Here is a 57,671-nt window from a genome sequence, read left to right on the forward strand (position 1 = left end):
TGGATCGACGACTACTGTGAAGTCCACCCGCACTCCGGTCTCAAGTTCCGCTCACCACGCGAGTTCCTGCGCCTCAGTGCTTAAACCAACCGCCGCCTGTCCGGTGAAACGGGGTCAACTCCACGCCCCTTTTTTCTGGAGGAGTGCCACAGGAGCGAGGCGATCTGCTCGCGGGTGTACCAACTCGTCCGCTTGCGGCGGGCGTGCTTCGGGAGGTCTCAGTAGAGCGTGACGGTCTCGCACTTCTGCTCGGCCATCGCGAATTACTGCGGACTGGAGGTCCTGCAGGTGCCTCGCCCTAGACGGCTGTCTGAGCAACGGCTACCTGCCGCCGGACGAGATGGGGCTGGACGAGGACACCCCGATGGAAGGCAGCGCCTGAGACGGTGGCTGCCGCCGCAGAACCCGTAGGTCAGCGGCGGCTTTTACGTGAGGCTCAGATAAAGGGCAATTTACACTGGCCACGCGGCACGTTGTTGGGCTGGAACGTATTGTCAGTCGCGCGGTATGACCGAAGCGGTCGCAGCACCATTGCCCATGCCGGAAACCTACGCGGGGGCGCTGTTGCCCCGCTGCTCCTGATGGCCGCTACGGCGAATTGCCGTAGGCCCGCCCACTCCTGCGCTCGAACCGATCCTCGCGAGATCCTTTCGCCGTTTCCAGCTTCAGGAAACAACAGTGGTCGATACTTCGCGAAGCAGGCACCAGGACATGACGCGGCCTGTTTCGGAAATCGCAGAGGATCTCGTTGCAAATGTTGCGAGGATCGACCGGCTGCTGAACGACGCGGAACTGACCGCCTGCATCGAGAGTGCGGTAACTGGTTCCCCTGAAAAGGTAACTCAGGACGCGATCGACCGCCTTCTGTCCGCCCGGCGTGCTTCAGCGTTGATGGCTGCTAGCTTCGGCCGAAGTGTCCGTCCCCGCGTATGCCATGGCAAAGCTTTGCAGGAAGCCCGGCATGAGATGGATTGCGGCCACGCATCTTTGCGCAGGCTGCTGGCGGGCCTCGTCGAGAGCATGGGACTACGAAGATCGTGGGCCACCGCGACCTGTCACCGACATGAACCGCGACGGCAGGATCTCGCCGTGCGAATGCAAGCGCCTATTTCGCCGTAACAGTCGACTTCACGAACAAGGCACAAGCACTGCCCGGACTTGGGTCGCTGTCTGAGCCGATACATATCGTCTTGAGAGTAAGCCTTACTCACCAATTCTAAAAGTGCGAGGAACGGCGACTCAACTCTGTTGCATAGGCATCTGTCCTGTGCTTCCTTGCTGTACCACAAGATGCATGAGAGAGGGCATGTTGTTGATGAGGGAAGCTCACCGAGTTTTGACAGCTGATGCCTAGCGTGGCGGAGCTTGATGCGTCACGGAGTTGGCAGCGTCGAAAATCGCACCGCCGCAGCGAGATCTTGGACGCGGCTCGTGCGTGTCTGGAGGAGGTGGGCCAGAACGGAGCGTCGGTCGAAATGATAGGCCGCCGAGCTGGTGTTTCTGAGGCTACCGTCTACAAGTATTTCCGCACCAAGCACGAGCTGCTTGGTGCGGTCATAGAGGCATGGATGGTACCGGTCATCGAAGAGCTGCGCGTGGATGTCGAGGCGACAAGCTCGATCGAGGCTCGCTTGTTTGTGTTGGCGCGCCGTCATCTGGCGGAAATGCAACGCAATCCGCGCATCCACGAGGTGGTTTATCGCGAGCTTCGCTGGGCCGATTATCGAGGTTCAGCCTTCCACCGTTACAACCAGCTTTACGCAGGCATCTTCCGGTCGATTTTCGAAGCGGCGATTCAGAAGGGGGAACTGGCCGCGGATCTCGATATTGCGCTTTGTCGAGACCTTTTTTACGGCGGGCTTGAGCATCTGGGCCAGCGGACGTTCTTTGCCGGCCGCTCGGTTGATCTCGACCAAATGGCGCGCACCTATTCGCAGATCCTTCTGCGGGGATGGTTGCCCGGTTCGGACAAGCCGAGTCATGCCGAGAGAATTGAGCGCGCGGTCGTCGCGCTTGAGCGGCTTGCCGCCTCAAGTCGCGTCGCGGCGAACTCGGCTTAGCGCAGGGGGAAAGCGTGTCGATCATCCAATCGAAGACAATCGCGGAGAGCGCTCAGTTCAGGGCTAACCGACAAGGGCATATCGACCTCATTGAGGAATTCCGTTGCTTGGAGGAAAAGGTGCGGCAGCGGTCGGAGAAGGCGCGACCTCGGTTCGAGGCCCGCAACCAGATCCCTCCGCGTGACCGCGTTGATCTTCTTCTCGATCGCGACTCGCCATTTCTCGAATTGTCCACGCTCTGCGGCTTCGGAATGCACGATGATGACGGGCAGGACGAGGTTTATGGCGGCGGCATAATCGTAGGCATCGGCATGGTTTCGGGCGTGCGCTCGATGGTGCTTGCTAGCGATTCAGGGATCAAGGGCGGCGCGATGCATCCTATGGGTGTCGAAAAGCTGATCCGCGGACAGGAGATCGCTCTCGAGAACAAGCTGCCTCTCATCCAGCTCGTCGAGAGCGCCGGTGCCAACCTGGCAAGGCAGTCTGAGATCTTTGTACGTGGCGGCAAAATGTTCGCCAATCTGGCGAAGCTGTCGGCCGCAGGCATACCTGTTGTTGCGGTAGTCAACGGATCATCGACCGCCGGTGGCGCATACCAGCCGGGTCTTTCTGATTATGTGGTGATGGTGCGCGGGCGCTCGCACGTGTTTCTCGCCGGGCCGCCGCTCCTTAAAGCGGCGACGGGCGAGATCGCCGACGCGGAGGACCTGGGTGGCGCCCAAATGCATTGCGAGGTTTCTGGTCTAGGCGAGTACATGGCCGAGGATGACGTCGATGGGATCCGCATCGCGCGCGAGATCATGGCCAGTTTGGCGTGGAACGACAGCCTTCCCATGGGCCTCGAGCATAGCTTCAAGCCGCCGCGCTATGATGCGGAGGAGCTGTTGGGGGTCGTGCCGGTCGACTATCGCACGCCCTACGACGTCCGCGAGGTCATCGCGCGGATAGTCGATGACTCCCGTTTCCTGGAGTTCAAGCCGGGCTATGGTCCCATGACCGTCACGGGACATGCCGCCATCGAAGGGCAGCAGGTATCCATTATTGGCAACAACGGTCCGATCGACGCGAACGGTTCTGTCAAGGCGGCGCAGTTCATCCAGCTCTCCTGCCAAACAAACCGGCCGCTGATATTCCTGCAGAACACAACGGGCTACCTGGTCGGGATCGAAGCTGAGCGTGCTGGCATCGTCAAGCACGGGGCTAAGATGATCCAGGCGGTGACAAATGCGAACGTGCCCAAACTCACGCTTCAGATTGGCGCGTCATTCGGCGCGGGCCACTACGGCATGTGCGGTCGATCCTTCGAGCCGCAGTTCCTGTTCTCCTGGCCAAACAACCGAATTTCCGTCATGGGCGGCGAGCAAGCCGCCAAGGTGATGACCATTGTCGGTGAGGACGGAGCGCGTGCCCAAGGACGCGAGCCCGACCACAATAAACTCTCGGCACAAGCGAAGCGCATCGCCGACAGCTATGCTCGCGAGTCGACGGCGCTGTTTGCGACCGCGCGTCTGTGGGACGACGGGCTGATCGACCCGCGCGATACGCGACGCGTCCTTGCCTTCTGTCTGCGCACGGCGATAGAGGGTCGCCGGCGCACCACCTATCCAAACAGTTTCGGCGTGGCGAGGATGTAGGCAGATGGAAAGCCAGAGGATCCTCGTCCGCACCCAGCGCCTGCGCCACGTCTTGAAAATCACTCTCGACGATCCGGTTACAAAGAACGCGTTGAGTCACGAGCTTGTACACCAATTGTTAGGGGCGCTGAACGCGATTCGGGATGATCGGACAATCCGCGCAATTGTGCTCCGCGGCGCGAACGGAGCCTTTTGCGCAGGCGCCGACCTGAAGAGTGCCTTCGCGGACTTAGGTAGCCCGGCCGCCGACGGGTCAAACGATCCGATTTACCGTGCCAACCGGAAAGGGGGCGAGCTGTTCGCGGCCATCAACTCCCAGCCGCAGACGGTGATCGCGGTCGTCGATGGGCCGGCATACGGAGGTGGGTTCGGCATGGTCTGCTGCGCCGATGTCGTCCTCTGCACCACCCGCGCAAGGTTCGCGCTCTCCGAAACCAGTCTGGGTATACCCCCTGCGCAGATCGCTGCCTATGTCGTGGCACGCCTTGGTCAGGCCCGCGCCCGTAGGCTTGCTTTAACGGCCTCCCGCATCGACGGGCGGCAGGCGTGGCAGATTGGGCTCGCCGATCTGGTGTTCGATAATGCCGACGCGCTAGAGGAGGCTCTGATTGGGATACTCAACGATATCGGGCGTTGCGCTCCAGGCGCGCTTGCCGTCACGAAAGACCTGATCCTCGGCGACCGCGACCTGCCTACACAGATGATGGACAGAGCTGCGAAGGCATTCACCGCCTGCATACGTAGCGCCGAAGGCGCGGAAGGAATTGCCGCCTTCAGCGAGAAACGGCCCGCAGCTTGGGTGGAGAAGCTTTCATGAGCGGGCGCATCGAAAAGATCCTTGTGGCCAATCGTGGCGAGATCGCTTGCCGCATCATACGTTCAGCCCGTGCGAAGGGCATCGCCACGGTCGCAGTCTATTCGGACGCCGACAGGGACGCCCTTCATGTGGCGATGGCGGACGAGTCAGTCCGGATCGGCCCTCCGCCGGTTCCGCAGAGCTATCTGAAGGGCGATCACATCATCGAGGCGGCCTTGCGTACTGGCGCCGACGCCGTTCATCCCGGCTACGGCTTCCTTTCCGAGAATGCCAGTTTCGCTGAAGCCGTCTCGTCGGCCGGTCTCGTGTTCATTGGCCCCTCGCCAGAAGCCATCCGCGCGATGGGGGACAAGGCCGAAGCCAAGCAGCGGATGATTGAAGCAGGCGTGCCTTGCGTGCCCGGATATCAGGGCGGCGACCAGAGCGAAGAGCGGCTCCTGGCCGCCGCAAGGGAGATCGGCTTTCCCGTAATGCTCAAGGCCTCAGCCGGTGGCGGTGGACGGGGTATGCGGCTTGTGGCGGAAGAAGCCGCGTTTGCGCGCCTCCTGCGGACTGCAAGATCTGAGGCTCAGAACGCCTTCGGCGACGAACGGATGCTGATAGAAAAGGCCGTGGTGAAGCCGCGCCACATCGAGATCCAGATCTTCGGCGACGCGGCGGGCAACTTGATCCACCTCGCCGAGCGAGACTGTTCGATCCAGCGCCGTCACCAGAAAATCGTCGAGGAGGCTCCGTCTCCGGGGGTGACGCCGCGAATGCGCAAGGCAATGGGCGAGGCCGCCATCAAGGCAGCCGCGGCTCTGGCCTATCAGGGCGCCGGCACGGTCGAGTTTCTTCTTGATGCGGATGGCAGTTTCTACTTTCTCGAGATGAACACTCGTCTGCAGGTGGAACACCCCGTTACCGAGTTGATCACGGGTCTGGATCTCGTCTCAATGCAGATCGACGTCGCTGAGGGACTGCCGCTGCCGCTTTCGCAGGACGAAGTGACGATAAGTGGCCACGCTATCGAGGTGCGCCTTTATGCCGAAGATCCGGTCGGCGATTTCATGCCGCAGACCGGGCGCGTAAAGGAATGGATCGCGCCGCAAGGACCCGGCGTCAGGGTCGATCACGGCCTTCGGGCGGGCACTGAAGTCAGCGCCTTCTACGATCCCATGCTTGCCAAGATCATTGCCTGGGGCAAAAATCGCGAGGAAGCACGCCGTCGTCTCCTCAGGGCTCTCGCCGACACACGGATTTTCGGCTTGACGAACAACCGGTCCTTCCTGATGGATGCGCTGGCGGCACAGACCTTCATCGACGGTAAAGCCACGACAGCTTTCATCGAGGAAACGTACCCGGACGGCTACGGCGCGAATGAGCCGCCTGCTGACTATTTGAAAGCGCTTGCGGCGGCATGGTTCTGCCGCGATGCCGCCTGGCGGAACAATAGATGGTCCCGCAGCAGGGTGAAGCTCACCGTCGGTGAGGGTGAGCCCGAATGGTTCGCGGTCGAAAAGGGCCTTGAGGAGATGCACGTCGTGTCACTCCTAGGGGAGCGCCGGAGCATCGCCCTTCTTTCGGCAAAAGGCGGCGTCTTGCACTACCGCGAGGCGAACGTGACGCACGCCGTGCCCTTTCATGCAACTGAGGACGAGATCGTGCTGGTGACAGGTGTCGCGCAATGGCGGATACGTGACGTTACGATGGTCGCGCCTGCCGCACTCGAGGCCGACTCGGCCGGGGGAAGCGTTCGGGCTCCCATCACGGGCATGGTCATCTCGCTGGAGGTAACCGAGGGCCAAAGGGTCGAGCGCGGCCAGGTCCTGGCGACGCTCGAAGCAATGAAGATGCAGCACATAGTAATGGCGCCTGTCGCCGGTCTGGTCGGCACGGTGGCGATCGCGGAGGGCGCCCAGATCTCGGCACGTGACCTCATCGTAGAGATCATTGAGGAGGGGGCGTGACGACCATACGCATCGGCGGTGCAACAGGTTTCTGGGGCGATTCCTCGATAAGCCTTCCGCAGCTTCTGAAAGGCGGCGGGATCGATTATCTCGTCTTCGACTATCTCGCGGAGATTACTATGTCGATCATGGCGAGAGCCCGCGCCAAGGATGAAAATGGAGGGTTTGCAGCCGATTTCGTTTCGCTTATCGCCGCGCATCTGCCCGAGATAGCGAGGCAGAAAGTCAAGATCGTGAGCAATGCGGGCGGGGTCAATCCGCGCGCCTGCGGGCGGGCTCTGGAAAAGGCGATCAACGATGCCGGCCTAGATGTGAAAGTCGCGGTGGTTTTGGGCGACGACCTGGCGCCCCGGCAGGACGAGTTCCGAAAAGGCGGCACGCGCGAGATGTTCACTGGAGAGCCGATGCCGGAGAAGCTGTGGAGCTTCAACGCCTATCTGGGTGCACGTCCGATCGCTGCTGCACTCGGCCGTGGCGCCGATATCGTCATCACCGGGCGCTGCGTTGATAGCGCCGTGACGCTCGGCGCCTCCCTGCATGCCTTCGGCTGGCCGCTGGACGATTACGATCGACTCGCATCCGCTTCGCTGGCCGGACACATTCTGGAATGCGGAGCTCAAGCAACGGGCGGCATTCATACAGACTGGGACAAGACCGGCGACTGGGCGACAATCGGCTATCCGATCGCCGAGATCGGAGAGGACGGCAGTTTCGTCGTCACCAAACCTAAAGGCACCGGGGGGCTTGTTTCCGCCGGAACGGTCAGCGAACAGCTCCTCTACGAGATTGGTGACCCGTCGGCCTATCTCCTGCCGGACGTGACCTGCGATTTCACGCAGGTCGAGATCGAGGAAATTGGGCCGGACAAGGTTCGGGTTACGAAGGCGCGCGGTCGGGCGCCGACCGCCACCTACAAGGCGAGCGCCACTTATCAGGATGGCTTCCGCGTCGGAATGTACTTGACGATCGGTGGCATCGATGCCGTGGCGAAGGCAAAAAAGGTAGCCGACGCCACGTTGCGACGCTGCGCGCGGCTCTTGGAAGAACAAGGGGTCGCCCCTTTCAGCGAGACGAGCGTCGAAATCATCGGGTCGGAATCGGCCTATGCTTTTCGGTCGCGCACCATGGCTACCCGCGAGGTCGTGCTGAAGGTGGCCGCCAAGCACAAGGCTCAGGCGCCGCTCGGAATGCTGGTGCGCGAGTTGACCTCGTCGGGCACGTCCATGGCGCCGGGCATCACCGGCATGGGAGGCAACCGGCCGAAGATATCACCTCTGATTCGCCTGTTCTCCTGCCTTGTGCCGAAGGGCGAGGTGCTGGCTTCGATCGAGTTCGACGGCCGCAGCTTCGAGGCGCCGGCGCCAATGGAAGATGTTGCCGTCCCCCCCCGCGTTCGAGATAGCGCAACCGAGGATGCCGAGACGATCGAAGATCCGGTCGAGGTTCCTCTGGTGAGGCTCGCCTTTGGTCGCAGCGGCGACAAGGGCAACCACGCCAACATCGGCATCAAGGCGCGCGAGCCGCGTTTTCTGCCCTATATCCGCGCAGCTCTGACGCCAGACGTCGTCGCAGGCCATTTCGAGCATTTCGGCGTCGCTGCTGTGCACCGATACGACCTCCCGGGGATACACGCACTCAATTTTCTGCTGGAGGACGTCCTTGGAGGCGGCGGTATCGCCTCGCTGCGCAACGATCCGCAGGGGAAGGCCTATGCCCAGATCCTGCTCGACCTTCCAATACCTCTCCCTTCGGCCTTGGCGCGCGAGTTGGACAGGCTGCCGCCGTGATGAAGAACATGGCGGAGGAGAACTGCCGCAGATAATGCATGAGAGCGATAGGAGGATCGCCCGAATGTCGAAAGTGCTTTACGGACCACAGCCGCAGGAAGCGAGCGTCGCCGAGATGTTCGCCGCTACCGCTGCGCGGCACCCGCATCTCCCCTTCGCGGCCTATCGCCAGCGAGGGGCGGGGCCGTTCGTCGAGCTGAGCTACGGCGAGGCGCTGAAACGTGTTCTGGAACTGCGTGCGGCATATCGCGATGCAGGATGGGGTCGCGGCGCGCGAGGCGCCATCCTAACTGGTAATCGCCCTGAGTTCTATCTCCACTACCTCGCTCTGAACGGGCTGGGCGTGTCAATCGTGCCGCTCAATCCAGAGGCCCGGCCGAACGAGATGCTCTATATAATTGAGCATTCCGAGGCTGCTTTCATAGTCGCGGCGGACTATTGCCGCGCGGCGTTGGCTGAGGCTCTGGCTGGGGCGGATCGCAAACTGCCGATTATAGAAGCGTCCGATTACCAGTCGGGCATTGCGCGCTCGCAGGGACCGGGCGGCGACCCGGTTGTGGATCTATCAGCAGAGGCAGCGATCCTCTACACATCAGGCACGACGGGGAGACCCAAAGGATGCCTCCTATCCAACCGATACTTCGTCGAGGCCGGTCGCTTCTATGCGTCCTGGCAAGGAAGGCTGGCCATGCAAGAGGGCAAGGAGCGCCTGCTCAACCCTCTTCCGCTCTTCCATATGAACAATCTCGTGGTGACCACCACAGCGCTGATCTCGTGCGCCGGCTGCAATGTCATGATCGACCGTTTCTCGCCAACGCGCTGGTGGACCGACTGCAAGGAGTCGGAGGCGACACTCATCCACTACCTTGGGGTGATGCCCGCGCTGTTGCTGGCGATGCCGGGCTCGGATGTCGAGCGCGAAAACCTGGTTCGTGCTGGTGTAGGAGCGGGCGTTGATCCCAAGCATCATCGAGCATTTGAGCAACGCTTCGGCTTCCCGCTTTTGGAGTTGTGGGGCATGACAGAAGTTGGTCGGGGCTTCATCGACAATTTCGAGCCCCGGCAAGTAGGAACGCGCGCGTTTGGCCGCCCCGCCGGTACTATGCGCGCACGCGTGGTCGACGACGCCATGAACGATGTGGACGCTGGCACGCCCGGTGAGCTTCTCGTTCAATCTGATGACGAGGATCCGCGCCGAGCCTTCTTCTCCGGCTACCTAAAGGACGAGGCAGCGTCCGGCGCGGCCTGGCACGACGACTGGTTTCGCACCGGGGATGTGGTGCGACAAGACGAGAGCGGCATGCTTTACTTCGTCGACCGTAAGAAGAACATCGTGCGTCGGTCCGGCGAGAATATCGCCGCCGCGGAGGTCGAAGCCTGCCTTCAGGCGCATCCGAAGGTCGTACAGGCCGCCATCATCGCCGTTCCGGACGATTTGCGGGAGGAGGAGGTGTTCGCCTGCGTCGTGCTGAAGGGCGACATGCCAGGTGATGCGGCGACGGCGCACGAACTCTTTGAATGGTCGCTGGGTCGGCTCTCCTACTTCAAGGCTCCAGGCTACGTCTGCTTCCGCAAAGACCTGCCGACCACCGGAACCCAGAAGATCCAGAAAGCGCTAATTTTTGCTGAAGAGGAGAATCCGGTCCAATTGGCCGACACATACGATTTCAGAGATCTGAAGCGTAAGGCTCGAGTAGAATGCCCCGTTTGTTCCATGGAGCAGGCCCGATGAATACCTTGGTGAAGACGATCGACGGCTTGAACACTTGGGTGGGCCGGGTTGTCGGCTGGGTGATGATCTTCATCATGCTGTTGACGGTTTATGACGTAATCGCCCGCGGTTTGTTCAGTGCCCCGGTGCTATGGGCGTTTGATGTATCAGTGCAGCTCTTCGCTTTGCATTTCATGATAACAGCGGCCTATGCGCTGCTTCACAACGAGCACGTCTCCATTAACATCTTCAAAGCGCGGCTTGGCCTCCGAACACAGGCGGCGCTTGATATTCTTTCCTATCTTATCTTTTTCTATCCCTTCATGATCATGTTGCTGATTTATGGCTGGGACTTCGCCGCTCGATCTTGGGCATCACGTGAAACTAGCTGGGGCGTTGTGGCGCTGCCCGTCTACTACGTGAAGACCGTTATACCCGTGACAGCCGTGCTTCTAATGTTGCAGGGGCTGGCCAATATCATCCGATTAGCGGAGATCGTTCGCAAGGGAGATGCGCAATGAGCGGAGAAGTGATCACCGTTCTCATGTTCATCGGCCTCCTCATCGGACTTTTCATGGGGCATCCGCTGGCTTTCGTGCTGGGGGGGCTCGCCGTCGTCTTCTCGTTCATCGGTCCTGGGCCGCAAGTTTTTGGGATCATTATCAACCGCATCTACAGCCAGATGGACAACTATATCCTCATTGCGGTTCCCATGTTCATCTTAATGGCTCGACTTCTCAGCGACTCCGGTGTCACCGATGACATGTTCCGTGCCCTGCGGCTGATGCTGGGGCGCGTGCGGGGCGGTCTATTGCTGGCGACTGTGGCCATTTCTGTCGTGCTTGCCGCTACAACAGGCATCATCGGAGCTTCAATGACCGTGATGGGAGTCCTAGCGCTGCCTTCCATGCTTAGATACGGTTACCAGAAAGAATTGAGTACCGGCATAATCGCGGCGGGCGGCAGCCTCGGCATCTTAATACCCCCCTCCATAATGCTGGTAATTCTGGGGAGCTATGCTCAGATATCAGTTGGTCAGCTCTTCGCGGCTGCGCTTGTTCCTGGTCTGATGTTAGCCTTCCTCTATGCACTTTACGCCGGCGTGCTGACGTATTTCCGTCCAGATCTGGGCCCTCCGGTCTCCGAAGAGGAGTTAAGCGCAACCAATCGGACGGAGATCACAAAGCTCCTCCTCAAAATGGCTGTTCCGCCGCTGCTCCTTATAGCGGGTGTCCTGGGATCGATTTTCGCCGGCTGGGCTACGACGACCGAAGCGGCATCAATTGGAGCGTTTCTCACGTTCCTCATGGTTATCGTCTACCGGCGCTTTTCCTGGTCCATGTTCCAAGAGGCAGTCTCGGCGACTGCTCGTACCACTGCGATGGTTCTGTTCGTGATCGTCGGCGCTACTGCTTTCACCGGCGTATTCGTAGCTGTCGGCGGCACCAGGATCGTTTCTGGGTATCTTGAGGGGCTAGGCTTAGGTGCGTGGGGCATATTTTTCCTGATGATGTTCATCGTATTCGTGCTGGGGATGTTCCTCGACTGGCTTGGCATCGTCCTAATTTGCTTGCCGATTTTCCTGCCTATCGCGGTCGAGGCCGGCTTTGACCCGCTGTGGTTCGTCATGATGATCGCAATCGTGCTCCAGACGTCGTTCTTAACCCCGCCGTTTGGCTACGCGCTTTTCTACCTCGAAGGGGTCGCTCCGCCCGGAGTAACAATCGGGCACATCTATCGCGGGGTAGTGCCGTTCATCATCTTGATCATCTTTGGGGCCGGTCTGTGCATGGTTTTTCCGCAGATCATTACGTGGCTGCCAAGCATCGTCTTCGCGCGCTAGTCCCGTGCGCGTTGATCTAAGACCTATGGGAGAAAAGGAGGAAGCACATGAAGCGTTTTATTGGCATCTTGGCGGGCATGGCCGGCCTATTCGCGCTCAATTCTAGCTCAGCGCTCGCTCAGGAGGAGAAAGAGCTTACAATCCAGATGACGAGTACCTGGCCGCCGGGCATCAACCTGATCGATTCAGACCAGCATTTTGTGGATCTAGTTAACCGGCTAGGCGAAGGCACGATACGGATCGAGTTCTTTCCCGGCGAGAGCTTGGTCCCGTCAACGCAGGTATTTGATGCGGTCCAGTCCGGCTCAATCCAAGCCTCTGGCGACTGGCCCGGCTACTGGGCTGGAACGGATACGGCTTTTTCCCTGATCGGCTCGTTCCCAATGCTGTTTACGGTCCCAGACTACCTGCTGTGGATCAATCATTGGGGGGGCGCCGAGATGTTCGACGAGATCTACGGCGCCCATAACATAAAATATGTTCCGTATGCCATTTTGAGCACAGAGTCGGGCCTGCGCTCAACGACGCCGATCAGGTCCTTCAGTGATCTCAACGGAAAGAGGGTGCGTATGTCCGGGCGCCCACAAGGAGCGATATTGTCCGAATACGGCGCGGCGCAGGTCATGTTGCCTGGCTCGGAGGTCTACCAGTCGCTTGAGCGTGGTGTCGTCGATGCGGCCGAGTTCTCGATGCCGAGCACAGATCTCGGCATGGGATTTGGTGAGGTGACCCAGCACAACCTGTCACCGGGCTGGCACCAACCGGCTTCGATCGGCGGCGTGATGATCAATCTCGACGTTTGGAATGGACTTTCCGACAAGCAGAAGCTGATCATCGAGACCGCAGCAGGAGCAACAATGTCCTGGGCTATCGGTCATTTTGAGAAAACGTCAGCGGAAGCAGTCCGCGCCTTCGAGGAGGCCGGAACGACCGTTCACAAGCTGAGCGACGAAGACATGGCGCGCGTGCAGACCGTGGCCAACAGGCTCCTCGTAGAAGAGTCTTGCGCTAATCCGCTGTTCGCGAAGGTTGCCGTCTCGCAGTTGGGATATCTGGAGGATTATCGGGGCTGGCGCGAGATGCAGGGTGAGTTCGCGATGGGCCGGAATCTTTCGGAGATGCCGGACATCGAGGCCATCCGCGCCTGCGCGAAATAGCGCCGACAGAAGGGGGCGCCGGTGCGCCCCCTTCCTTCTTTCCGCACATCCATCAAGGTGATGATCGCCATGCCCACCGTCATCGGTCAGCCGGTTGACCTTGAACTGGCCCGGCACGCTTCCGCCCTAACTATAGGATCTTTGTTCGGCTTGCGCGTACGATGCGGACCTGACCGAGTGGCGATCGAGCAGGGTGATAGACGATCGACATATGCAGAGCTCGACCGCCGTACAGATGCGCTGTCTCATGCTTGGAGAGAACGTGGGATAGTCCGCGGCGACCGCGTCGCGATCCTTTCGGAGAATAGGGTTGAATACGTCGAGTGCCTGCTCGCAGCCGCGAAGCTTGGGGTCATATTGGCCTGCCAGAACTGGAGGCTTGCTGAGGGCGAGCTGATCCATTGCCTGCAACTCGTCACGCCCACGCTGCTCGTCGCTTCGCCGCGTCATCTGGAGGCAGCGCGCCGTTGCGCCGGGGACGTTCCGCTGCTCGTGTTGGGCGAGGAATACGAGGCCGCGTTGGAGCGGGCGGAACAGGCGCCAATTGACGATGAATGTGATCCGGAGGATGGGGTCGTTATTCTTTACACCAGCGGCACAACCGGAATGCCGAAGGGAGCACTCATCAGCCAGCGCGCCGAGATCGCGCGGGCGATGATCCAGATGGTTGACATCCCCAACGGTGCAGACGACGCCTTCGTGGCATGGGCGCCGCTGTTCCACATGGTCTCCACGGACACTGTCTTCATGACCCTGATCCAGGGGGGCAAGGTGATCGTGACGGACGGCTTTGTTCCCGATGAGCTTGCGGAGATCGTAGCAAGGGAGAGGCTGGGGCGGCTCACTCTCATGCCCGGCATGATAACTCCTTTTCTGGATGCCATGAAGAAGCTGGGCCGCAAACCAGTCGGGGTGAGGTGGGCTGGGGTGATGGCCGATCTGGTGCCTCGAGAGCAAATCGCGGAGGTCACGCGTCTTCTGGATGCTCCCTATCTGAATAGTTTCGGCTCTACTGAGACCGGGCTACCCCCCGCTTCGCGGTCCACGATCGCCGTTGGTTTGGTGCCTGAAAAGCTCGACAAGCTTCAAAGCTCCTTCTGCCGGATCAAGCTGGTCGATCCTGAGGACGATGAAGTTTCCGACGGTGAACCTGGCGAGCTCACGATCCGCAGTCCGGCGCTCTTCTCTGGCTACTGGAATAATCCCTCGGCCAACGCTGAGGATTTCCGCGGTGGATGGTTCCACATGGGCGATGTCTTCCGGCGCAATCCGGACGGGACCCTATCCTTCGTCGACAGACGCAAGTATCTGATAAAGTCGGGCGGTGAGAACATCTATCCCGCCGAGATCGAGCGCGTGCTCCTTTCGGATCCGCTGGTCAGGGACGCAGTCGTCGTGCGCAAGAGCGACGGCCAATGGGGCGAAATCCCCATAGCGTTGGTCGTGCGGCTCGACGAAGCACTCACCGTCGAGAGCCTGCGCGAACGCTGCGCTCGGTCGATCGCCAGGTACAAAATTCCGAAGGAGTTCCATTTCGTCAGTGAAGACGACCTGCCGCGTAGCACGACCGGCAAAATCAAGCGCCACGATCTCGAAGAACGTTTTTCTGGGACCAGCTAGATGTCAAAAATCCTCTTTCAGAAGCATGGTCACGTCGCGTTGATGACGATCAACCGCCCCGAGGTTCGAAATGCGTTTGACGCTGAGACGCTTTGCCTGATGGCTGATACCTTCGAAGAGGTGCGCAGGGACGAAGCCGTAAGGGCGCTGGTGGTGACAGGCGCTGGTGACAAGGCGTTCAGCGCAGGAGCTGATCTCGGCAAACTGATCCCGCTGATGACCGGCGCGCGGACACCGGAAGACGAGTCCGAGCATAGGCTCAAAGCGGATGATACTCTCCTCAGTCGCGGCATACTGCGAGGGTACGATGTCGTGAAGCCTGTTATCGCCGCCATCAATGGCTCTGCAATCGCCGGTGGGATGGAGCTTTGCCAAGGAACCGACATTCGCATCGCTTCTGAGACGGCGAAGTTTGGTGTTCAGGAAGTGAAATGGGCGATCTTTCCTGCCGGCGGTTCCACCGTACGCCTTCCACAGCAGCTTTCAATGCCGCGTGCTATGGAGTTGCTGCTCACCGGTGACCTCATCGACGCAAATAAAGCTCTTGAATGGGGCTTCCTCAACCGCGTGGTGCCAGCTGCACAGGTGCTGTCGGCGGCCTTCGATATCGCCGAGCGAATCGCGCGCAACGGTCCTATCGCGGTTCAGGCAATCCGCCGCTCAGCACGTGCATGTCTTGGATACACAGAAGCCGAGGCTCTCGCCATGGAATTGAGTTTCGCCGCACCAGTGTTCGCAAGCGAGGATGCTCGCGAAGGCCCCCGGAGCTTCATCGAGAAGCGTTCGCCGGTCTATCACGGCCGCTAAACGGCAGGAGCAGTCGCCATGATCGAACTTCATCATTGCTTTGGAGCGCGATCGTTTCGACCGCTCTGGACGTTAGAAGAGATGGGGCTGAACTACCGCCTGCATCTGCTTCCTTTCCCGCCGCGCTTTGCATCGCCTGGCTACAAGGACATCAATCCGCTCGGCACCGTTCCGCTTTTCGTGGACGGCGACCTGCGCATGACCGAATCGAGTGCGATCAGTCACTATATCGCCCGCCGATATGGCCCGTCGCCGCTCGCTGTCGAGCCTGACGATACCGAGTATGGTGCCTTCCTGAACTGGACGCATTTCGGCGAGGCAACGTTGACCTTTCCGCAGACGCTGGTGCTTCGCTACCGCCACTTCGAAAACGCCGAGCGGCAAAACGCCCAAGTCGCAGATGATTACGCGCGCTGGTTCCTGGCCCGTCTACGGGCGGTCGAGTCGGTACTCCAGGATCGGGACCACCTTTGCGCAGGCCGCTTCACCGTCGCCGACATTTCGGTCGGCTATGCGCTGAAGCTCGCGGGCGTCATCGGTCTCAACAGCGAGTTTGGTCCCCGTGTGCAGGCGTACTGGTCAGGCCTTCAGGAGCGCGACGGCTACAGCCGCGCCCGTGCCGCCGAAGAACATGCCGCCGCGGTACTCGGCCCGCTTGACCCGTTCGGCAGGATGGTCGAGGACGCTTCATGAGCGGCGATACTGCGAAGCCCGCCGACACGTTCGACTATGTTGTGATCGGTACCGGCGCTGCCGGTTCCGTGATCGCCGCACGGTTGGCTGAGGACGAGGGCGTGAGTATCTGCGCTCTTGAAAGCGGTCCCCCCGACCGTCACCCCTACATCCATCTGCCCGCTGGCTTCATCAAGATCATGTTCAACCCGAAATACACCTGGCAGTTCAAGACTGAGCCCGGCGAGGGCGTCAACGGCCGGCAGGTGATCATGCCACTCGGCCGAACTGTCGGCGGGTCAAGCTCCATCAACGGCATGGTGATCAATCGAGGTCAGGCTGCCGATTTCGACAGCTGGGCGCAGAGCGGCAACCGCGGCTGGGCCTACCGAGACGTGCTACCCTATTTCCGACGGTTTGAGAGAAGACTCGGCGACTTTGATCCGGCCTATCGCGGCGGGGATGGCAATATTCCTGTTTCGGATCTGGATTGGATTCATCCCATCTGTGAGGCTTTCATAGAAGGCGCGCAATCTATCGGTATTCCGCGCAATCCCGACTATAACAGCGGGGAGCAGCCTGGCGTGGGATACTTCCAGAGGGCCATTCATCGCGGCTGGCGCATGAGCGCGGGCCGCACTTATCTCCTTCCGGCCATGAAACGCACCCGTCGCATCGATCTTCGGACCAGGGCGCGCGCGACAAGCATCATCTTCGAAGGAAGACGGGCAGTAGGGGTACGCTTTGTCGACGAGCGCGACCGCACGACCATTCGCGAAGTAAGGGCTAGGCGCGAGGTGATCGTATGCGCGGGAACGATCAACACCCCGCGCCTTCTCCAGCTCTCCGGTATTGGACCGAGGAGACATCTCGCCGAACTCGGCGTGCCGGTCATCCACGACCTCGCCGGTGTCGGCGAGAATTTCCGAGATCATTGCTCTGTGCGGGTAGTGGCGCGCGGCAGACCGGGTCACTTGACGATGAACGAGCTGACGCGTGGCGTGCGTCTTTGGGGGCAGGCTCTGCGATGGGCGACTGGCAGGCCGAGCGTCCTCGCACTCAGCCCCTCCCTTGTCCACTGCTTCTGGAAATCCGAGCCCGAGATGGACGGCGCCGACCTGCAGGTCGTCTTCACGCCGGCAAGCTATAAGCAGGGCTTCGTCAGTCTGCTCGACGACTTCCCGGGGATGAGCTGCGGTGTCTGGCAGCACCGGCCCGAAAGTAGGGGCTATGTACGAGCCACATCGCTGGACCCGTTTGTTGACCCCGCCATTCAGCCCAACTACCTGACCCATCCGGTCGACCAGCGCGCCATGATCAAAGGTATCCGGCTGGCTAGGAGACTTTTGCGGACGGAGCCCATGAGCCGCTTCGTCGAGCGCGAGACATTCCCCGATCCAGCGATGGAGTCCGACGCGGACATCCTGAACTGGGCGCGCCAGTACGGCGCCAGCGTGTGGCATCTGATCGGCACTGCGCGTATGGGCCCAAGGAACGACCCCGCCGCAGTGGTTGACCACAAGTTGCGGGTTCATGGGCTGGAACGGCTGAGGGTCGTTGATGCCTCCATCATGCCGACCATGCCTTCGGCCAACACCTATGCGTCGACCCTGATGATAGCCGAGAAGGCGGCTGACATGATCCGCGGACGATCCTTCCCATCAGATTTTTAGGCGTTTTCGAGTGTTCCGCCGGTCACGAAAGTCTCCTATCCGCCGCGCAGGCGCGCCAGGATTTCGCGCGCCCGGTCTACCCGCACATCGTGCGTTGCGGCGAGCTCGGCCGCGATCGTCCCAATTTCTTCGCCCTGGGCGCCCGCGACGATCGCAATATTGCGCGCGTGCAGCGCCATGTGGCCCCGCTGAATTCCCTCTGTAGCCAGCGCGCGCAGCGCCGCCATGTTTTGCGCCAGGCCAACAGCGACGGCAACCTCGGCGAGTTCCTGCGCGCTTTGTACTGCTAGCAGCTTCAGGGCGGCTTGTGCGGCGGGGTGCGTCTTGGTGGCACCGCCAACGAGACCAAGCGCAATCGGCATTTCGAGCGTGCCCACAAGGTTGCCCGAGGCAGCGATCTCCCATCGCGAAAGGGAGGCGTAGCGCCCCGAGCGCGCGGCATAGGCATGGGCGCCTGCCTCAATGGCCCGCCAGTCATTACCAGTCGCGACCACAAGTGGATCTATGCCGTTCATGATGCCTTTGTTATGGGTCGCCGCACGGTAGGGATCAACGATCGCGAGCGCGCAGGCCTCCACAATGCCGCTCGCCATCTCCTCGCCAGAACACGTTTGGGTACGAAGCACGTCCGGCGAAATTTCGACGCGGGCGCGGGCAATCCGCCGGTCCGCGAGGTTGGACAAGATGCGCAAGCGGACCCTGCCGCCGGTAAGCTTCTCGGCGAGCGGAGCGACAGTCTCCGCCATCGTGTTAACTGTGTTCGCGCCCATCGCGTCGCGCACGTCAACGAGAAGATGAAGCACTACCATAGCGCCAGCCGGAGTATCCTCGAAAAGATGCACCTCGATATCGCGGCATCCGCCGCCAAGAGATAGGAGGACTTTGTCTTTCGAATTAGCAAGCGCGATGATCTGTGCGCGTTCGTTCAGCAGCTTGGCACGCGTGCCGAACGGATCAGCGAGGCCTAGTAGCTGGATCTGCGCGCGCATCACGGGATCGGTGCTTGACGTCAGGAAGCCGCCGCATTGGCGTGCAAGCCGTGCCATATAGGAAGCAGCGGCGACCACGGAAGGCTCCTCGACCGCCATCGGGATAAGGTAGTCGCGGCCGTTGATGGTGAAGTTGGTGGCGACCCCTAGCGGCAGCTCGAACGTGCCGACGACGTTTTCGATCATTCCATTGGCGAGGTTGATTGGAAGAGCTCCGCCGCCGCTCAGGGCCCTGCTTTCATTCTGATCGAGCCCTGCCGCTTCGACGACACGTTTCAGTCGCTCGGCAGGCTCAAGATCCCGGAACTGCTCGAAACGTGAGTTGACGCCGTTGCGCGCGCCGCTTTCGCCCTGCTCGACCACGTTATGCCTCCCTCGAACTCGCCGCTCAACGTCTTTGCGGCATGGAGGCGGCGAACGCAACTCCCTTGGCGAGGGCGGTATCGGCCACTCGATTAACTCAACCTTTCGTCGTCGTCAGAGCAACATGGCAGCGGTCGAGCAAAAGAGGACTGCTGGTCAATGAAGACGTAGGCGCCTGCGGGAACCGACTGGGCAGCAGTACGCAGCTAGATGCCAGCCGTGACGCCTGAACGTGAATGCGCCTTCCTTCGCGGCAGAGGAAGCGGCTTGCAGGCCCAGGCAGGTTGCTAGATCATCTTCCTTTTGTCAGCATTGGCAGAAGGCGCGCTGACAACGGGATGGGGGCGGACCCGACGGAGACGCGGTACCGTTCGAGATGGATCGCGAGCGCGAGTCCGCACCCATCTGCCGGATCGACCGTCTCTTCGAAGGTGGATGTCGCTCTGCCGCATAGCGCATCCCAGCGCTCGGAAACGAGGCGGTCGAATTCGACGTGGCTGGCGGCCAGCCGCTCCCGCAGCCGCCAGACGCCTGCAGGTTCGTCAGCTGCCAGGCCAATCGCCTTCTCCAATGGCGGATCGATGACGCAGGAAGAAGGAGCCGGCCGGAACTGCGATAAAGAAGAGGGAGAGGGAGCTCGACCCCGCCGGTTTTCCAGTCAGCGGATATGGCGGTCAAGGTTCTAGTCCGAGCGAAGACACGCGCTTGGCTTCGCCGATGCGAGTAGCGGAGCCGCAACGCGTCGATTTTGGTTGCGAGGATGTAGCCAGTCTTGCGGACATCGCTTCCACATGTCCGGAATACCTGGCAAACTGTTCTTCGCGACGCCGTTAATGGAGGGTGAGGGAAAGCTCCTTGCGACAATCCCTGGTCCCAAACCTGTTGCATGAGGTAGGGCAGCAGGTTCTCGGCTGTCGCGGGATGGCCCCCAAACCACTGCGACCCCTGCGTCATTTTGCCGCCAGAATTGGCTGCCGTGGCTGCTTTGAAGACCGTTCGCGTCCCCGCCTCGAATCCTTTTCTTTTGACGCTATCGTATGACCGTTCCGGTTCTTTACTGGCTATCGCCAGTTCTCTTAAAGCCGTTCCAGGCAAGGGTCGCCAAGGATTCGAGTTAACAGCCTGAAAGAACTCCTTTGTACACAAAGGCAGTATTTTGTTAGGGCAAGTGAATTCTGTCGATTACTGTTGTCAAGTCTTTTGTTGCGGAAGGGCATCTGGATGATGGATCGTTGACCTTTTCGCGACTGTATCCCTACATCGCAACCGCATAGGAGTCCGCAGCAATAGCGCGGGCAGAGGAAGCCGTCGCTTGGCCAGGAGGTAGCGAATGTCAATGAGTAAGTCTCGTGAGCGCACGGATTGGATGGCCTTTCTAGCCACTCTCTCTCCGGAAGAACGTGAGCTGGTTGGGCAAGCTGACGCGCTGATGGCGCCAGTCGAAAAGAACAACTCAGAAGGTCTGTTCGTCGAGGGAGACGCGCTTCTGTTGGTGAAGCAGCACGCGCAGAAGCGTACGTTCTCGATGTGGTGCCGCCACAAGGGGTTCGACCGAAGCGCATCCTATAAGCGAATGAAAGTCGTCGAAAACCTGGGCCCTTTCAGACACAGGCTCATTGCCGCCAGGGTACAACCCGGAGCGCTTCTGGTTCTGGGGCGGTTCCCTGACAGAGTGGACGAGATACTTCGCTCGTATGAAACGGGTGAAAGGCCCACGTTAGACGAGGTAGAGGAATATCTAGGCGTCAGGAAAAAGGACACGGCTTCCAATGCAGATGTGGAGGTCGGGGGAGATAAGGGCGTCATGCGCCTGTACGACAGCAAGCGCCGACACATCCCAGAGTTCATCGCCGTCTTGGAAAAGATCATCGCGGCGATTGATGACGCCTTAGGCGCAGACCGCTTGGTGAAAACTCACTTGGCAAAGAAGGTCGTTTCCGATGCCCGATGGGCGAACCGTGTGCTGCTTCATCTCGGCACCTTCATTGAGCCTCTGGATCTAACCTACGGGAAGATCCGGCCCGTACCATTCCCGGTCGAAAGCCGCTGGCATCAGGTAGAGAAAGTTCTTTTCACCATGGGCGGAGCGGAGGACGTATGGCCTCCTGCGAACGCCCTTGGAACATGGCTTGTCAGCGAGGTGCGCCCGCTGTTGAACTGGGCAGCGCGAGGGGAGGGCGACCCCAAGGTTCAGACGGAAGAGGCCATCGCGCTGCCGGCCGATGCGGCGCGATCAGCATGGCCGACAGGGCCGGAAGCACAAGCGGACAGTAGCTATCTGTTGCCGGAGCAGTTTGCATTCGACGATGAGGATTATGAGGTTGCCGTCGAACATGCACCTGGGTGGCACGAGGCATCGCTAAACGATGGCGTCTGGAGGAGCAGCGCTGGAGCAATCCGTCCGATCCTTATTAAACTACATCAACGGGATATAGAGCTCGGCCTCAGGCTGCTAAGTGAACAATGCCCTCCCGACGTTCCAGTCGACGGTCAGGAGGAATGGCGAAACATACACGCCCGTAGCGTTTCAGCCTTGCTCATATACGGGGAGAGCTTCGACTTCGGCAAAGCTCCGGCGGTGGAGCCGGTTATAAGAATAGCGACGGCGCTGATACGAGAACTGGACGCGAGAAGGTGAGCAAGTGTGGAAACGTTTCCGCACATCCAGCGCTGCGGTTTCAGCCCATGGTTGTCACCATAATGTCCCTCCTGCCTCCGGTGACTAGGCCGCGACCGCAGCAGGCGGTGACAGCGTCACGGCGATGATCTCGCCCGTCGTCACCAGCACGATCAGCCCGCGCGGGGCGCTGGTCATGTCAAGATAGGTCCGCACCTGGGCGCGGTAGTGCTCGATCGTCTCCGCGCTTGGCTGGACATCGCTCTTCCAGTCGATGACCACCTGCGGTGTACCGTCGGGTCCGAGGCATACGGCGTCCGCAATGCCGGTCGTCGCCTGCTCAACCTCGTCGAGGAGCGCCGCTGCATAGACAGGCAGCTCGGGCGTGAGAGCCGGACGAAGCTCGGCGATCTCAGGCAAGGTGAGCGTGCGGATCACGCACTCTGCAAGCTCGCCAGGAGACAAGCCCTGCGACGGGTCTTCGACCGCAGAGCGGCCGAGCGCCATGATGAGTGATCGCGCGCGTTCGGTCAGCCCGGCGTTGTCTTCTGGAGCTTCACCCGTCAGCACTTCTTCGAGAAGCTTGTGCAGGATCAGTCCCCGTTCGCGCCCGCCCTGGATGCTGGGGCGTTCGGCTTCGTCGTCGGGCTGCCGCTCGTCATGCGCTGCCCAGATCTCGATGACTTCCGGAGTGAGGATCGGTCCGGCGCTGCTTTCGTCGCGGCTGGGAGCGAGCCAGGTCAGGCGGCGGTGGCGGTCGGCAATGGACGCCGCTTCCGCCGCAAAGGTCTCGCGGGTCTGCTGGTTACCTTCGCCCGGCGTCGCAGCGCCCATCTCCAGCGGGAGATGAGCGACCTCCAGTGCCGGCAGGTCGGCGAGCGACAGGTCAAGCAGCGAGATCCAGGCCGACCTAGACGGCGCAGCGTCGAGGCGGGGAAGGACCAGAAGTTCGCGCGCCCGGGTGGCGGCGACGTACCAGAGTCGGACGCGCTCGCGATCAAGCTCCGCCTTTTCCGCGTCGCGCACTTCATCGTAGCCGGCCGGCTTCACGCCGAACGCCGGACAGTAGAAGGTGTTGCTGTCACGATCGATCACCGCGATCTCGGCCGGCATGATGCCGGTCATCGTGTTGACCGGCACGACGATCGGCCACTCAAGGCCCTTGGCGGCGTGCATGGTGTAGAGCGCCACGGCTTCTTCCTGCGCGTCAGGCCGCCCTTCGACGGCGCGAGCTTCGTCGGTCCAGGCTGCGGTCATCGTCTCGGCGAAGGCGCGCAGGCCGCGAACCGAGAAAGCGGAGGCGAGGCTGAGATAGAGATCGACATTGGCGAGCGCCCGTTCCGCCTGGCCGCGATGGCGGGCGAGGAGGATCGGCCGCACCCGCATCACATCGACAGCCTGCGAAAGGAGGTCGTGCGGCGTGGTGCTGTTGGTGCGGCGATTAAGGGCCTGAAGCCTTTCGATCACCGATCGCGCCAGAGGGTTGGCGATCGAACTGGCCTCCACGCCCAGGTCTAGGCGCGGCAAGGCGTCGGGATCTTCCTGGGACCGCGGAAGCGCCCAGATGGTATCCAGCAGTTCCTCCTCGGTGAGGCCGACCAAGGGGCCCCGCAGGAGCGCCCCCAGAGCGAGCGTATCGCGGCGATCGGCGAGGACGCGGGTCAGCGCGATAAGGTCCTGAATTTCCTGACGCCGGAATAGGCCTTTCCCGGCTTGGGTGGCGACGGGGATGCCGTGCCGCTCAAGCGCTTCCTCGTAGCGCCAGAGGTCGCTTCCGGTAGGCGCGAGGAGAGCAATGTCGCCGGGCCGACAGACCCGACTGGCGCCTGAGCGACGGTCGAGGATCATCTCGCTGCCGATAAGGCGGGCGCACAGCTCGGCGACAGCTTCGGCTTCGGCGTCACGTTGCTGCTCGGCGGTCGCCTTGCCGTTCTCATCGGCCACAGCAACATCTATTGCAGCGACGCAGGGAGCCTCGCCTCGGCCGCTATGGAAAGAGTCGAGCGCGGTGAAGCCCGGTTGACCATCACTGGACAACAGCGCTTCGAAGCGCTCGTTCACATAGGTGAGGATCGGGGCGCAGGAGCGGAAGTTGGTGGAAATCCACAGGACGCTCTCGGCGTCCTGGGCGATGAAGGCATCGCGCGCCCGGACGTAGGCGCTGACGTCAGCGCCGCGGAAGCGATAGATCGCCTGCTTGGGATCGCCGACCAGAAACAGCGCGCCTGGCCGAATCCGAAACTCCGCCCACTCCGCAGACCGGCCATCGACCGGCGGCTCTCCGCACAAGCGCCAGAAGATCTCAGTCTGCAGCGGGTCGGTGTCCTGAAACTCGTCGACGAGAACCCGCGAGAAGCGCGCGCCCAGGGCGCGGCGAACCTCGTCATGTCCGCGCAGCAGATCGCGCGCGGCGAAGATCAGGTCGTCGAAGTCGAGCAAGGCGGCCGAGCGCTTGTAACTCCGAAACTCCTCCAGCACCGGCTGCACCTGTGCGATCAGGTCAGACAGGACGCGGCTAGCAACATTCTGGAGCAGGACCTGCCAGGCTTCACAGCACGCCGCATAGTGGCCCTCGGCAGTGGCATTGAGGCGTTCGCCATCGGCCTTGGCCAAGCCCTCGCGCTTGGCCGCTTCAACCCACTTGCCCTTCTTCTTGTAGGCCAGGAACGAGCCGCTCTTGGTGCAAAGCTCAGGATGCGGCGGCGAGACCAGAAGCCGGACGAGGCCCGCCGGCGTCTCGGCCGTCGCCGCGTCGTCCATCGCCTGGGCCATCTCCCCTAGGCGTCCGGCGAACTTCGCGGTTTCCTCCTCGATCGCGGGTGCGGTCCGGATGAAGTCGGCGAAGGCTTGCGTCGCATCCTGGAAGGCCCGCAGGTGGGGAGCGAGCGGTGTCACAGGCGGCGCCGAGACGGTGCGCCGCTTGCGCAGGTTAGCGACGATCTTGTGGATCAGCTCGACGGTCTCACCGGGGCTTTGCAGCACCATTTCCGCGATGATGCCGCCTTGGTCGCCGGAAAGCTGCTCGCGCAGCCAGGCGTCGACGATCTCGATGAAGGCGAGATCGGCCTGGTTGCGGTCCATCACACTTGCGCCGGGGTCAATGTCCGCCTCGACGGGGTACGGCTTGATCAGGCGTTGGCAGAAGCCATGGATCGTCGAGCAGGTGATCTCGTCGATCGTCGCCGAGGCCGTCGCGAGGTTTGCTTTGTGCGCCTCCGACAGTCCGTCGGGAAAGGCGATCCGCAGGTCGGTCGGGATCGTGCCCGCCGCGAACTCGGCGACGAACTCACGGACGCGGATGAGAAGCTCGCTCGCAGCCAGTTCGGTGAACGTCACAGCCGCGATGGATTTGGGCGCGGCGCCTTCGGCAAGCATCGTGGCGATCCGCCCGGCCATGACAGCGGTCTTGCCCGAACCGGCGCCCGCCTCGACCAGGATAGACCGATCATGGATGCTGATCGCGGCGCGGCGGGCGTTGTCGTCACGCAGGGCTTTGCTTACAGCGGTCATCACTGGGCCTCCCAGACTTGCGCGGCGTCGCCGAACATCTCTGTCGCGGCGGGCAGCTTGCGTTTGCAGTAGGTGGCGCCTGCGTTCGCCGGCAGGGCGAAGGCGAGGTCGTCATAGGCTCCGCCGGTGTCAGGTCCCATCAGGGCGCGCCCGGCAATCAGGTTGGCGCGCGCCACCTGCAGGTAGCCGGTGATCTCGACGAGGGTCGCTTCCGGATCCGCGAGCTGCAAGTCCACCTGCTCGCGCGGGAAGAGCAGGGAGGCGCTGATCGAGACCTCGGACCCGAGAAGCGCCTTAACGGCGAAGGCATAGAGACAGCGCTGAAGCTCGCGGCCGCCGTCGAGGCTGATGGCGTCCTTGGGTGCGCGTCCGGATTTGTAGTCGCGCACGAGCGCGCGCTTGCCGTCGCCCGATAGATCGAGACGGTCGATGTAGCCGTTGATGCGGAACCCTGCGCCGGGAATTTCGACGGGAACTGTCGAATCCCACGGGCCCTCCGCGCCGGATTTCCCCTCAAGGCCGCCGAAAGCCACTTCCCCGTAAGAACGGGCGTCGGGCAGCCGCTCGTCGCCATAGGCGAGCGCGCGGGTGGCCAAGAGGCGCGCGTCGTCCAGGGTCCGGCGCCAGATCATCGCTGGAGGGACAGCTCGTTCGCTCTCCCAGATAGCGGCAACCTGCCGCGCAGCGTCTTCCACCTTCGCGGCGATCTGAGCCTCGTCCGCCTTTGACAGGCCGCCGTTGGCCTCCAGCTGCTGGAGGGCGAGATCGAGCGTCATATGGACGAGGTCGCCCATGTCGAGGGCGTCCAGAACGAGCGGATCGGTGCCACTTTCGGGCATCCGTAGCCGCATCGCGTATCGCCAAACGAAGCCGAGTGGGCTTCGCAGGAGCAGGCGGAGCGAACTCGCCGACTGGGTCCGGTCGAGGATGGCCAGCAAGAGCGGATGGTCGGCGCGCACCAAGCCGTCGTGCGGTGTGATCTCCTTGCGGTGCCAGTTGCGCCAGCAGGTCGTGGCGGCCGCGGCCTGGGGGTGGCCGGCAAACTCCAGCGGGCGCGCCATCAACCGATCGGTTTCGCTGAAGGCGTGAGCCGGGACCGCATTGCGGCGAATGTAGATCTCCTCCCTATAGACGCCGAGCAACGAGCTGCGGCCGAGAAGCCGGCCCTCGCTATCGCGGCGCGCGCGCGACAGAACCACCTGGCGCTCGGTGGTGGCGAGGATCGTCTCGAAGTCACGGCGATCGGCCGCAGCCACCGGCAGGGGATCGAGTTCGGCAGTCGGGATGACGTGATCGGAGATCAGGCGATCTTCGGAGATGCTGCGGGGCCAGCGCGACGAGTTCAGCCCGATCAGGCGGACGAACCGCCGTGGTGAGGAGGCCAAGGCGCTAGCTGGCATCCAAGCCACCGAGACGCAGTCTTCAAGACCGTCATCCTGTTTGAGGTTCTCCAACGTGGTGTCGAGCGAGCCGGTCGGCCCGGCGAGGAGCGCCTTGCGCCAGATCGCCAGCGCACGGCCGCTAAGGAGCGCCGCACCAATCTCCTCGGCCGCGTGGTGGCCCCTGCCCAGCAGCCCAACGATGCCGCGCAGCGTGGCGGTATGATCTTGCTGATCCGGCCAGTCGGCCGCAGTCAGCCGTCCGAGCAGGCGCATCCACGCCCCGATGGAGGCGAGCGGGGCGTCGCTGGGCAAGATGCGCAGCCAACTGGAGGGCAGTGCTTGGAACGGACCAGGCTCGGACCCGCAGAGCGCTGCCAGGCGGCGCATACGGGTCTGCGATAGCCCGCGGACGAGAATGTCGGCAAGCGCGGCGGCGGCCTGACCGTCCCGAGTCGTGGTGACCTTGATCCCGTGAATGAAGTGCAGGTCGAGGTTCGCGTCGGCGCGAAGCGAGAGGAAATGGTGGTCGTAGTCCGCCGTGGATGCGGCCGCGATTCCGATCTCCGCCGGTTCGGCCTCGCCCGACGCCAGCAGCGCGCGCACCCAACGCATTGCTTCGATAGCTTCGTGGTAGGCCGTTGCGGCGCTTTCCACCCGAACAGACGGGGCTCGCGGCGGCTCTCGCGTGACTGACACGCCGATCGCCTCCAGCCAGGCCGGTGTCGGTCGAGGACCCGCCGTCCAAGTCACGGGGGTGTAGTCGGTGAGCGCCCCGAGCAGCGGGCGCCAGCACGGCGAAAGTTCCGTGATCCCCACGATCTCGACTGGCCCCAGAATGGCGTTGGCGTGATCGAGGCGCTGACAGGCGGCGGCCACTAGGTCACAGGGCCGCATCATGCCTTGCGGAAGCTGTTCCAGAACAGCGGATTCCAGGCGGGCTATGGCATCGAGGCGAGGATGCTCAGTTGCGCGCGAGGCGAGGTTGACTCCGGCGCGCCACGCCTTGTGCAGGGTGTCGGATGCGGCGTCGACCATGCCGGGCAGGAGCTTGATGCTTTCGAGTTCCCCGAGCGGCGTGGAGGGGAACGCAGCCTGGATAGCCGTGCGCAGGCTCTCGTCGTCGATTGGCCTGGCAAAGCCGCCCGCGAGGCGGACGGCAAGGTGCTCGAAGGACATGATCCGCAGACCGTGCCGCCGGTGGCGCGCAGCGTCGAGGCGAAGCTCCCGCATCGCCATACGTCCGTGAGCGACGATGGTCCGCCGGTTGAACATGCTGGTCATTGTCGTGCCTCCACCCTGCTGCCCGACACGGTTCTGCTTGACGCGAGCCCGTGATGGGAATATAAACTATATGTGTCGTGCAGGTGTGTCCATATAGTTTTTATCTGCATCCGCTGGAGGACGATTTCGGATGGATAGCCTGGCCACATTGAAGTGGGGCGTGGAGCGCCGCCTCGAGTTCATCGAGTTTCGCCTTTTCTGGGAAGGCGGCGTCAATCGCTCCGACATCGTGGACATGTTCGACGTGTCAGTGCCGCAGGCGTCGAAAGACCTGACGCTCTATCAGGAGCGGGCGCCCCAGAACGCGATCTACGACAAGAGAGCCAAGCGCTACGTCGCCGGCGAGCAGTTCGAGCCCCACTTCCTCAAGCCCGATCCCGAGGGTTATCTGTCCCGGCTGCGTTCCGTGGCCGAGGGCCTGATCGACCTATCAGAGTCGTGGATCACCGACGTTCCGGACACCGACGTCGCGCTGACGCCCCGCAGAGATATAGATTCGGAGGTGCTCAGGACTGTCTTGCGCGCGGTGCGCGATCGCCGCTCGATCGACGTGCATTATCAGTCGATGAGCAAGGATCGGCCGGATCCGATCTGGCGGCGGATCACACCTCACGCCTTCGGCTATGACGGCTTCCGCTGGCACGTGCGCGCTTATTGCCACGTCACCGACAAGTTCAAGGACTTCCTCCTGCCGCGCATTCTTGGAGTGGGCGCGTCGGGAGAGGAGGGCAAGGACCCGTTGCAGGACGCACTGTGGCAGGAGCGCTTTGGCGTGGTGATTGGCCCGCATCCCGACCTGACCGCAAGCCAGAAGGCTGTCGTCGCCAAGGACTTCGGCATGGAGGGGGGCTCGTCTGTTCTTACAGTTCGCTATGCCATGCTGTTTTATGTCTTAAAGCGCTTGGGCCTGCTGGGTGATGCTGCGAAGCAGCCCGCGCGCAGCCAGCACATCGTCGTCGTCAATCAGGAAGAGACCGCGGCGGCCTTGGAGAAGGCCGAGTTTGCGGCGTGAGGCGGCGCGTGCGGCCGATGGGGGGAAGAATGGCAAGGCTTGAAGACATCCGGAATGGCGCCTCCGTGCGCGGCATCGCCTCACCCCAGGCGACCCAAATCCTGTCAGTGGACTGGATCGGCGATCAGGCGATCAACGTAGTCTACCGCGACCACAACGGCGCCGTGGCCGAAGCCGTGCTTTACCGGGACGACGAGCATCGCCTTGGAGTCGAGGTGAATGGACGGCCATGGTCGTTCGATGGCGACGGCGCCTTGTTGCGGCTGGTGACCGAGGCGAACCGGATCAAACTTGCTCACTATTTCGATCCCTATCTGGCGATCCACACCAGTTTGGTGGATCCGCTGCCGCACCAGATTTCCGCCGTCTACCGCGAGATGCTGCCGCGTCAGCCGCTCCGCTTCTTGCTCGCGGACGATCCGGGCGCCGGCAAGACGATCATGGCAGGCTTGCTGATCAAGGAGCTGGTCGCGCGTAGCGATCTTGAACGGTGTCTCGTCGTGGCGCCTGGCAGCCTGGTAGAGCAATGGCAGGACGAGCTTGGCCACAAGTTCGACCTCGAGTTCGATATTCTGACGCGGGACATGATTGAGACCTCCCGCTCAGGAAATCCGTTCGAGGATCGCAATCGGCTCATCGTGCGCCTCGATGTCTTGGCCAGGAACGAGGAGCTGCAGAACAAGCTGGCAAGCGGTCGCGAGTGGGATCTCATCATCTGCGACGAAGCCCATCGCATGTCGGCGACCTATTTCGGCGGCGACGTCAAATACACCAAGCGCTACCAGGTTGGGCAGAAGCTCGGTGAAGTCTGCCGCCACTTGCTGCTGATGTCGGCCACCCCGCACAACGGCAAGGAGGAGGATTTCCAGCTCTTCATGGCGCTGCTTGATGGTGACCGGTTCGAGGGCCGGTTCCGTGACGGCGTCCACTATGCCGATACCGCCGACATGATGCGGCGACTGACAAAGGAAGAGCTGCTGCGGTTCGACGGGCGGCCGCTTTTCCCTGAGCGCCGCGCCTACACTGTGAAGTACCAGCTCTCCGAGCTGGAGGCCGCCCTCTACACCGCCGTCACGGAATATGTTCGTACCGAGATGAACCGGGTACAGCGTTTCGCGGAAGGCGACGGCAAGAAGCGCAACAACGTCGGTTTCGCGCTGCAGATCCTTCAGCGTCGGCTCGCCTCATCTCCGGCCGCCATCTACCAGTCCCTCAAGCGCCGGCATGAGCGGCTTGAGAACGAGCTCGGCGAGGCCCGGCTCGCCGCCAAGGGGCGCAAAGCCGGTTTCGCCGCGCCCGACGTCAACACTGACATCCTCAGGAACCTGGAGGAGTACGGGCAGGAGGAGATCGACGAACTGGAGGACCTGATCGCCACGGGAGCAACGACCGCCGAGACGGTCGAGCAGCTCGCGATGGAGGTCGAGACTCTGAAGGGACTGGAGCGGATGGCGCTGGGCGTCCTACGCTCAGGCCTCGACACCAAATGGGCCCAACTCAATCGCATCCTCGATGAGGACCTGATGGTCGACACCGACGGCAACCGGCGCAAGCTCATCATCTTCACCGAGCCAAAGGACACCCTCCACTACCTGCTCGACAAGGTCCGGGCTCGCCTCGGGAATCCTGAAGCTGTCGAGGTGATTCACGGCGGCGTCTCTCGCGAGGAGCGGCGCAAGGTCGTGGAGCGGTTCATGCAGGACCGTGACATGCTGGTCCTCATCGCCAACGATGCGGCCGGCGAAGGCGTCAATCTTCAGCGCGGGCACCTGATGGTCAATTACGACCTGCCCTGGAACCCCAACAAGATCGAACAGCGGTTCGGCCGGATCCACCGGATCGGCCAGACCGAGGTCTGCCATCTCTGGAATCTGGTCGCCGCGGACACTCGCGAAGGCGAGGTCTATGCTCGCCTCCTCGAAAAACTCGAGGCGGCGCGGGAGGCATTGGGCGGGCGCGTCTATGACGTGCTCGGCGAGCTGTTCGAAGGCACTGCGCTGAAGGATCTCCTGTTTCAGGCCATCCAGTATGGCGAACAGGAAGACGTAAAGGCGCGCCTGTTCCGCCAGGTGGACGGCGCGGTGGACCAGGGTCACCTCCTGGAGCTGCTGCAAAGGCGGGCGCTCACCAACGACACGATGCCCGAGGCCAAGGTCGAGGAACTGCGCCTTGAGATGGAGCGCGCGGAGGCCCAGCGCCTGCAGCCGCATCACGTCCAGAGCTTCTTCGTCGAGGCCTTCCAGCACCTTGGAGGACGGATGAAGCGGCGGGAGGAGGGGCGTTGGGAGATCACCCATGTGCCCGTCCGGATCCGTGAGCGCGATCGTCAGATCGGCACCGGCGCGCCGATACAGAAGAAGTACGAGCGCATCTGCTTCGAGAAGGGCCGGACCAACCAGCAGCCCGTCGCCACCTTCGTCTGCCCGGGGCACCCGTTGCTCGATGCCGTGATCAGCATCGTGCGCGAACAGTACGAGCAGATCATGCGCCAAGGCGCGATCCTGGTTGATGATCTGGACGCAGGCGACGGAATTTCGGCGATCTTCCTGCTCGAACACAGCATCCAGGACGGTCGGGCAACCAGTGCGGGCAAGCCCCACGTGGTTTCGCAGAAGCTTCAATTCGCCTCGATCAATAAGGCCGGGGAAGCGTCCAATGCGGGCATCGCCCCGCACCTCAACCTGCGTCCGGCCACTGTCCAAGAGATCGCCAGCGTACACGGCCTCCTGGAAGAGGAGTGGCTGACGACCGAGCTTGAGAAGACCGCGGTCCGGTTCGCGACTGTCGAGCTGGCGCAGGCTCACCTCGCAGAGGTTAAGGCGCGTCGGCTGCCGGAGATTGAGAAGGTTGAGCGCGAAGTGCGCGCCCGGCTGAAGAAGGAGATCAACTACTGGGATTCCCGGGCTTTCGAGCTGAAGGAGGAGGAGAAGGCCGGCAAGAAGACGCGTCTCAGCTGGCAGAACGCTCAGCGCCGCGCCGAAGATCTAGCGGAACGTCAGAAGCGCCGCATGGACCTGCTGGAACAGGAACGGTTCCTATCATCCCAGCCGCCGAGGGTGCGCGGCGGCATGGTCGTGATCCCGCGCGGTCTGCTCAATGCACGCACAGGAGCAGGCGAAGGTCCGTCAGAGAGGCCGCCGCAGGGATTCGCCGCTGATGCGGACGCGCGACGGATTATCGAGCTTGCGGCCATGGATGCGGTGATCGCCGCAGAGCGCAACCTGGGTAACGTTCCGTCCGATGTCTCTGCGCAGAAGATCGGCTACGACATCGTGTCCTATGATCCGGTCGCCAAGCACCTTCGCTTCATCGAGGTGAAGGGGCGGGTCCACGGCGCCGACGCGGTGATGATCACCCGGCAGGAGGTGATCACCTCCCTTCATGAACCGGACAAGTACATCCTGGCCATCGTCCAGGTGGAGAATGGGACCGCGCGAGAGCCGCGCTACATTCGCGGGGCCTTGTCGGACCATGAGCCGGCGTTCGAACACACGGCCATTCAGTTCAATCTCGCACGCTTGCTGGAGCGGGCGGAGGCGCCGCAATGATCACCAAGGCGCTGATCATCGCTGACCCCTGGATCGGTTATATTCTCGACGGGTTGAAGACTTGGGAGATGCGCTCGTCCGGTGCATCCCACCGCGAATGGTTCGGCCTGATCCGCAAGGGCACCGGCGCCATCTACGGCGTCGCGCGCCTGGTTGACGTGGGTGCGCCGCTCTCGCCGGCGGAGATGGTCGCCTCGATTGACCGTCACCGCATTCCCGAGGCCGTGATCCGCTCAGGCGAAGTCGCCAAATGGAACACACCATGGAAGCTGGCGGACGTTCGACGGCTGGCCCGGCCTGTGCCCTACACGCACAAGAGCGGCGCTGTGACATGGGTCGAACTGGATGCGGCGGCCATTGAAGGCGTCACCGATCAGTTGGGTGGAATAGTCCCAGCTGTCGCTGCTACCTCGTCGCCGGAGCTGAAGCGCAGCGCGCCAGGGCAATTGAGCCGGTTGGCCGGAAGCGAAACGGTCCAGATCGACATCTTACAGCGCGGACGAAAGCTATACGTCGACGTTGATTGGGACGACGGCCACGACGAGCCGGAAGTCAGTTCCCCGCGCGCTCCGCGGACGCCAGCTGCGCCAACGGGAGCGAGTGCGAAGCCGCAGCCCACGAACGGGAGGGCGATCGGCGAGGTAACCATCACTGATGGCAACATCGCCAACAGCCACATCTACCTGCGGTCCTTCTTCGACTGCTTTCCCTCCGATGCGGTCGGAGGATCGAACAAGGCGAGCGCGGCAAAGCGTGAGCTAACGATCGACTGGGGTGGAGCTGAGCCCGTCGTCACGGATCTGGACGGCTCAAAGAGGTTCTTCCGTGCCCGTGGCTGGATCGGAGCTTTCTACAAGCTTAATCGCGCTCAGGCGGGTGATCGGGTCGTTGTCGAGCAGACGGCCCCGTATAGGTATCGGGTCCGCCTTCAGAAGGCTGGGCGCTGGGGGCAAGGCGCATGACGAAAGATTTCGCCATCCTTGCGCCGGTCCCGTTGGAGCACCTCCAATCAGGTGCGCAGATCGCCAAGGACACTGGTTTCGTGGCCTTCGGCTCACGCAAGTGGGAGCTGTTCCGGAAGGTTGATGAGCTCCGCGACGGCCTCGCTATTCCGGTCCTGATCTACCCGTCGCACGAGGGCGTGCCGGCGAAGGATAGCTTCGTCATCAGCTGGGCCGGTTGGTATGTGGGAGCGGAGGAATCATGCAACGGCCGCCATTCTGCTGGCATGGTTCATCGGCCTCCGACTACGGGTCAGTACGACGGTGACAACCGCGGGCATTGGGCCGTGTTCTGGCATGTCCGGGACCTGATCGAACTCCCTCAGGACCAAAGAGTGCCGATCTCAGCAGTAAAGACCATCAAGGGCGGCTGGCGCAAGGATGCGCCGCCAGGGGGCCGGAACTGGTCGCCACGCCCTCAACCATAAAGTTTCCACTGTGACCATGACCCAGATGTACAAGAAGAAGCTTATCGAAGTCGCGGTTCCGCTTGAGGCGATTAACGCCGCCTCGGCGCGAGAGAAGTCGATCCGGCATGGGCATCCGTCCACGCTGCACCTTTGGTGGGCGCGGCGGCCGCTGGCGGCGTGTCGGGCGGTGTTGTTCGCGCAGCTGGTCGATGACCCGTCGGGGTATGCCGGCAAGCTACTAGACGATCCGAAGATCCACGAGCGGGCAGAGGCGGACCTAGCTTTCCGCCGTAAGGCGTGGCAGGAGCGCAAGGGAGACGCGCATGGGAATGTTCCCGATACGCCCGAGCCAACACTCGAGGATTGCGCGGCCGACATCGAGCGCAAGCGCCTGTTCGAGATCATCGAGGAGCTGGTCAAGTGGGAGAGCTCGACCAACGAAGAGGTGTTGGAGCGCGCGCGCGCTGAAATCCGGCGCAGCTGCGGCGGCGTGTTGCCGCCGGTTCATGACCCTTTCTCGGGCGGCGGGTCGATCCCGCTGGAGGCGCAGCGGCTCGGCCTGCCTGCTTTTGGTTCCGACCTGAACCCGGTGGCAGTGATGATCGGCAAGGCGATGATCGAGATCCCGCCAAAGTTCAAGGACATGCCGCCAATCCACCCCGGCATCAAGGATCGGTCGCTCTACCGAAATGCCGAAGGGTTGGCCGAAGATGTGAAATACTATGGCGAGTGGATGCGAGAAAGGGCGTGGGAGCGCATTGGGCATCTCTATCCTAAGGTCGATCTGCCAAAGGAGTACGGCGGCGGTGAAGCGACCGTGATCGCCTGGATCTGGGCGCGGACGGTGCCGAGTCCTGATCCGGCCTTTGCCGATGTTCAGGTGCCGCTCATTTCGAGCTTCCTCCTTAGCTCAAAGAAGGGCAAGGAGATCTGGATTGAACCAGTGGCTGATCGTGCTTCCAAAACAATCACATACAGAGTCCGGACGGGCGGCACCAAATCAGAGCTTGAGGCGGCGGCGCTGGGGACCACAGCTGGTAAGCGGCAGGCATTTCGCTGCGTGATGTCGGGCGCGGCCTTACCATACGATTATGTTCGAAGAGCAGGTAAATTGGGAAAGATGGGCCAAGAGCTCATCGCGGTTGTTGCTGAGCGAAAGGGAGGCCGCGCGTACATCCCGCCGTCTCAGCAGCATAAGGATGTTGCAATATCGGCAGTACCGGGCTGGGCGCCGGAGACAGAACTTCCAGACAACCCGCGTGACTTCAAAACTCCAAATTATGGGCTTACCACATTTGGTGATCTATTTACTAACCGACAGCTAGTCGCTCTGAATACGCTATGTGATCTGATCGCGGAAGTGAGAGGGCAGATCAGAATCGATGCTATTTCATTGGGGATGGCGACAGACGGCGACACACTCTCCAGCGGCGGAGCAGGGGCGCTTGCGTATGCGGAAGCCCTCAGCGTCTACTTTGCTTTCGGCATTTCAAAGATGACGGACTATCACTCAACAATTACATCATGGCACCACGGCCGGGAGATCATCCGAAACGCGTTCGGTCGACAGGCGCTGCCTATGACGTGGGATTTCACTGAGGCAAATCCCTTTTCGAAATCAACTGGGAACTGGGGAAACTGCATCGAGTGGGGAGTCAAGACGCTTGACCAGCTACAACTGGCAGCGCCAGGGCGATTGTTACAGCAGGATGCTCAAACTGCTTCATATGCAGACGGGGCAGTAGTCTCAACTGATCCCCCATATTATGACAACATAGGCTACGCAGATCTGTCTGACTATTTCTATGCGTGGATGCGGCGGTCATTAAAAAGCACCTATCCAGATCTGTTCGGCGTCCTCGCAACTCCAAAGTCCGATGAGCTTGTAGCGACTCCGTATCGCCATGGGAGCAAGGATGCGGCGGAAGCCTTCTTTCTCGATGGTATGCGCCGGGCCATTTCTAACATGGCCCAGCAGTCCTCGGATGAGTTTCCCGCCACGATCTACTACGCCTTCAAACAGAGCGAGATCGAGCAAGAAGGTATAAGCTCGACTGGTTGGGCCGCATTCCTGCAAGCTGTGGTCGAGGCAGGTTACGCCGTGGTTGGTACCTGGCCGCTGCGCACCGAAATGGCCAACCGTATGATTGCCTCCGGCACGAATGCTCTGGCCAATTCGGTTGTGCTTGTCTGCCGCAAGAAAGAAGCGATGGCCGAGGTCATCACCCGAGCAGAATTCACCCGCGCCCTGAAGCGCGAACTGCCGCCGGCTATCGCCGAACTCCAGACCGCCAACATCGCCCCGGCCGACATGCCGCAGTCAGCTATCGGTCCCGGCATGGGCGTCTTCTCGCGATACAAGGCCGTCCTCGAATCCGATGACAGCCCGATGAGCGTGAAGGCCGCGCTTCAGCTCATCAACCGCGAGCTGGACGAATATCTCGGTGGTATCCAGGGCGAGTTCGATGCCGACACTCGCTTCGCGATCACGTGGTTCGAGCAGCATGGCATGGCCAAAGGCGAATACGGCGCGGCCGACAATCTCGCTCGCGCGCGGGGCATCTCGGTCGAAAGTGTAAAACATGCCGGGATTATCGAGAGCGCTGCGGGCAAGGTCCGCATCCTGGCGCGCGATGAACTGGACGACAGTTGGGAGCCGGTAGGTGACGGCCATCTGACCGTGTGGGAGTGCCTCCAGCATCTCATCCGCAAGTATGAGCAGGACGGCGTCTCGCACGAGACCGCCATCTTGCTGAAGAAGATCGACGCTAAGGCCGAGGCTGTGAAGGACCTCGCCTACTGCCTCTACGACATCAGCGCGAACAAGCGGAAGGACGCAAAGGAGGCCACGGCCTACAACGCGCTTATCGCCGACTGGACGGAGCTCACCCGCCTGGCGGCTGCAGTCCATGATACCGGCGGCGATCGTCAAACGCGATTGGATCTCTGAGGAGGAATACTGGTGGCCAAGAGTACACGCCAATACGTCTTTGAGGGCATGGAACTGCTGCCCGAAGCGCTAATACCCTTCGTGGAAAAGCGCCTGGAAACCTCGCTGACCGGGCACTGGCAGGTCGAGGTGGTGCAACGGGTCCAAGGACTCAAACCGAACTCGAGCGGAGCGGTAGGCTGGGATCAGCAAGGTCTGCTGAAAACCATGATGGCCTTCTGGAAGGATGCGTTCGCCTCCGTTCTCGGTCATCCCGAGCGATCCTATGTCTCGGAACTGCTCGACGTGCGCAACAAGCTCTCGCACAACGAGACTTTCACCTACGATGATGCGGAGCGGGCGCTTGATACGATGCGCCGCTTGATGGAGTCCATCAGCGCCGGCGAGGTTTCCGACCATCTCGGAAAGATGCGGGACACTATTCTGCGCACCAAGTTTACCGAACTACAGCGGAATGAGGAGCGCCGTAAGACCCAGCGGCACGATATCTCTGTCGAGACAGTGGCGGGGTTGCTGCCCTGGCGTGAGGTCGTCGAGCCGCACCAGGACGTCGCCACCGGCGAATTCCAACAGGCCGAGTTTGCGGCCGACCTGGCCAAGGTCCACAATGGCAGCGCCCCTTCTGAATATCGTGACCCGCGCGAGTTCTTCTCGCGCACGTACCTGACGGATGGCCTAAGCGCGCTGCTCATTGGGGCCGCCAAGAGGCTTTCCGGCGCTGGCGGCGATCCTGTGGTTGAACTGCAGACGAACTTCGGCGGCGGCAAGACCCACTCGATGCTGGCGCTCTACCATATGGCTGGCGAGACCCGGGCGGAGGATCTGCCGGGGCTTGACCAGTTGCTCCAGAAGCACTGCCTTTACGTGCCAGCAAAGATCAATCGGGCGGTACTGGTGGGCACGTCACGGGGACCTCAGGACCTTCTCAATACGGAGAGCGGGCGCAAAATCCGCACCACCTGGGGCGAACTGGCTTGGCAGCTTGGCGGCGATGAAGGTTTCGACATCGTCGCGGAGAACGACGCAACGGGTATTGCGCCGGGATCGGGCGTACTTGAGGCGATCTTCAAGAAGTATTCGCCCTGCCTGATCCTGATCGACGAATGGGTCGCTTACCTGCGGCAGATCTACAAGGTCGAGAGCCTGCCGTCGGGGTCGTTCGACGCAAACCTCTCCTTTGTGCAGTCGCTGACCGAGGCGGTTAAGGCCTGCCCAGGAGCCCTGCTGGTGGCATCGCTGCCCGCCTCCCAGATCGAGGTCGGCGGAGAGGGCGGCCAGGAGGCCCTGGCGCGGCTGAAGCAGACCTTCAGCCGCGTAGAATCTTCGTGGCGACCGGCGTCTCAGGAAGAAAGCTACGAGATCGTTCGCCGGCGGTTGTTCAAAGAGATACCGGGCGAGAAATTCCACCACCGCGACAACACGCTGAAGCAGTTCGTCAAACTCTATCGCGAGAATGCGAACGACTTCCCCCAGGGCGTGGCGGACGAAGACTATCGGCGGAAGCTCGAGAAGGCATATCCGATCCACCCTGAACTCTTCGATCAGCTCTACACAAGCTGGGGTTCGCTCGAAAAATTCCAGCGCACGCGCGGCGTGCTGCGGCTCATGGCACAGGTCATCCACGAGCTTTGGATGAATGGTGATCCCTCTGTGATGATCATGCCGGGCAGCGTGGCGGTGAGTTCTGCGCGGGTGGAGCCGGAGCTGCTGCACTATCTCGATGTCAGCTGGCAGTCGATCATCGCCGCGGACGTCGATGGCCAGGCTGCGACGCCTTACAAGGTCGACCAGTCGGCGCCCAACCTCAATCGCTATTCGGCCACGCGCCGGGTTGCCCGCGCCATCTTCATTGGGACGGCGCCGACCCACGCGCAGCAGAACACCGGCCTGGACGATAAGCAGATCAACTTGGGGGTCGTGCAGCCGGGCGAACGGCCAGCGATCTTCGGCGACGCGCTGAGACGCCTGACCAACCAAGCCAAGTTCATGCACGCCGACCTCGGCCGCTACTGGTATTCCATGTCGGCCAGCCTCAACCGTATCGCGGCGGACAAGGCAGGTCAGCTGGATAACCAGCTCGTCCTGATGGAAATGGACCGCGAGCTTACGAAGTACATCAACGGCATCGCCGACCGAGGTCATTTCGACGCCGTGCAGGTGGCGCCCGCATCATCGGCTGAGGTTCCGGACGAGGCAGGCGGGGTTCGGGCAGTCGTCCTCGGCGTTGCCCACCCGCACAACGGGCGCGAAGGCTCAGAGGCTCTGGTGGAGGCCAAGGAGATCCTGCTTCAGCGGGGCAGCACGCCGCGCGTCTATCGCAACATGCTGGTCTTCATCGCGGCAGAGGCTCGCCAGCTCGACAACCTCAAAGACGCCGTTCGCTCGGCCCTGGCCTGGAGCGAAATCGTCAAGGAAAAGGACCGGCTGAACCTCACCCAAAGTGACGACGCGCTCGCCAAGGCGAAGCTCGCCGAAGCCAACGAGACGGTAAAAACTCGCCTCAAGGAAGCCTGGTGCTACCTTCACTATCCGGTGCAGGAGAGCGCCCAAGCCGAGGTCGAGTGGATCTCGGGCAAGGTGCCAGCACAGGATGGACTGCTGGCGCGCGCCAGCAAGAAATTGGTAGGCGAGGAAGGTCTCCTTCCAGAACTTGGGCCTACGCGCCTCGACCGCGATCTTCAGAAATACATCTGGAACGGCAAGCCGCATCTCTCCCTGAAGGACCTGTGGGAGTACCTCAACCGGTACACATATCTGCCGCGCCTGAAGAACCAGGCTGTGTTGGTGAAGACGGTGCAGGCCGCGGTCGGCGGTATGCTGCCCGGACCCTTCGCCTACGCGGAGCGGTGGGACGAAGAAGCCGTCGCGTACCTGGGCCTTGCGATCGAGCGCGCGGTCAACGCTGCAGTCTTGGTGGACGGCGATAGCGTGATCATCAAGCCGGAGGTCGCCGAGGCGCATCGGCCGGCGCCGGCCGAACCCGGCCCCTCGTCGCTAGTCGGCGGCGCACCCGAAGAAGGTGGACCGCCGGTGCCCGGCGAAGGCTTACCTGGTGAGCCGCCGACCGAGAAGAGGCCAACCCGGTTTCGCGGCGCGGTGATGATTTCATCCGAGCGGCCAGCTCGGGAAATCCACCAGATCGTTGAGGCCATTGTCGAACAGCTGACTACCATTCCGGGCAGTGAAGTTGCCCTTAAGCTTGAAATCGATGCGGAAGTGCCGTCTGGGTTGGATAAGGCAAAGGTGCGGACCTTGGTCGAGAACGCCAATACTCTGGGGTTCATCGAGAAAGATATTCGATAACTGTCGAGGAGCTGCAAGCATTAGGCTCTACCTTGCCGCACCGCGTAAGAGCCACGGTGTTTAGGTCACATCGAAAGGGTTGTGCCGAGGGTTGAAAGCCGTACCGTCGAGATTCCGCCGTTGCTGCTTCTATGCATGCCGGAGCCGCAGGTCCGGATGGCCTCGCGCACGCAGCACGACGTAGCCTTGTTCCTGATCAAGATGGCGGAAGCAGGAGAGGCTGCCGCATGAAGCTGGACGCGGTCCGAAAGCTGCTGGAAAAAAAGGATCCACCACTCAGGGAAGACATCCTTGAGACGCGGCGGTTTACGTTCACGCGAGCAAAGGAGACCTTGATGTTCCGCAGAACGGCGCTTGCTTCCTTGTCCTGTTCTGCTCGTCGGCGCTCGCCGACAGCAGGAAATGTAACCCGAGGGCGTCCACGAACTCGGGGCTATTCACTGCGGTTTGCGGGAAGCGTCGCGGGTACGCCGGTATCGCGGCCGGAAAGACTGCCCAGCTGTTTCCAGAAGTGGCAGGCGACACGATGGCTGGGCGACGCCGCGTCGAGCTGCGGTTCTTGTTGGTGGCAGATGTCGCGCGCATAGCCGCAGCGGCTGGAGAACCTGCAGCCGGGCGGCGGCGAGAGCGGATTCGGCAGATCTCCTTTCAGCACGATACGCTGCGAACGGTAGGAGGGGTCCGGCCGCGGCACCGCCGACAGCAATGCCTGCGTGTAGGGATGGCGGGGGTAGGAAAACAGCTCGCGCTTCGTGCCCTGCTCGACGACACGGCCCAGATACATCACCGCGATCTCGTCGCTGATGTAGCGAACGACACCGAGGTCGTGAGAAATGAACACGTAGCTGACACCGAGCTTCGCCTGCAGATCGGTCAGCAGATTGATGATCTGCGCCTGGATTGAGACATCGAGCGCGGAGACGGGTTCGTCGCAGACGATGAGGCTGGGTTCGACGGCGAGCGCCCTGGCGATCGCGATGCGCTGGCGCTGACCGCCGCTGAACTGGTGCGGGTAGCGGTCCATCTGGTACGGCGCGAGCCCGACCAGGTCGAACAGGGCGGCAACCCGGTGCCGGACCTCCTTCTTCGTCGCCACCTTGTGTAGAAGCATCGGCTCGGCGACGAGTTGCGCGGCCGTCATCTTGGGATGCAGCGAGGAGAACGGGTCCTGGAAGACGATCTGCATCTTGCGGCGCATGGCACGCAAGACGGAGGCGCTCGCGGCGGTGACGTCGATGCCGTCGAGCCTAACTTGGCCGCTGGTGGGCTGTTCCAGACGCAGGAGGGTGCGGCCGAGTGTCGACTTGCCGCAGCCGCTCTCGCCGACGATGGCGATCGTCTTGCCTTTGCTGACGGTGAAGCTGACGCCGTCGAGCGCCTTGACGGTCTGCTTGCCGCGGCCAAACAGTCCGCGACTGCCCACCGCAAAATGCTTGGTCAGATCCTCGACCTCGAGGACCGGCGTCTCGTGTCGCTCGATCATGGTCGTGCTCCCAGGCCTGTGTGCCAGCAAGCGACCTTGTGTCCGCTGATCTTCTCTTCGAGCGGCGGTCGTTGCGTTCGACATGTCTCATCGCTGAGCTTACATCTGGGGTGGAAGGCGCAGCCGTGCGGACGGTCATGCGGTGGCGGCACCGTTCCGGGAATGGGCTGCAGGCGCTCCTGGTCGCCGTCGACCGTCGGCATCGAGCCGAGCAGGCCCTGCGTGTAGGGGTGACTCGGTGCGGCGAACAGGCTGTGGACGGGGGCCTGTTCGATGATGCGCCCCGCATACATCACCACGACATCGTCCGCCATTTCCGCGATGACGCCGAGATCGTGCGAAATCAGGATGATCGCTGTGCCGGAATCCGATTTGAGCGACCGCATCAGGTCGAGGATCTGCGCCTGGATGGTGACGTCGAGCGCGGTGGTCGGTTCGTCGGCGATCAGCACGCGCGGATTGCAGGCGAGCGCGATGGCGATCATCACCCGCTGGCGCATGCCGCCCGATAGGCGATGGGGGTATTCCTCCACCCGCTTCTCCGGATTGGAGATGCCGACTTCCCGCAACAGGTCGATGGCGCGGCTTCTCGCCTGCGCCGACGTCAGCGATGAATGAGCCCGAAGCGCCTCGATGATCTGGAAGCCTACCGTGTAGACCGGGTTTAGACTGGTCATCGGCTCCTGAAAGATCATCGAGATGCGGTTGCCGCGAACCTCCTGCATCTCCCGTTCCGAGCATGGAACCAGGTCGGTGCCGTCGAGGAGCACCTTCCCGCCGGCGATGCAGGCCGGGGGGGAGGGCACCAGCTTCATGATGCCGAGCGACAGCATGCTCTTCCCGCAGCCGGACTCGCCGACGATGCCGAGTGTGCGGCCTTCGTGAACCTCGAAGTTCACCTTGTCCACGATCGGCGAGATCGTCTTGCCGGAGCGGAGTTCGACGCTGAAATCACGGATGTCGAGCACTGGCCGCGCGCCCTGGGCAACGATCGTCTTGTCGTCGTTCATCGAGTTCAGACCTCTCAGCTTCGCAGTCGCGGGTCGAGGATGTCACGCAGGGAATCGCCGAGGATGTTCATCGACAGGACCAGCAGAAAGATCGTCACGCTTGGGATGAGGGTGACGTGGGGAGCGAAGAAGAAGAAGCCGATCCCCTGCGCTGCCATCGTGCCGAGTTCAGGTGTAGGCGGCTGCGTTCCGAGACCCAGGAAGCTCAGCGAAGCGCCAAGCAGGATGGCCTGTCCTAGCCGCAGGGTCAGGAACACGACGATGGTCGAGACGCAGTTGGGCAGCACGTAGCGTCGCAGCAGCGTCCAGTCGTGAAGGCCGATCGCCCGGCCGCTGCTAACATAATCTTGCGCTAGGACCATCAGCGCCGCGCCACGCGCGATGCGGGCAACCAGCGGCGTCGTTGAAACGGAAAGCGCGATGATGACCGCGGTGGTTCCCGACCCGATGATGGCCGCGACAGCCAGGCCGAACAGGATGGCGGGGAAGGACAGGATGATGTCCATCAGCCGCATCAGCAGCGTGTCGGTCTTTGGATAGAAGGCGGCGAGCAACCCGAACAGCGTGCCGATGGTGCCGCCAACGAAGATCGCGGTGAAACCGAGCATGATCGTCAGGCGCAATCCGAACATGCTGCGGCTGAAGATGTCGCGCCCCTGGCCGTCGGTACCGAAGAAATGATCGAGGGACGGGCCCTGCAGGACCCTGCTCATGTTGATCGACAGCGGATTGTAGGGGGCCAGCCAGGGTGCGAGCGCCGCGCACAGGAACAGCGTCGTCAACATAGCCAGGGAGATGCAGGACACCGGATCGCGTCCAAGCGCCGCGAGCAGGTAGCGGCCGGGCTTCACATCCGCCGGGGCTGAGGAGTGTGCGGTCATTTCGCTTGTACTCTCGGATCCAGAGCCGCGTAGAGGAGATCGACCATCAGGTTCATGGCGATGAACCCCAGCGACAGCGCAATTATCGCGCCCTGGGCCACGGGGATGTCGTTGGCGACGATTGCTCCTACGGCGAGACGGCCGACGCCCGGCCAGGAGAAGATCGTCTCGGTGACGATGGCGCCGCCGAGCAGGTAGCCGATCTGCAGGCCGACCAGCGTCGTCACCGGAATAAGCGCGTTGCGCAGGCCGTGGCGGAAGATGACGACGCGTTCGCTCAGTCCCTTGGCGCGGGCGGTGCGAACGTGATCCGCCTTGAGCGTTTCGAGCATCGACGTGCGCGTCATGCGCGCCACCGGGCCGATAAAGATCAGTCCGAGGCAGATCGATGGCAGGATCGCGTGGCGCAGTCCGTTGACCGTCCACAGCGGGCCGCCGCGTCCGGTGAAGGGCAGCACCTGAAGCTTGTAGCCGAACACCCACAGCAGGGTCATGCCGATGAGGAAGACCGGCAGGGAGACGCCGGCGACCGACCCGCCCATGATCAGCCGGTCCCACAGCGTGCCGCGGCGGGAGGCGGCGAACATCCCGAGCAGGATGGCGGTCGGCAACGCCCACAGGAGACAGAGGACGACGAGTTCGAGCGTGGCGCCGAAGGCGCGGGACAACTCTTCCGCCACCGGCATGTTGTTCACAAGGGAGGTGCCGAGATCACCGATCAGGACGTTGCCGACATAGCGAAGGAACTGATCCCACAAGGGCCTGTCGAGACCCATTTCCGTTCTGATCTGCGCGATGACCTCAGCGCTCGCGCTCGGCCCCGCGCGCACGGTCGCGGGGTCGGAGGGCACGAGGTTGAGCAGGATGAACCCGATCAGAAGGACGCCCAGCGTAACGGGAATAGCCAGCAACAGGCGCTGCACGGCGTATCTCAGCATGGTTTGAGTCTCCCCGGGTTTTGGCGAAAAGAGGCCACCTCAGCTCGGCTGCGGCACGCGCGCCTGCGGCTTCACCTCGTTCGGGCGAAGAACCTGCGTGATGAAGTGCTCGGTTTGCGGCTTGTATGTTTCCCACAGCGCCCGCAGCTTCCTTTCGGGGTGGAGTTCATGATCAACGCGCAGGTCGACAAGCGGCCAGTCCTGTTCGTCCACCACGAGCAGCGCCGCCGACATCAGCGGCTGCGTTTCTCCGCCGGCGGCGAGACCGGCGTCGATGGCGGCCAGCAGGCGCTCCACGAACTCCAGCCCGAGCGATGCTTCATAGCATTCCACCATGGCGCGCGGAACATCGGTGTTGGCGATGACATTGCCCGTCGAGACGCAGTTCCTGCCCTGATACCCGGAATTGAGCGACGGGATCTTCGGTCCGCAGAAGAAGGCGGTGTTGCCGTTGCGGTCGATCGCCGCGACCTGGCGCTGGTCCGGAAACTCGCTCTCGTCGATCAGCCGATCGACTGTTTCTTTGGCGCTGAGACCGCGTCCGAGCAGGTCGAGGCCCTTCGGCCCGAGCCTGATGTCGCTGCGGTGCTGCGTCGTGACCGCGCCGACTTTGGCACGCGCCCAGGGACACCGATTACCGACCGCGATGGAGGAGGTGGTGATACCGATGCCGAACATGCCGGTGGCCTCGTCACGGGCAATCAGGGAGAAGGTCATTCCAAAATTTCCTCTACGCTCGGGATTATTTCTCGATCAGGGCGCGCAGCTTGTCGTTCAGGCCCATCGATGCCGAAATGACGGGCATGAACCACGCCTTGCCTGAATAGAAGGGCAGGGCCTTGAAGGCGTTGCCGGTAAACGAGCTCGGCTCGTCAATGTCGCAGACGAGCCGCGCCGCCCGCATGCCGAGATAGGATGCCATGACGATGCCGGAGCCGTTGCAGCCGGTCACATAGTGGATGCCGTCCCGCACCCCCATGTGGGGAATGCGATCGAGCGTGAATCCGACATTGCCTTCCCAGCCATGGCTCGCCTTCACCATGGGCAGCCCGGGCAGCACCTGCCTGAGCACCTTCATCAGGCGGACCGCGACGCCGCGTGCTTCGACGGCGTTGCCGGACAACGCTCTGCCGCCGACCAGAATCCGCGTGCCGTCTGGGCTTTTGCGAATGGCGTAGGCGAGGCTGCGCGTGTCGTTGACTAGGCTGTCCGTCGGAAGCACGGCATCGATTGTTTCCGGCGCCATCTGTTCCGTAGCCATCATGTGGCTTCCGACGGGGATGATCCGTCGCCGGAACCACGAGAATTCCGGTCCTGTGTATGCGTTTGTCGCCAGCACCACCTGCCGGGCTTTCACTCCGCCTCGCGACGTCTGGATCAGGAACGAAGCGCCCGACCGTTCGACCCCGGTGACGGGTGTTTCGGAGATGAGGCCGACGCCGCGCGCGTGCGCGCTGCTGATCAGTCCTTCGTGATAGCGCGAGGGATGCAGGCCGCCATCGTCGGGCAGCAGCATCGCGCCATGATAGAGCGGAGTGCGGATGCTGGCGCGCAGATCCGCCTCATCGACCATGTCCGCGCGGATGTCGAACGTGGCCAGAACGTCGCGCTGGCGCCTTAGCGCTGCCAGATCCTTCGGCGTCCAGGCGCAGATCAGGCGACCCGACAGGCGCAGCTCGCATTCGATCGCCTCCTTGGCGACGAAGCTCAGGAACCAGCCGAACGCGTCGCGTGTCTCGGTGAGGAGGTCTCTCGCCTTCGCGGCGCCGAAGCGCTGCGACAGGGTGCCCAGCGATTGCCGCAGGCGGCCGCCGATCATGCCGACGCTGCGGCTGCTTGCGCCGAAGCCGAGGCTGCGGGCTTCGATGACCGTGACGGAGCGTCCCTGTCGCGCGAGTTCGATCGCGCAGGACAGCCCTGCATAGCCTGACCCGACGACGACGACATCCGTCTCGACGGGCAGGTCCTGTTCCGCGGCGGAGCGCCGCGGAACATCTTCCCACCAATAGGGCTCCGGCTTGAAATCAGCCGACAGCGCCTGGTTCATTTCACGACCTCGATGTCGAGACCCTTGTAGAGGGCGCTGTTGTAGATGCCGTGCACCTTGACGTTCTTCACCCGGTCGGTGGAGAACAGGAACAGCTTCTCATGCACCAGCGGGATCAGCAGCGCCTCCTCGGCCACGGTCTTCTGCACCGCGGCATAGGCCTTGCTCTTATCGGCGTCGACAAGCGCGGTCTGCCCGGCTTCGAGCTGTGCGTCCGTGTCGGCGTCCTTCCAATGAAACCGGTTTGGCGCGGGAATGTTGGCCGAGTGAAACATCATCAGCACTTCACCCGCCGTGGCGTAGGGCGAAAACAGCGCGTAGCCGTCGAACTCGTTCGAGGTGTTGATCTGCGCCATCGCCGCCGCCGGCTCGACCAGCTGCAGCTGGAGATCAATGCCGACCTCCTTCATGTAGCCCTGGATCGCTTCGAGGCGCGAACGCCAGCCTGACGTGCCGGCCGCGAGGATGGAGGGCGCCAGGCGCTTGCCATCCTTGTAGCGGAACCCGTCCGAGGAGAGCGTCCAACCCGCCTCGTCGAGCAGCGCGCGCGCCTTGTCCGGATCGTAGGAAGCCTGATACTCGCCCGAATAGTCGATGGTCTTGGGACTGACCAGCGTCGTCGCCGGATTGGCCTGGCCGAACCACATGCTTTCGGCGAGCGCCTGGCGATCGACGGCAAGGTTCATCGCCTGGCGGACGCGGGTGTCGCTTGTCATCTCTCGGAACGGGCGCAGCCCAAGATAGGCCGAGTAGTTGGAGACGCGCGGCTCGGCCACGGTCAGGTTCGGCGCCGCGCTCAGCTGGGCGATCGCCCATTCCGGCATCACGTAGGAGATGTCGCCGGCGCCGGTCTGCATCGAGGCGAGGATCGCGCCTTCCTCGGGAACCACTTTCCAGACCATGGTGTCGACCAGCGCCGGGCCCTGGTTGGCGTAGAAGGCCGGACCCCAGGTGTAGGCGTCGTGGCGCTTCAGCGTGAAACTGTCACGCGGCATCCACTGCGACCAGCAGAACGGTCCCGTGCCGTTGAGGCCTTTAACGCCGAAATCCGGGCCCAGCCGCTCGACGTCGTCCTTGTCGACAATCGAACCGAAGCTCTGGGCTAGGTGCAGGAGCAGCTCGTTGTGCGGCTTGTTCAGCGTGTAGCGCACCGTATAGTCATCGGCGGCGACGATCTCCTTGACCGAGCCGAGACGCCACGCCGCCGGCGACCGCGTCGCGGGATCGACGAGGCGGTTGAGCGAGTAGGCCACGTCCGCCGCAGTCAGCTTCTTGCCATCGCAGAAGGAGGCATCTTCGCGGATGTGGAAGACGTATTCCAGCCCATCCGCGGAGATGTCCCACGACTTCGCCAGCAGCGGATGCAGCGTCTTCTGGTCGTCCTCGACGGCGACAAGCGTGTCGGCCATCATGAACAGGATCTCGGCGGCGCCCCGTCCGGTGACCTTATGCGGATCGAAACCGACGGAATCGTTTCGTACCAGGACCGTTACCGTGTCCTCCGCCTGAGCAGGTCCCATCATTGCCGCGCCGGAAACCGACAGCGCCAGAACGAGTAGACTTGTTTTTCTCATGTCATTCCCCTTTTCTTGTGGTGGTGATCAATTCTCACGGCTGAGATAGCGAACCGCGCTGATCGCGTGGACCTTGACGACCGTCAGAAGCTCTTCGATCGTCACGTGTTCGTTGCGCCGGCCCATCGTCTTGGGGGAGGGGCCGTAGAGATAGGCCGGCACGCCGCGATAGCGCCAATAGCGCGCGTCCGAGCCGCCCAGGCTGATGATGGGCAACGGCCGGCGCCCGGTCACACCTTCAGCGACGTCCTGGAGGATCGCCGCCATCTTATGCTCGGGATCGCACCAGCTCGATTCGTAGCTGTGGTCGTTCCTGATCTCGCAACTGGTGGAAGGATAGCGCGTCAGGAGAGCGCCGAGCGCCTCTTCGACCCGCGCCCGCTTCAGTCCCGGCGGCATCCGGATCTCGACCTCCAGCACGCATTCGTCAGGCATCATGTTCACCTTTAGGCCGCCGCGGATGACGCCGACATTCACCGTCGTCTTGCCGACGATGGCGGAGGCGCCGTCGCCGAGGCTGGCATCCATCGCGGCTCGCGTCTCTGGTTGCGCCAAGATGCGCACGATATTGCCGGGAAGCTCCGGCTCCAGCTCAGCGAGGTTCTCGAGATCTCGCACTAGCATTGCGGCGATCTTCACCGCGCTCTCGCTCAGATGCGGGTAGGCGCCATGCGCTCCCTTGGTCTTGGTGGTCAGGACGGCACGCAGGGCGCCCTTTTCGCCAAAGCGCAGTGTTGCCAGTCCGCTCGGCTCGCCGTCGAGGCAGCAATCGCCGAGCACCTCGTCGGGGATCGTCTCCATGAGAAAGCCGGTTCCCCAGCGGCCGCCCGTCTCCTCGTCGGACACCACGGTCAGGGTCAGGCGTCCCGCCAGCTTGTCCTTGAGACGGGCGGCGTAGCGATAGGCGAACAGCGCGGCGGTCGTGCCGCATTTCATGTCGGCGGCGCCGCGGCCGTAGACCCGCCCCTGCGAGACCTCGCCACTCCACTGGCCGCGCTCGCCAGGAATGTCCTCGATGGCGGGAAACACGTCCATGTGGCCGTTGAGCACGAGGTGGCGACCGCTTCCGTCGCAGGCGAGGGTCCCTACGATGTTTGGCAGGTGGTCCTGAGCCGCCACCACTCGATAGGGCAGCGAATCCCGCGCCAGGAACGCTTCGACATAGGCGCTCGCCTCGCGGGTGTCGCCAGGCGGATTGGGAGATTTCGCCTGCAGGAAGCCGCTGAGAAAGGCGACGATCTCGTCGTGGTCCTCCTCGATCCAGGTTTCAATCTGGCAGGTGATGTCCATGGCCGTCAGCATGGTTTGTCCAATGTTGTTAGCGCTAACATTCCGCTTCATTGGCCCGATATTGTCAAGTAGGTTGGAAAATAAGATTCGAGGGAGCGACATGACCGACGGTTCGATGAGGCGGAGAAAGGGTTGGTCGACGATGGCCGACGTCGCCCGCGAGGCCGGTGTTTCCCTGATGACGGTGTCGCGCGTCTACAAGCGTCCGGACTCTGTCTCCCAGCGCACCCGCGAGAAGGTGCTGGAGACCGGAAACAGGCTCGGGTTCTCGCCGAACAGCATCGCCGGCAATCTCGCCTCCGGGCGAACGAGCATGATCGGCATCGTCGTGCCGTCGCTGCGCAACTCCAACAACGCCACCAGCATCCAGGGCATGGCCGACTACCTTCGGCAGGCCTCCTACCATTTCATGATCGCCAACACCGGCTATTCGATGGAGGATGAGACCGCCGTGGTGAAGGCCTTCATGCAGCGGCGTCCCGACGGCATGGTGCTGACGGGGACGCGGCATGGTCGCGAGACGATTGATCTTCTCAAGGCAGCCCACGTGCCGGTGGTCGAGACCTGGGAGACGAGGGGACCGTTCATCGATATGGCCACCGGGTTCAAAAACTACGAAGCTGCGCGCAGGATCACGCGGCATCTCGTCGATCGCGGCTACAGGAGGATCGGCTACATCGACTATCCGGCCATCGGTCTCGACCGTTACATCGAACGCCTGCGGGGCTTGAAGGAGGAACTGAAGGCCGCCGGTTTCGAGCCCGTCAGCATCGTCTCGCCCCTCGATCCCGGCGATCTCTATCAGGATGCGTCGAGCTTCCGGGGCGGCTCGCTCGGCTTGCGGAAATTGCAGGAGGCGAGCGGCGACATCAATGCCGTGCTGTGCGCGTCCGACATTCTTGCCGTCGGCGTGCTCTTCGAGTGCCAGAGGCAGGGCCTGCGGGTTCCTGACCAGCTTGCCGTGGCCGGCTTCGGCGATTTCGAGATCGCCGCCGAGGTACCGCCGGGCCTGACGACCATCCGCACCCATGGATATCAGATCGGGTGGAACGCCGCTGAAATGCTGGTCACGCGCATCAACCAGCCGCGGGCCGAGATCCCCCTGCGCGACGTCGGCTACGAACTCGTCGTTCGCGGCAGCTCCTGAAGGACGATGTAACCATTATCTCAACCGATCCCGGAACCCGGTTCGACGATCTGCGCACGCTCGCCGGCCGGCTTGCCGCAGGTAGTGTGTCGAGCAGCGAACTCGTCAACCACGCCGCGCGGGGGATCGAGGCGGCGGGCGAGGACGGGCAGCGCAGCTTCACCGCACTCCGCCTCGTCCAGGCGTGCGCAGAGGCCGCCGCCATCGACCGGGCGGCGGGCGACGCGCTGCCGCCCTTCGCCGGCATCCCCATCGCCGTCAAGGAGATCTGCTCGACCTCGCCAGCGAGGTCACCTGCGCGGGGCCGATGCTGCTGCGGGGGCGCTACCGGCCCCGCGGGATGCCGACGCCACCGCGCGGCTGAGGCAAGCGGATTCATCGTCATCGGCCGAACAAACATGACGTAGTTCCCTTATTCGGGCCTCGGCCTCAACCCGCATGACGGCACGCCGCGCAACGCCTGGGACCGGCCGGCTGGCCGCACCCCCGGGGGAACGTCGTCGGGAGCAGCCAGCAGCGTCGCCTGGGGCATGATCCAGCGGTTCTTGCGCTGATCGCGGGCCTGCCTCCGGCCAAACAACAGCCCAACCTGCTTCTTGCCGCGTATCGGCATGTTTTCGGCGTCCCGTCGAACTACACTGAGTTCCGCATGGGGCTGATGGATCGCTTCGATGCGGTTCGCTCCGTCATGCTGACGCGCTCAACCCAAACGAACGAATCGGGCAGGGGTGCCGTCCTCCTTCCGATCCTGACAAGTCTGCCTCAGCCTTGGCGCTTCTGGAGGTTGGGGCGTCCGCTGGCCTGGTGCCTGTTCCTAGATCGTTATGGCTATGACTACTCATCACGCAGCCTTCGGCCCACAGGGGCGTCCGACCCTGTCCCGTATTCCCCTGCAAGGCCGGCGAAAGGGTCCCCGTTCAGGACACGCTGCCGCAGATCGTTTAGCGTGCCGGTCTTGATCTCAATCCGCTGAGTGCTGGCGACCCGGACCAGGCCGCATGGCTGGAAACGCTCGTCTGGCCCGAGCAGGAAGACCGCCTGGTCCGGCTTCGCCTGGCGCTGGATGTCGCGGCCGAAGAGAAAGCCGACGCTGGTGCGCGGCGACCTTCTCGGACCTGAATTCGAAGCCATGTGCCGGCAGGCGCCGAAGGACGCTACGCTCGTCGTCTTCCATACCGCCGTTCTTGCCTACGTCACGAATGCCGCTGACCGCATGAGGTTCGGCAAACGGGCGTCAGCGCTAGGGGACGTCTGGATCTGGAACGAAGCACCGAACATCATGCCTGACATCGACCATGTGCCTGCGGACGCCCTTCGCCGGGCGAAGTGGGCATCGCGAGGGGAGGGCGGTACTCAAAACTGGCGAGGTTAGCGCGCATACCGCGGACGCGATACCATCAACAGGACCGAAAGGGCCCGGTGCACGTGTAGCGCACGTCAGCTATCTGCTGCCGGAGCAGTTTGCGTTCGAAGATGAAGAGTATGAGGTTACCGTTGCGGATGAGCCAGGATGGCATGAGGCGACGGTGTACGAAGGTTAGTGGAGGCAGCGCAGGAACGATCCGTCCGGTCCTCATAGAATACATCCTCGGGATTTAGAACTTGGCCTCCGTTTGCTTTCCGAAGATTGCCCTCCGGACGTACCGATTGACCGCCACGAGGAATGGAGAAAAACCCACGCCGTAGCGTTTCAGCCATGCTCATTAACGGAGAGCGCTTCGACTTCGGCCCGCTCCGGTGGAGGAGCCGGCGATAAGGATAGCGACGGGCGCTGATACGCGATTGGAGGCGAGAAGGTGAGCAAGTGTGGAAACGTTTCCACACATCCAGCGCCCAGGCGGATGAGCGCACAGGCGGCCCGAAACTTAGATGGCATGCGCCTACGGGATCTTAGTCAAGCATGCAGAAAATGCCGCTCAAAAAAGCTTGAACCTTTTTCTACGTAGAGGCGGCTCAGCTGCTAGATCCTCTTTTCGCGAGGATGGTCGCAAGGAGGGCGGCGTCCGGTCCCGCTTCCGTCCTCCCGGACGATGCCTGCCCTGATGAGACGCGCGTCAGCCTTCTCCTGCCTCTCCAGCCCAGGATCGTGCCGGGCCATAAACTTTGACTTCAGGTAAAGGACTTTGCCGTCCGTCATCTCCGTCCGGGACCGTGCGCGGCCGAGGTCCACCACGACCTCCTCGTCCACCAAGGGGAGTTGTGCCGTCCGCGAGGCGGCAGCGATACCCCCTTGACCGTCCCCCTGCCGGGACCGATGCGGACGAAGTCGCACTTCAGGAAACCCGGTTGGACCACGTCCGCACATCCGGCCACGATCCTCGCCCGGTCGGGCATCCTGCCGTAGTCCGCCCTCGAGGCTCTGAGCGCGCCGCCGTCCCATGTGCCCGCGCCGGAGAGGGCGGCGGCCTTGCACGCCTCCGCAAAGGCTCCCTCCTCAGACAGCGCTAGCAGCTCCCGACGAGCGTCTTCCATCAGCCTCGCGTGGCTCCCGAAGAAGGCCTTCCCGTCGCGCTGCATGGACGGCGGCAAGGAGGAGTAGCGGGGCGCCCCGGAAAGAGGCTGAGGCCGTAGGGGCGAGCAGGTCCTCCCTCTTTGCCTCCGCCGCCTCCCTGAGGGCGGTCGGATCCAACTGTTCTCCGTCTCTGGCGGCGAGCGCGCGCCTGGGCGATCTTGTTCCGGACGTCGACGAACTGGTTGCCGATCGGCGCGATGCCCTTCGTGGCCTCCTCCTCCGGCACGCCCTCGCGGGAAGCCGCGAAGCCGAGCACGCTAACGTCCTCGGCGAAAACCCTAGTCGGCGCGAATCCTTCGCAAGCGTGTCGAGTTCGGTCGCCGTGTCCTTGAATGCCTTGACGGCGACTGCGCCGATCCCGGCGACTGCGGCCGACGCGCCGAGCGCCCCGACGGTAATCCCGGTGAAGGCGGCAGCCTGCAGGCCGCACAGGCTGCGCCTCGCCTGGTCGACGTCCTTCCTGAACGGCTCCAGCGCCTTCGCGCCCTCAGCCTTCACCTTATCGAGGCTGCCCTTCGCATCCTGCCCGAATCGGCGCATCCCGGCGCCGCCCTCACGGATGCCGTCTAGGGTGAACTGTGTCTTGATCTAAGGGGCACGCCAGCCATCGTCTCTCTAGGACCGCCTGGTTTCTGTTCAGCCGCGAGCCGATGGCCGTCAACCCTGCTGCGCGAACATTATTCGAGGTGACAAAGACTCAATCTTGACGGCCACGGGCTCTCTCCCAGCCCACCCGATCCTTCAGCCACCTAATAGAACGCGCGGCTGGCGCGCGGGCGGTCACTACCTTAATATTCGATGGGACCCGTCGTGCCTGACCGCCGGAGGTCGGCGTGCGACCCCGCGTTCATCGATTTCGTCCGATGGTTCCCGCTTGGTGACGCTTGTGATGAATGCTCGCCCCGCAGGAAGGAGCACCCGAGGCCGTTGACCAAGCCCCACCCTCCCTTGAACGATCTTCGCATAGATCTGCTGACCCTGCGCATCTTCTTGACTGTGGTGGATGCGGGAAGCATACGCACCGCTTCCGACACGCTGAACCTATCGCCGTCCGCCATCAGCCGCCGTCTAGCCGAGCTCGAGCATAGTTTCCGGCAGGAATTTCTGGTTCGCCATTCGCGCGGAATGCAGCTCACCGAGTCGGGACAGATTATCTATGAGATGGCGCGCAGCGTCTTCGACACCTGCAGTCGAGCGCGGCGGGATCTTCAGCGCCTGAAGGCCGGCGAGAGCGGCACGGTCCTGCTGAGCGCCAATGGCTCAGCCTTTGTGGACGGTTTGACTGACGACATGAGGGTGTTCAACGCGCGGTATCCTCAAATCCGCATCGAACTGTTCGAGCAGATAAGCCCCAATGTGGCGACGTCGGTTGTGGCCGGGCGCGCCGAACTCGGCCTGATCGCCAGGACGTTCCATCTGCCTGTCGAAATCGAGAGCTTCTTCTATTCGTCCGACCGGCTCTGGGTGGCCGTGCCGAAACAGCACCCGCTCGTGCGGGAAGAGAGCGTGACTTTGGCGCACATCGCGCAGCACCCCGTCATCGGCGTAATGGAGAGCAGCTCGATGACGCTGCTGATCCGACGGGCTGGCACCATCGCCAATCAGGCGTTCACCTATCGGCATATCGCCAGTACGAATGAGACGGCGCGGCTCCTCGTCGCCAGCGGCCACGGCGTCGCGATATTGCCCGAGCGTTTCATCATCCCCTATCAGGAAGCGCTCGATATCGTCGCGCTGCCGATCCACGAAGAGTGGGCGGCACGCGAGATAAGTATCATCCGCCGCAAGGACACAGCACTTTCTCCTCCTGCCGAGTTGCTGTTCGGCTTTCTCCTGGATGCCGGGATCGCCCGTGGATGAGGCAGCAGCAGCGCCATCTGCCCGTGTTGCAGGAAGCGAAACACTCCTGTCCGAAATCAGCGCTACAGGGGTCTCGATGCCTTCTCTAGGTTGAGCAACCATAGTGAGCGAGCCGGGGATTTCGCGGGTGCACGCTCGGGAGGAACCACATGACGGCCGATCATTTCGCCCTGTCCGACACAGACTTCAGCTTCATCGGATCCGGCCTCAAACGACCGGAATGCGTTCTCGCTGGGGCCTCGGGCGCACTTTACGCCAGTCACGCTGATGGCGGTGTGGTGCGCATCGCGCCCGACGGATCCCAAACACTGATCGGCGAGGTCGACGGCGAGCCGGGTCGCTTCAAGACGAACGGCTTTGCGCTGCGCAGGGACGGCAGCATCGTCTTCGCCAATCTCGGCAGCGAGGGCGGCCTCTGGCGGATAGCGCCCGATGGCGAAATGAGGCCCTTTCTGACCGAGGTGGACGGCGTTCAGCTGAATGCGGTCAACTTCGTCTGGCAGGATCACTTAGATCGGCTTTGGTTCTGCGTCTCGACTTTTCGCGAACGGAACCTGCCTTACGATCCGCTTGCGCGCGACGGCATCGTTGGCCTGGTGGAGGGCGCCGAGGCGCGCATCTTGGCCGACGGCGTCGCGTTCACGAACGAGTGTCGGCTGAACGCGGCCGGCGATGCGCTTTACGTCAACCAGACGTTCAGCCGCAATACGCTGCGATTCGAGGTGTTCGCCGACGGCAAGCTGGGCAACCGCTCCGTGTTTGCCGAGTATGCGCCGGGTACCTATCCGGACGGAATGGCACTCGACGCCGAAGGAGGCGTCTGGGTGATCAGCGTCGTCTCCAACCGAATATATCGCGTCACCCCCGACGGACGTCCGACACTGCTTTTCGAGGACTGCGATCCTGATCACCTGGCTCACGTGGGACGGCAATATGAACAGGGGGTGCTCAAGGCCGACCTGATCTACCAGCCGCGTTCGCGCAAGTTGGCGAATACGTCCAGCCTCGCATTTGGCGGCCCCGACCTGCGAACGGCATATCTCGGCTGCATCGCGGGCGACCGTATCGCCACCTTTCGCTCTCCGGTCGCAGGTTCGGTTCCATCGCACTGGTCCTGGAGCTGATCATTGAGAATCCAGGTACGAAGGACGACAGAACGATGAGTGTGCAGACGCCCACCAAGAAGTTGAACGCGATGTCGCTGGCGAACTGTCGAGGGGCCACCCCCATCGTCGGTCTGACAGCCTATACGGCCCCGATGGCCGCGGCGATGGACCAGCACGTGGATTTCATCCTGGTGGGAGACTCGCTCGCCATGACGATCTATGGCGAAAGCTCGACCGTGGGCGTAGATCTCGACACGATGATCCGCCACGGCCGCGCCGTCGTGCGCGCCTGCCGGCACGCCTGCGTCGTCGTCGAGATGCCGTTCGGCTCCTACCAGGCATCGCCCGAGCAAGTGTTCCATTCGGCCGCCCGCATCTTAATGGAAACCGGCTGCGACGCGGTTAAGCTGGGGGGTGGAGCCGAAATGGCCGAAACAGCCGCCTTCCTCGTCCAGCGCGGCATTCCCGTCATGGGCCATATCGGCCTGACGCCACAATCCATCAACACGCTCGGGGGGTTCAAGACCCAGGGCAAGGACGGGGCCGCCGTCGCCAAACTGGTCGCCGACCGCAAGGCCATCGATCAGGCTGGCTGCTTCTCGATCGTCATCGAAAGCGTCATGGAAGCGGCGGCGCGGCAGGTTATCGACGCAACCGGCGCCACCACCATCGGAATAGGCGCGTCGCGGGCCTGGGACGGTCAGATCCTCATCATCGACGATATCATCGGCTTGTTCGTCGCGTTCAAGCCCAAGCTCGTCAAGCGCTGCGCCTCTGTCCTGTCCCACATCGAGGCGGCGATAGAAACCGTCGCGCGTGGGGTCCGTGAGCGCAAGTATCCGTCCGGGGAATATCTGTTCGGGGCAGGAAGGTAAGCGGTGCGCGTCGCGCTGACGGAAGTCGCATCTCGCGACGGGTTGCAGAACGAAGCACACCCGGTATCGACCGAGCAGAAGATCGAGCTGATCGACCGCGTGGCGCGGGCGGGCATTCGCCGTTTTGAGGTGACCTCCTTCGTCTCTCCCCGGGCAGTGCCGGCTCTATCCGACGCAGAAGACGTGGTCCGCGGTGTGCGCGACCGCGACCGGCTGGTGCTCGAGGCGCTGGTGCCCAACCTGCGAGGGGCCGAACGAGCTGCGCCTCTCGGGCTCGACGCCTGGGTCTGCTTCGTTTCGGCAAGCGAAACCCATTCGTTGGCCAATTCGAACGCGCCGACCTACGAGGCGATCGAGCGGCTGCGCCCGGTCATTGGATTGGCGGATCAGCTCGGCATCGAGGCGATCGGCTCCATCGCCACGGCCTTCGGTTGCCCGTTCGAAGGCGATGTGCCGATCGGCCGGGTCGTGGACGTCGCTCACCGGCAGGCAGACCTCGGCTTCAGGACCATCAAGCTCGGGGACACGATCGGTTCCGCGCACCCCTCGCAGGTCACACGCATGCTGGCCGCGCTGAACCAGGCGCTGCCGCAGGTGGAATTTGTGCTCCACCTGCACGACACGCGCGGAATGTCCCTTGCCAATGTGCTGGCGGGTCTCGCGGCCGGCGGGACTGCCTTCGAAAGCTCATTGGGGGGGGTCGGCGGCTGTCCATTCGCGCCCGGCGCGACCGGCAACGTCTCGACGGAAGACCTCGTGCATTTTCTGCATCTGGAAGGCCACGAGACCGGAGCCGATCTGGCGGCGCTGATCGAGGCGGGCCGTTGGCTTGAGACGGTGCTCGGACGCCCC

The 57,671-nt window shown here is 62.6% G+C and carries 41 protein-coding genes (1 of these 41 running past the window's edge); 28 read left to right on the forward strand and 13 right to left on the reverse strand.

The window, feature by feature from the left end:
- Positions 1-1,346: 1,346 nt before the first annotated feature.
- The 13 genes from J5Y06_RS14855 (at position 1,347) to J5Y06_RS14915 (ending at position 17,730) form a co-directional block, all read left to right on the forward strand.
- Positions 1,347-2,060: a TetR/AcrR family transcriptional regulator gene (locus J5Y06_RS14855; protein WP_280819047.1), complete on the forward strand. Its 714-nt coding sequence runs from the start codon at positions 1,347-1,349 to the stop codon at positions 2,058-2,060.
- A gap of 14 nt (positions 2,061-2,074) precedes the next feature.
- Positions 2,075-3,694 (forward strand): acyl-CoA carboxylase subunit beta, encoded by a 1,620-nt coding sequence (locus tag J5Y06_RS14860; RefSeq protein WP_209335981.1) that lies wholly within the window; start codon positions 2,075-2,077, stop codon positions 3,692-3,694.
- 4 nt (positions 3,695-3,698) lie between these two features.
- Positions 3,699-4,511: an enoyl-CoA hydratase/isomerase family protein gene (locus tag J5Y06_RS14865; protein WP_209335982.1), complete on the forward strand. Its 813-nt coding sequence runs from the start codon at positions 3,699-3,701 to the stop codon at positions 4,509-4,511.
- Positions 4,508-6,460 carry an acetyl/propionyl/methylcrotonyl-CoA carboxylase subunit alpha gene (locus tag J5Y06_RS14870; RefSeq protein ID WP_209335983.1) on the forward strand — a complete coding sequence of 651 codons (1,953 nt, stop codon included), beginning with the start codon at positions 4,508-4,510 and terminating at the stop codon, positions 6,458-6,460. Before J5Y06_RS14865 ends, J5Y06_RS14870 begins: the two co-directional genes overlap by 4 nt.
- Complete coding sequence (locus J5Y06_RS14875; protein ID WP_209335984.1) at positions 6,457-8,247, forward strand: acyclic terpene utilization AtuA family protein; 1,791 nt, start codon at positions 6,457-6,459, stop codon at positions 8,245-8,247. The genes J5Y06_RS14870 and J5Y06_RS14875 overlap by 4 nt, the downstream gene beginning before the upstream one ends.
- A gap of 64 nt (positions 8,248-8,311) precedes the next feature.
- The gene (locus tag J5Y06_RS14880) at positions 8,312-9,979 is read left to right on the forward strand and encodes an AMP-binding protein (protein ID WP_209335985.1); all 1,668 of its coding nucleotides are present in this window, start codon (positions 8,312-8,314) and stop codon (positions 9,977-9,979) included.
- Complete coding sequence (locus tag J5Y06_RS14885; protein WP_209335986.1) at positions 9,976-10,479, forward strand: TRAP transporter small permease subunit; 504 nt, start codon at positions 9,976-9,978, stop codon at positions 10,477-10,479. The genes J5Y06_RS14880 and J5Y06_RS14885 overlap by 4 nt, the downstream gene beginning before the upstream one ends.
- Positions 10,476-11,801 (forward strand): TRAP transporter large permease, encoded by a 1,326-nt coding sequence (locus J5Y06_RS14890; protein ID WP_209335987.1) that lies wholly within the window; start codon positions 10,476-10,478, stop codon positions 11,799-11,801. Before J5Y06_RS14885 ends, J5Y06_RS14890 begins: the two co-directional genes overlap by 4 nt.
- Positions 11,802-11,848: 47 nt before the next feature.
- Positions 11,849-12,958 carry a TRAP transporter substrate-binding protein DctP gene (dctP, locus tag J5Y06_RS14895; protein WP_209335988.1) on the forward strand — a complete coding sequence of 370 codons (1,110 nt, stop codon included), beginning with the start codon at positions 11,849-11,851 and terminating at the stop codon, positions 12,956-12,958.
- Between the two features lie 69 nt (positions 12,959-13,027).
- Positions 13,028-14,578: a class I adenylate-forming enzyme family protein gene (locus J5Y06_RS14900; RefSeq protein ID WP_245247906.1), complete on the forward strand. Its 1,551-nt coding sequence runs from the start codon at positions 13,028-13,030 to the stop codon at positions 14,576-14,578.
- Positions 14,579-15,385, forward strand: coding sequence for an enoyl-CoA hydratase-related protein (locus J5Y06_RS14905; protein ID WP_209335990.1), 807 nt, complete (start codon positions 14,579-14,581; stop codon positions 15,383-15,385).
- Positions 15,386-15,403: 18 nt separating this feature from the next.
- Positions 15,404-16,078 carry a glutathione S-transferase family protein gene (locus tag J5Y06_RS14910; protein WP_209335991.1) on the forward strand — a complete coding sequence of 225 codons (675 nt, stop codon included), beginning with the start codon at positions 15,404-15,406 and terminating at the stop codon, positions 16,076-16,078.
- A complete protein-coding gene (locus J5Y06_RS14915) occupies positions 16,075-17,730 on the forward strand; it encodes a GMC family oxidoreductase (protein WP_209335992.1) in 1,656 nt (551 codons plus the stop codon). The genes J5Y06_RS14910 and J5Y06_RS14915 overlap by 4 nt, the downstream gene beginning before the upstream one ends.
- Before the next feature lie 35 nt (positions 17,731-17,765).
- On the opposite strand, the gene J5Y06_RS14920 is transcribed toward J5Y06_RS14915, so the two are convergent.
- Together J5Y06_RS14920 and J5Y06_RS14925 are read right to left on the reverse strand one after the other, a co-directional pair.
- Entirely contained in the window at positions 17,766-19,082 is a 1,317-nt protein-coding gene (locus tag J5Y06_RS14920) for a hydroxymethylglutaryl-CoA reductase, degradative (RefSeq protein ID WP_209335993.1), read from the reverse strand.
- Positions 19,083-19,374: 292 nt separating this feature from the next.
- Complete coding sequence (locus J5Y06_RS14925) at positions 19,375-19,653, reverse strand: hypothetical protein (protein WP_209335994.1); 279 nt, start codon at positions 19,651-19,653, stop codon at positions 19,375-19,377.
- A 759-nt stretch (positions 19,654-20,412) separates the two neighbouring features.
- On the opposite strand from J5Y06_RS14925, the gene J5Y06_RS14930 reads away from it, so the two are divergent.
- Complete coding sequence (locus J5Y06_RS14930; protein WP_209335995.1) at positions 20,413-21,720, forward strand: hypothetical protein; 1,308 nt, start codon at positions 20,413-20,415, stop codon at positions 21,718-21,720.
- An 84-nt stretch (positions 21,721-21,804) separates the two neighbouring features.
- Here J5Y06_RS14930 and J5Y06_RS14935 read toward each other — a convergent pair whose 3' ends face one another.
- Entirely contained in the window at positions 21,805-25,209 is a 3,405-nt protein-coding gene (locus tag J5Y06_RS14935) for a UvrD-helicase domain-containing protein (protein ID WP_209335996.1), read from the reverse strand.
- On the reverse strand, positions 25,209-27,872 hold the full coding sequence (locus tag J5Y06_RS14940) for a PD-(D/E)XK nuclease family protein (protein ID WP_209335997.1): 2,664 nt from the start codon (positions 27,870-27,872) through the stop codon (positions 25,209-25,211). The genes J5Y06_RS14935 and J5Y06_RS14940 overlap by 1 nt, the downstream gene beginning before the upstream one ends.
- A gap of 130 nt (positions 27,873-28,002) precedes the next feature.
- On the opposite strand from J5Y06_RS14940, the gene J5Y06_RS14945 reads away from it, so the two are divergent.
- Genes J5Y06_RS14945 through J5Y06_RS14970 form a run of 6 tightly spaced genes read left to right on the forward strand, consistent with a single transcriptional unit; the run spans position 28,003 to position 40,096 of the window.
- Positions 28,003-28,884 carry a WYL domain-containing protein gene (locus J5Y06_RS14945; RefSeq protein WP_209335998.1) on the forward strand — a complete coding sequence of 294 codons (882 nt, stop codon included), beginning with the start codon at positions 28,003-28,005 and terminating at the stop codon, positions 28,882-28,884.
- Between the two features lie 29 nt (positions 28,885-28,913).
- Positions 28,914-32,432 carry a helicase-related protein gene (locus J5Y06_RS14950; RefSeq protein ID WP_385932390.1) on the forward strand — a complete coding sequence of 1,173 codons (3,519 nt, stop codon included), beginning with the start codon at positions 28,914-28,916 and terminating at the stop codon, positions 32,430-32,432.
- Complete coding sequence (locus tag J5Y06_RS14955; RefSeq protein ID WP_209335999.1) at positions 32,429-33,394, forward strand: ASCH domain-containing protein; 966 nt, start codon at positions 32,429-32,431, stop codon at positions 33,392-33,394. Before J5Y06_RS14950 ends, J5Y06_RS14955 begins: the two co-directional genes overlap by 4 nt.
- A complete protein-coding gene (locus J5Y06_RS14960) occupies positions 33,391-33,861 on the forward strand; it encodes a hypothetical protein (protein WP_209336000.1) in 471 nt (156 codons plus the stop codon). Before J5Y06_RS14955 ends, J5Y06_RS14960 begins: the two co-directional genes overlap by 4 nt.
- Positions 33,862-33,886: 25 nt before the next feature.
- Positions 33,887-36,793, forward strand: a complete 2,907-nt coding sequence (locus J5Y06_RS14965; protein WP_245247908.1) for a DUF1156 domain-containing protein — start codon at positions 33,887-33,889, stop codon at positions 36,791-36,793.
- A gap of 12 nt (positions 36,794-36,805) precedes the next feature.
- Positions 36,806-40,096 carry a DUF499 domain-containing protein gene (locus tag J5Y06_RS14970; protein WP_209336002.1) on the forward strand — a complete coding sequence of 1,097 codons (3,291 nt, stop codon included), beginning with the start codon at positions 36,806-36,808 and terminating at the stop codon, positions 40,094-40,096.
- Positions 40,097-40,529: 433 nt separating this feature from the next.
- Here the strand turns inward: J5Y06_RS14970 and J5Y06_RS14975 are convergent, their stop codons facing one another.
- The 8 genes from J5Y06_RS14975 to J5Y06_RS15010 all read right to left on the reverse strand — a co-directional run bounded on the left by J5Y06_RS14975 (position 40,530) and on the right by J5Y06_RS15010 (position 49,331).
- A complete protein-coding gene (locus J5Y06_RS14975) occupies positions 40,530-41,579 on the reverse strand; it encodes an ABC transporter ATP-binding protein (protein WP_209336003.1) in 1,050 nt (349 codons plus the stop codon).
- Positions 41,576-42,589 carry an ABC transporter ATP-binding protein gene (locus J5Y06_RS14980; RefSeq protein ID WP_209336004.1) on the reverse strand — a complete coding sequence of 338 codons (1,014 nt, stop codon included), beginning with the start codon at positions 42,587-42,589 and terminating at the stop codon, positions 41,576-41,578. The genes J5Y06_RS14975 and J5Y06_RS14980 overlap by 4 nt, the downstream gene beginning before the upstream one ends.
- 14 nt (positions 42,590-42,603) lie before the next feature.
- A complete protein-coding gene (locus tag J5Y06_RS14985; RefSeq protein ID WP_209336005.1) occupies positions 42,604-43,470 on the reverse strand; it encodes an ABC transporter permease in 867 nt (288 codons plus the stop codon).
- On the reverse strand, positions 43,467-44,408 hold the full coding sequence (locus J5Y06_RS14990) for an ABC transporter permease (protein ID WP_209336006.1): 942 nt from the start codon (positions 44,406-44,408) through the stop codon (positions 43,467-43,469). The genes J5Y06_RS14985 and J5Y06_RS14990 overlap by 4 nt, the downstream gene beginning before the upstream one ends.
- Positions 44,409-44,447: 39 nt before the next feature.
- A complete protein-coding gene (locus J5Y06_RS14995) occupies positions 44,448-45,125 on the reverse strand; it encodes a DUF1028 domain-containing protein (RefSeq protein WP_209336007.1) in 678 nt (225 codons plus the stop codon).
- A gap of 25 nt (positions 45,126-45,150) precedes the next feature.
- Entirely contained in the window at positions 45,151-46,455 is a 1,305-nt protein-coding gene (locus J5Y06_RS15000) for an NAD(P)/FAD-dependent oxidoreductase (RefSeq protein WP_209336008.1), read from the reverse strand.
- Entirely contained in the window at positions 46,452-47,978 is a 1,527-nt protein-coding gene (locus J5Y06_RS15005) for an ABC transporter substrate-binding protein (RefSeq protein ID WP_209336009.1), read from the reverse strand. The genes J5Y06_RS15000 and J5Y06_RS15005 overlap by 4 nt, the downstream gene beginning before the upstream one ends.
- Positions 47,979-48,056: 78 nt before the next feature.
- Positions 48,057-49,331, reverse strand: coding sequence for a M20/M25/M40 family metallo-hydrolase (locus tag J5Y06_RS15010; protein WP_209336010.1), 1,275 nt, complete (start codon positions 49,329-49,331; stop codon positions 48,057-48,059).
- A gap of 88 nt (positions 49,332-49,419) precedes the next feature.
- On the opposite strand from J5Y06_RS15010, the gene J5Y06_RS15015 reads away from it, so the two are divergent.
- From J5Y06_RS15015 to J5Y06_RS15035, 4 genes are all read left to right on the forward strand, one after another.
- The gene (locus J5Y06_RS15015; RefSeq protein WP_209336011.1) at positions 49,420-50,466 is read left to right on the forward strand and encodes a LacI family DNA-binding transcriptional regulator; all 1,047 of its coding nucleotides are present in this window, start codon (positions 49,420-49,422) and stop codon (positions 50,464-50,466) included.
- A 589-nt stretch (positions 50,467-51,055) separates the two neighbouring features.
- Positions 51,056-51,439 (forward strand): DUF2332 family protein, encoded by a 384-nt coding sequence (locus tag J5Y06_RS23590; RefSeq protein ID WP_385932432.1) that lies wholly within the window; start codon positions 51,056-51,058, stop codon positions 51,437-51,439.
- Between the two features lie 29 nt (positions 51,440-51,468).
- The gene (locus J5Y06_RS23595) at positions 51,469-51,585 is read left to right on the forward strand and encodes a hypothetical protein (RefSeq protein ID WP_385932434.1); all 117 of its coding nucleotides are present in this window, start codon (positions 51,469-51,471) and stop codon (positions 51,583-51,585) included.
- Positions 51,530-51,838: a hypothetical protein gene (locus tag J5Y06_RS15035; protein ID WP_209336014.1), complete on the forward strand. Its 309-nt coding sequence runs from the start codon at positions 51,530-51,532 to the stop codon at positions 51,836-51,838. Before J5Y06_RS23595 ends, J5Y06_RS15035 begins: the two co-directional genes overlap by 56 nt.
- Before the next feature lie 1,062 nt (positions 51,839-52,900).
- Here J5Y06_RS15035 and J5Y06_RS15040 read toward each other — a convergent pair.
- Positions 52,901-53,518, reverse strand: a complete 618-nt coding sequence (locus tag J5Y06_RS15040; RefSeq protein ID WP_209336015.1) for a hypothetical protein — start codon at positions 53,516-53,518, stop codon at positions 52,901-52,903.
- Between the two features lie 408 nt (positions 53,519-53,926).
- Between J5Y06_RS15040 and J5Y06_RS15045 the strand changes: the two genes are divergently transcribed.
- The 4 genes from J5Y06_RS15045 to J5Y06_RS15060 all read left to right on the forward strand — a co-directional run.
- Positions 53,927-54,838 carry a LysR family transcriptional regulator gene (locus J5Y06_RS15045; protein ID WP_209336016.1) on the forward strand — a complete coding sequence of 304 codons (912 nt, stop codon included), beginning with the start codon at positions 53,927-53,929 and terminating at the stop codon, positions 54,836-54,838.
- A 149-nt stretch (positions 54,839-54,987) separates the two neighbouring features.
- Complete coding sequence (locus tag J5Y06_RS15050) at positions 54,988-55,962, forward strand: SMP-30/gluconolactonase/LRE family protein (protein ID WP_209336017.1); 975 nt, start codon at positions 54,988-54,990, stop codon at positions 55,960-55,962.
- Positions 55,963-55,997: 35 nt separating this feature from the next.
- The gene (gene panB, locus J5Y06_RS15055; protein WP_209336018.1) at positions 55,998-56,819 is read left to right on the forward strand and encodes a 3-methyl-2-oxobutanoate hydroxymethyltransferase; all 822 of its coding nucleotides are present in this window, start codon (positions 55,998-56,000) and stop codon (positions 56,817-56,819) included.
- A 3-nt stretch (positions 56,820-56,822) separates the two neighbouring features.
- A protein-coding gene (locus tag J5Y06_RS15060; RefSeq protein ID WP_209336019.1) for a hydroxymethylglutaryl-CoA lyase crosses the window boundary here: on the forward strand, positions 56,823-57,671 show its 5' portion. The gene runs 78 nt beyond the window's last position; 849 of the gene's 927 nt are visible here — the first part of the coding sequence; it begins with the start codon at positions 56,823-56,825; its stop codon lies off the right edge, out of view.

The organism is Tianweitania sediminis (genome assembly GCF_017813335.1).
Classification (GTDB): domain Bacteria; phylum Pseudomonadota; class Alphaproteobacteria; order Rhizobiales; family Rhizobiaceae; genus Tianweitania; species Tianweitania sediminis.

Excerpts from the sequence above, each read along its gene's own strand:
- J5Y06_RS14930 (WP_209335995.1), top strand. The coding sequence starts at position 20,413 with ATGTCAATGAGTAAGTCTCGTGAGCGCACGGATTGGATGGCCTTTCTA.
- J5Y06_RS15005 (WP_209336009.1), bottom strand. The coding sequence starts at position 47,978 with ATGATGGGACCTGCTCAGGCGGAGGACACGGTAACGGTCCTGGTACGA.
- J5Y06_RS14905 (WP_209335990.1), top strand. The coding sequence starts at position 14,579 with ATGTCAAAAATCCTCTTTCAGAAGCATGGTCACGTCGCGTTGATGACG.
- J5Y06_RS14985 (WP_209336005.1), bottom strand. The coding sequence starts at position 43,470 with ATGACCGCACACTCCTCAGCCCCGGCGGATGTGAAGCCCGGCCGCTAC.
- J5Y06_RS15050 (WP_209336017.1), top strand. The coding sequence starts at position 54,988 with ATGACGGCCGATCATTTCGCCCTGTCCGACACAGACTTCAGCTTCATC.
- J5Y06_RS14945 (WP_209335998.1), top strand. The coding sequence starts at position 28,003 with ATGGATAGCCTGGCCACATTGAAGTGGGGCGTGGAGCGCCGCCTCGAG.
- J5Y06_RS14940 (WP_209335997.1), bottom strand. The coding sequence starts at position 27,872 with ATGACCAGCATGTTCAACCGGCGGACCATCGTCGCTCACGGACGTATG.
- J5Y06_RS14915 (WP_209335992.1), top strand. The coding sequence starts at position 16,075 with ATGAGCGGCGATACTGCGAAGCCCGCCGACACGTTCGACTATGTTGTG.
- J5Y06_RS14955 (WP_209335999.1), top strand. The coding sequence starts at position 32,429 with ATGATCACCAAGGCGCTGATCATCGCTGACCCCTGGATCGGTTATATT.
- dctP (WP_209335988.1), top strand. The coding sequence starts at position 11,849 with ATGAAGCGTTTTATTGGCATCTTGGCGGGCATGGCCGGCCTATTCGCG.
- J5Y06_RS14855 (WP_280819047.1), top strand. The coding sequence starts at position 1,347 with ATGCCTAGCGTGGCGGAGCTTGATGCGTCACGGAGTTGGCAGCGTCGA.
- J5Y06_RS14980 (WP_209336004.1), bottom strand. The coding sequence starts at position 42,589 with ATGAACGACGACAAGACGATCGTTGCCCAGGGCGCGCGGCCAGTGCTC.
- J5Y06_RS14865 (WP_209335982.1), top strand. The coding sequence starts at position 3,699 with ATGGAAAGCCAGAGGATCCTCGTCCGCACCCAGCGCCTGCGCCACGTC.
- J5Y06_RS14870 (WP_209335983.1), top strand. The coding sequence starts at position 4,508 with ATGAGCGGGCGCATCGAAAAGATCCTTGTGGCCAATCGTGGCGAGATC.
- J5Y06_RS14975 (WP_209336003.1), bottom strand. The coding sequence starts at position 41,579 with ATGATCGAGCGACACGAGACGCCGGTCCTCGAGGTCGAGGATCTGACC.
- J5Y06_RS15010 (WP_209336010.1), bottom strand. The coding sequence starts at position 49,331 with ATGCTGACGGCCATGGACATCACCTGCCAGATTGAAACCTGGATCGAG.
- J5Y06_RS14990 (WP_209336006.1), bottom strand. The coding sequence starts at position 44,408 with ATGCTGAGATACGCCGTGCAGCGCCTGTTGCTGGCTATTCCCGTTACG.
- J5Y06_RS14885 (WP_209335986.1), top strand. The coding sequence starts at position 9,976 with ATGAATACCTTGGTGAAGACGATCGACGGCTTGAACACTTGGGTGGGC.
- J5Y06_RS14890 (WP_209335987.1), top strand. The coding sequence starts at position 10,476 with ATGAGCGGAGAAGTGATCACCGTTCTCATGTTCATCGGCCTCCTCATC.
- J5Y06_RS14965 (WP_245247908.1), top strand. The coding sequence starts at position 33,887 with ATGTACAAGAAGAAGCTTATCGAAGTCGCGGTTCCGCTTGAGGCGATT.
- J5Y06_RS14995 (WP_209336007.1), bottom strand. The coding sequence starts at position 45,125 with ATGACCTTCTCCCTGATTGCCCGTGACGAGGCCACCGGCATGTTCGGC.
- J5Y06_RS14950 (WP_385932390.1), top strand. The coding sequence starts at position 28,914 with ATGGCAAGGCTTGAAGACATCCGGAATGGCGCCTCCGTGCGCGGCATC.
- J5Y06_RS14960 (WP_209336000.1), top strand. The coding sequence starts at position 33,391 with ATGACGAAAGATTTCGCCATCCTTGCGCCGGTCCCGTTGGAGCACCTC.
- J5Y06_RS14935 (WP_209335996.1), bottom strand. The coding sequence starts at position 25,209 with ATGACCGCTGTAAGCAAAGCCCTGCGTGACGACAACGCCCGCCGCGCC.
- J5Y06_RS15035 (WP_209336014.1), top strand. The coding sequence starts at position 51,530 with ATGTCGCGGCCGAAGAGAAAGCCGACGCTGGTGCGCGGCGACCTTCTC.
- J5Y06_RS14880 (WP_209335985.1), top strand. The coding sequence starts at position 8,312 with ATGTCGAAAGTGCTTTACGGACCACAGCCGCAGGAAGCGAGCGTCGCC.
- J5Y06_RS15040 (WP_209336015.1), bottom strand. The coding sequence starts at position 53,518 with ATGCGCCGATTCGGGCAGGATGCGAAGGGCAGCCTCGATAAGGTGAAG.
- J5Y06_RS14910 (WP_209335991.1), top strand. The coding sequence starts at position 15,404 with ATGATCGAACTTCATCATTGCTTTGGAGCGCGATCGTTTCGACCGCTC.
- J5Y06_RS15015 (WP_209336011.1), top strand. The coding sequence starts at position 49,420 with ATGACCGACGGTTCGATGAGGCGGAGAAAGGGTTGGTCGACGATGGCC.
- J5Y06_RS14900 (WP_245247906.1), top strand. The coding sequence starts at position 13,028 with ATGCCCACCGTCATCGGTCAGCCGGTTGACCTTGAACTGGCCCGGCAC.
- panB (WP_209336018.1), top strand. The coding sequence starts at position 55,998 with ATGAGTGTGCAGACGCCCACCAAGAAGTTGAACGCGATGTCGCTGGCG.
- J5Y06_RS15000 (WP_209336008.1), bottom strand. The coding sequence starts at position 46,455 with ATGAACCAGGCGCTGTCGGCTGATTTCAAGCCGGAGCCCTATTGGTGG.